General features: G+C 66.6%; 44 protein-coding genes and 2 riboswitches (1 of these 46 running past the window's edge). Of the genes, 18 read left to right on the top strand and 26 right to left on the bottom strand.

The window, feature by feature from the left end; genetic code table 11:
• Together WBB14_RS31650 and pgi are read left to right on the top strand one after the other, a co-directional pair.
• Window positions 1-1,207, top strand: partial view of a phosphomannomutase/phosphoglucomutase gene (locus tag WBB14_RS31650; protein WP_424243286.1) — the 3' portion only. Its footprint begins 185 nt before the window's first position; only the last 1,207 of its 1,392 coding nucleotides appear in the window; the start codon falls outside the window, past its left edge; its stop codon occupies window positions 1,205-1,207.
• Window positions 1,208-1,214: 7 nt separating this feature from the next.
• Window positions 1,215-2,768 (top strand): glucose-6-phosphate isomerase, encoded by a 1,554-nt coding sequence (pgi, locus tag WBB14_RS31645; protein ID WP_424243285.1) that lies wholly within the window; start codon window positions 1,215-1,217, stop codon window positions 2,766-2,768.
• A 39-nt stretch (window positions 2,769-2,807) separates the two neighbouring features.
• Here pgi and WBB14_RS31640 read toward each other — a convergent pair whose 3' ends face one another.
• From WBB14_RS31640 to coq7, 10 genes are all read right to left on the bottom strand, one after another.
• Window positions 2,808-3,941 (bottom strand): glycosyltransferase family 4 protein, encoded by a 1,134-nt coding sequence (locus tag WBB14_RS31640; protein WP_424243284.1) that lies wholly within the window; start codon window positions 3,939-3,941, stop codon window positions 2,808-2,810.
• Window positions 3,938-5,095 (bottom strand): glycosyltransferase family 4 protein, encoded by a 1,158-nt coding sequence (locus tag WBB14_RS31635; protein WP_424243283.1) that lies wholly within the window; start codon window positions 5,093-5,095, stop codon window positions 3,938-3,940. The genes WBB14_RS31640 and WBB14_RS31635 overlap by 4 nt, the downstream gene beginning before the upstream one ends.
• Complete coding sequence (locus WBB14_RS31630) at window positions 5,092-6,207, bottom strand: glycosyltransferase family 4 protein (protein ID WP_424243282.1); 1,116 nt, start codon at window positions 6,205-6,207, stop codon at window positions 5,092-5,094. Before WBB14_RS31630 ends, WBB14_RS31635 begins: the two co-directional genes overlap by 4 nt.
• Before the next feature lie 3 nt (window positions 6,208-6,210).
• Window positions 6,211-8,142 carry an asparagine synthase (glutamine-hydrolyzing) gene (gene asnB / locus WBB14_RS31625; protein ID WP_424243281.1) on the bottom strand — a complete coding sequence of 644 codons (1,932 nt, stop codon included), beginning with the start codon at window positions 8,140-8,142 and terminating at the stop codon, window positions 6,211-6,213.
• Window positions 8,143-8,187: 45 nt separating this feature from the next.
• Window positions 8,188-9,330 carry a glycosyltransferase family 4 protein gene (locus WBB14_RS31620; protein ID WP_424243280.1) on the bottom strand — a complete coding sequence of 381 codons (1,143 nt, stop codon included), beginning with the start codon at window positions 9,328-9,330 and terminating at the stop codon, window positions 8,188-8,190.
• The gene (gene murJ / locus WBB14_RS31615; protein WP_424243279.1) at window positions 9,331-10,680 is read right to left on the bottom strand and encodes a murein biosynthesis integral membrane protein MurJ; all 1,350 of its coding nucleotides are present in this window, start codon (window positions 10,678-10,680) and stop codon (window positions 9,331-9,333) included. It lies immediately after the preceding gene.
• Between the two features lies 1 nt (window position 10,681).
• Entirely contained in the window at window positions 10,682-11,707 is a 1,026-nt protein-coding gene (locus WBB14_RS31610; protein WP_424243278.1) for an SDR family oxidoreductase, read from the bottom strand.
• A gap of 9 nt (window positions 11,708-11,716) precedes the next feature.
• Window positions 11,717-12,994: a Vi polysaccharide biosynthesis UDP-N-acetylglucosamine C-6 dehydrogenase TviB gene (tviB, locus tag WBB14_RS31605; RefSeq protein ID WP_424243277.1), complete on the bottom strand. Its 1,278-nt coding sequence runs from the start codon at window positions 12,992-12,994 to the stop codon at window positions 11,717-11,719.
• A 101-nt stretch (window positions 12,995-13,095) separates the two neighbouring features.
• A complete protein-coding gene (locus WBB14_RS31600) occupies window positions 13,096-14,202 on the bottom strand; it encodes an MraY family glycosyltransferase (RefSeq protein WP_013396215.1) in 1,107 nt (368 codons plus the stop codon).
• A gap of 779 nt (window positions 14,203-14,981) precedes the next feature.
• Window positions 14,982-15,659 (bottom strand): 2-polyprenyl-3-methyl-6-methoxy-1,4-benzoquinone monooxygenase, encoded by a 678-nt coding sequence (coq7, locus tag WBB14_RS31595; protein ID WP_424243276.1) that lies wholly within the window; start codon window positions 15,657-15,659, stop codon window positions 14,982-14,984.
• Between the two features lie 123 nt (window positions 15,660-15,782).
• Between coq7 and WBB14_RS31590 the strand changes: the two genes are divergently transcribed.
• From WBB14_RS31590 to WBB14_RS31575, 4 genes are all read left to right on the top strand, one after another.
• Complete coding sequence (locus WBB14_RS31590; RefSeq protein ID WP_424243275.1) at window positions 15,783-16,223, top strand: OsmC family protein; 441 nt, start codon at window positions 15,783-15,785, stop codon at window positions 16,221-16,223.
• Between the two features lie 110 nt (window positions 16,224-16,333).
• The gene (locus WBB14_RS31585) at window positions 16,334-17,305 is read left to right on the top strand and encodes a thymidylate synthase (RefSeq protein WP_424243274.1); all 972 of its coding nucleotides are present in this window, start codon (window positions 16,334-16,336) and stop codon (window positions 17,303-17,305) included.
• 432 nt (window positions 17,306-17,737) lie between these two features.
• Window positions 17,738-19,801: a putative bifunctional diguanylate cyclase/phosphodiesterase gene (locus WBB14_RS31580; RefSeq protein WP_424243273.1), complete on the top strand. Its 2,064-nt coding sequence runs from the start codon at window positions 17,738-17,740 to the stop codon at window positions 19,799-19,801.
• An 85-nt stretch (window positions 19,802-19,886) separates the two neighbouring features.
• Complete coding sequence (locus WBB14_RS31575) at window positions 19,887-20,372, top strand: dihydrofolate reductase (RefSeq protein WP_424243272.1); 486 nt, start codon at window positions 19,887-19,889, stop codon at window positions 20,370-20,372.
• Window positions 20,373-20,398: 26 nt separating this feature from the next.
• Here WBB14_RS31575 and WBB14_RS31570 read toward each other — a convergent pair whose 3' ends face one another.
• Window positions 20,399-21,826: a PLP-dependent aminotransferase family protein gene (locus tag WBB14_RS31570; protein ID WP_424243271.1), complete on the bottom strand. Its 1,428-nt coding sequence runs from the start codon at window positions 21,824-21,826 to the stop codon at window positions 20,399-20,401.
• 161 nt (window positions 21,827-21,987) lie between these two features.
• Between WBB14_RS31570 and WBB14_RS31565 the strand changes: the two genes are divergently transcribed.
• The 10 genes from WBB14_RS31565 to WBB14_RS31520 all read left to right on the top strand — a co-directional run bounded on the left by WBB14_RS31565 (window position 21,988) and on the right by WBB14_RS31520 (window position 37,033).
• The gene (locus WBB14_RS31565) at window positions 21,988-23,313 is read left to right on the top strand and encodes an aspartate aminotransferase family protein (protein WP_424243270.1); all 1,326 of its coding nucleotides are present in this window, start codon (window positions 21,988-21,990) and stop codon (window positions 23,311-23,313) included.
• 94 nt (window positions 23,314-23,407) lie between these two features.
• A complete protein-coding gene (locus WBB14_RS31560; RefSeq protein ID WP_424243269.1) occupies window positions 23,408-24,901 on the top strand; it encodes a CoA-acylating methylmalonate-semialdehyde dehydrogenase in 1,494 nt (497 codons plus the stop codon).
• Window positions 24,902-25,148: 247 nt separating this feature from the next.
• Window positions 25,149-26,657 carry a M81 family metallopeptidase gene (locus WBB14_RS31555; RefSeq protein WP_424243268.1) on the top strand — a complete coding sequence of 503 codons (1,509 nt, stop codon included), beginning with the start codon at window positions 25,149-25,151 and terminating at the stop codon, window positions 26,655-26,657.
• An 82-nt stretch (window positions 26,658-26,739) separates the two neighbouring features.
• A complete protein-coding gene (locus WBB14_RS31550) occupies window positions 26,740-28,305 on the top strand; it encodes an ABC transporter substrate-binding protein (RefSeq protein ID WP_042795171.1) in 1,566 nt (521 codons plus the stop codon).
• Between the two features lie 26 nt (window positions 28,306-28,331).
• Window positions 28,332-29,273 carry an ABC transporter permease gene (locus WBB14_RS31545; protein ID WP_424243267.1) on the top strand — a complete coding sequence of 314 codons (942 nt, stop codon included), beginning with the start codon at window positions 28,332-28,334 and terminating at the stop codon, window positions 29,271-29,273.
• 2 nt (window positions 29,274-29,275) lie between these two features.
• Window positions 29,276-30,181 carry an ABC transporter permease gene (locus WBB14_RS31540; protein WP_013396227.1) on the top strand — a complete coding sequence of 302 codons (906 nt, stop codon included), beginning with the start codon at window positions 29,276-29,278 and terminating at the stop codon, window positions 30,179-30,181.
• A gap of 5 nt (window positions 30,182-30,186) precedes the next feature.
• Window positions 30,187-31,878: an ABC transporter ATP-binding protein gene (locus WBB14_RS31535; RefSeq protein ID WP_424243266.1), complete on the top strand. Its 1,692-nt coding sequence runs from the start codon at window positions 30,187-30,189 to the stop codon at window positions 31,876-31,878.
• 32 nt (window positions 31,879-31,910) lie between these two features.
• The gene (locus WBB14_RS31530) at window positions 31,911-33,320 is read left to right on the top strand and encodes an amidase (protein ID WP_424243265.1); all 1,410 of its coding nucleotides are present in this window, start codon (window positions 31,911-31,913) and stop codon (window positions 33,318-33,320) included.
• Window positions 33,321-33,353: 33 nt separating this feature from the next.
• Window positions 33,354-34,829: a M81 family metallopeptidase gene (locus WBB14_RS31525; protein ID WP_424243264.1), complete on the top strand. Its 1,476-nt coding sequence runs from the start codon at window positions 33,354-33,356 to the stop codon at window positions 34,827-34,829.
• A gap of 239 nt (window positions 34,830-35,068) precedes the next feature.
• Window positions 35,069-37,033 (top strand): DUF945 family protein, encoded by a 1,965-nt coding sequence (locus WBB14_RS31520; RefSeq protein WP_424243263.1) that lies wholly within the window; start codon window positions 35,069-35,071, stop codon window positions 37,031-37,033.
• A 119-nt stretch (window positions 37,034-37,152) separates the two neighbouring features.
• Here the strand turns inward: WBB14_RS31520 and WBB14_RS31515 are convergent, their stop codons facing one another.
• The 11 genes from WBB14_RS31515 to WBB14_RS31465 all read right to left on the bottom strand — a co-directional run bounded on the left by WBB14_RS31515 (window position 37,153) and on the right by WBB14_RS31465 (window position 49,292).
• Window positions 37,153-37,446, bottom strand: coding sequence for a contact-dependent growth inhibition system immunity protein (locus WBB14_RS31515; RefSeq protein ID WP_424243262.1), 294 nt, complete (start codon window positions 37,444-37,446; stop codon window positions 37,153-37,155).
• A complete protein-coding gene (locus tag WBB14_RS31510; RefSeq protein ID WP_424243261.1) occupies window positions 37,446-37,739 on the bottom strand; it encodes an RNase A-like domain-containing protein in 294 nt (97 codons plus the stop codon). The genes WBB14_RS31515 and WBB14_RS31510 overlap by 1 nt, the downstream gene beginning before the upstream one ends.
• Before the next feature lie 176 nt (window positions 37,740-37,915).
• Complete coding sequence (locus tag WBB14_RS31505) at window positions 37,916-38,272, bottom strand: hypothetical protein (protein ID WP_424243260.1); 357 nt, start codon at window positions 38,270-38,272, stop codon at window positions 37,916-37,918.
• A gap of 200 nt (window positions 38,273-38,472) precedes the next feature.
• Window positions 38,473-41,346: an aminomethyl-transferring glycine dehydrogenase gene (gene gcvP, locus WBB14_RS31500; RefSeq protein WP_424243259.1), complete on the bottom strand. Its 2,874-nt coding sequence runs from the start codon at window positions 41,344-41,346 to the stop codon at window positions 38,473-38,475.
• 103 nt (window positions 41,347-41,449) lie between these two features.
• Window positions 41,450-41,827: a glycine cleavage system protein GcvH gene (gcvH, locus tag WBB14_RS31495; protein WP_042795177.1), complete on the bottom strand. Its 378-nt coding sequence runs from the start codon at window positions 41,825-41,827 to the stop codon at window positions 41,450-41,452.
• A 99-nt stretch (window positions 41,828-41,926) separates the two neighbouring features.
• On the bottom strand, window positions 41,927-43,027 hold the full coding sequence (gcvT, locus tag WBB14_RS31490) for a glycine cleavage system aminomethyltransferase GcvT (RefSeq protein WP_424243258.1): 1,101 nt from the start codon (window positions 43,025-43,027) through the stop codon (window positions 41,927-41,929).
• Window positions 43,028-43,113: 86 nt separating this feature from the next.
• A riboswitch (glycine riboswitch) is annotated at window positions 43,114-43,236 on the bottom strand.
• Window positions 43,237-43,271: 35 nt separating this feature from the next.
• A riboswitch (glycine riboswitch) is annotated at window positions 43,272-43,367 on the bottom strand.
• Window positions 43,368-43,422: 55 nt separating this feature from the next.
• Window positions 43,423-44,316 carry a ZIP family metal transporter gene (locus tag WBB14_RS31485; protein WP_424243257.1) on the bottom strand — a complete coding sequence of 298 codons (894 nt, stop codon included), beginning with the start codon at window positions 44,314-44,316 and terminating at the stop codon, window positions 43,423-43,425.
• A 30-nt stretch (window positions 44,317-44,346) separates the two neighbouring features.
• Complete coding sequence (locus WBB14_RS31480; protein WP_424243256.1) at window positions 44,347-44,961, bottom strand: superoxide dismutase; 615 nt, start codon at window positions 44,959-44,961, stop codon at window positions 44,347-44,349.
• 149 nt (window positions 44,962-45,110) lie between these two features.
• Complete coding sequence (locus WBB14_RS31475; protein ID WP_424243255.1) at window positions 45,111-46,313, bottom strand: NAD(P)/FAD-dependent oxidoreductase; 1,203 nt, start codon at window positions 46,311-46,313, stop codon at window positions 45,111-45,113.
• The gene (locus WBB14_RS31470) at window positions 46,313-48,574 is read right to left on the bottom strand and encodes an arginine/lysine/ornithine decarboxylase (protein ID WP_332014417.1); all 2,262 of its coding nucleotides are present in this window, start codon (window positions 48,572-48,574) and stop codon (window positions 46,313-46,315) included. The genes WBB14_RS31475 and WBB14_RS31470 overlap by 1 nt, the downstream gene beginning before the upstream one ends.
• A 265-nt stretch (window positions 48,575-48,839) precedes the next feature.
• Complete coding sequence (locus WBB14_RS31465; protein ID WP_424243319.1) at window positions 48,840-49,292, bottom strand: hypothetical protein; 453 nt, start codon at window positions 49,290-49,292, stop codon at window positions 48,840-48,842.
• Window positions 49,293-49,405: 113 nt separating this feature from the next.
• On the opposite strand from WBB14_RS31465, the gene WBB14_RS31460 reads away from it, so the two are divergent.
• Window positions 49,406-49,924: an N-acetyltransferase family protein gene (locus tag WBB14_RS31460; RefSeq protein ID WP_424243254.1), complete on the top strand. Its 519-nt coding sequence runs from the start codon at window positions 49,406-49,408 to the stop codon at window positions 49,922-49,924.
• Window positions 49,925-49,949: 25 nt separating this feature from the next.
• Here WBB14_RS31460 and WBB14_RS31455 read toward each other — a convergent pair whose 3' ends face one another.
• Window positions 49,950-51,191 (bottom strand): diguanylate cyclase, encoded by a 1,242-nt coding sequence (locus tag WBB14_RS31455; RefSeq protein ID WP_424243253.1) that lies wholly within the window; start codon window positions 51,189-51,191, stop codon window positions 49,950-49,952.
• Window positions 51,192-51,357: 166 nt separating this feature from the next.
• Here WBB14_RS31455 and WBB14_RS31450 point away from each other — a divergent pair, with 166 nt between their 5' ends.
• A complete protein-coding gene (locus WBB14_RS31450) occupies window positions 51,358-52,209 on the top strand; it encodes a GNAT family N-acetyltransferase (protein WP_424243252.1) in 852 nt (283 codons plus the stop codon).
• Between the two features lie 4 nt (window positions 52,210-52,213).
• On the opposite strand, the gene dcd is transcribed toward WBB14_RS31450, so the two are convergent.
• The 3 genes from dcd to WBB14_RS31435 all read right to left on the bottom strand — a co-directional run.
• Window positions 52,214-52,777 (bottom strand): dCTP deaminase, encoded by a 564-nt coding sequence (gene dcd, locus WBB14_RS31445; RefSeq protein ID WP_041654363.1) that lies wholly within the window; start codon window positions 52,775-52,777, stop codon window positions 52,214-52,216.
• 102 nt (window positions 52,778-52,879) lie between these two features.
• Window positions 52,880-56,602 carry a translocation/assembly module TamB domain-containing protein gene (locus tag WBB14_RS31440; RefSeq protein WP_424243251.1) on the bottom strand — a complete coding sequence of 1,241 codons (3,723 nt, stop codon included), beginning with the start codon at window positions 56,600-56,602 and terminating at the stop codon, window positions 52,880-52,882.
• Window positions 56,599-57,671, bottom strand: a 1,073-nt coding sequence (locus tag WBB14_RS31435; protein ID WP_424243250.1) for an autotransporter assembly complex protein TamA, incomplete at its 5' end; no start/stop codon positions are given. The genes WBB14_RS31435 and WBB14_RS31440, both read right to left, overlap by 4 nt.

The raw sequence follows: 57,671 nt of genomic DNA, 5'->3' as shown, positions 1-57,671 counted from the left end.
GTCGGTGGCGCTGCAGGAAGGCATGCTGGAAGGCGGCGTGGACACCCTGGACATCGGCATGGTGCCCACCCCCCTGGTCTACTTCGCCGCCAACGTCATGCAGACGGGATCGGGCGTCGCCATTACGGGCAGCCACAATCCGCCCAAGTACAACGGCTTCAAGATGATGATGGGCGGCCGCGCGCTCTACGGCGAGGACGTGCAGGCCCTGGCCGCCAGCATGAACGGCGCCGCCGGCGCCCCTGCGGCCCGGCCAGGCGTGCGCCGCCAGCTGGATCTGGTGGCCGCCTACATCGCGCGCGTGGCTTCGGGCGTCACGCTGGCGCGTCCCATGAAGATCGCCATCGATTGCGGCAACGGCGTGGCCGGCGCAGTCGCCCCGGCGCTATTCCGCGCCCTGGGCTGCGAAGTCACCGAACTGTTCTGCGAAGTGGACGGCACCTTCCCCAACCACCACCCGGATCCCGCCGAACCCAAGAACCTGCAGGACCTGATCAAGTGCGTGGCCGAGACCGACTGCGAGTTGGGCCTGGCGTTCGACGGCGATGGCGACCGCCTGGGCGTGGTGACGAAATCCGGCCAGATCATCTGGCCGGACCGTCAGCTGGTGCTGTTCGCCCGCGACGTGCTGGACCGCAACCCCGGCGCCACCATCATCTATGACGTGAAGTGCAGCCGCCACGTCGGCCTGTCCGTCGAAGCGGCTGGCGGCGTGCCGCTGATGTGGAAGACGGGCCATTCGCTGGTGAAGGCCAAGCTGGCGGAAACCGGCGCCCCGCTGGCCGGCGAGATGAGCGGCCACATCTTCTTCAAGGAGCGCTGGTACGGCTTCGACGACGGCCTCTACACGGGCGCCCGCCTGCTGGAGATCGTGTCGCGCCACACCGACCCCTGCGCTGTGCTGGAAGCCCTGCCGCAAGACGTATCCACGCCCGAACTGAAACTGGAAATGGAGGAAGGCCAACCCTTCACCCTGGTCCAGGCCCTGCAAGACCAAGGCCAATTCCCCGGCGCGGACCGCGTGATCACAATCGACGGCGTGCGCGCGGAATATCCGGACGGCTTCGGCCTGGCGCGCCCCTCGAACACCACCCCGGTCGTCGTGCTGCGCTTCGAAGCCCAGACGCCCGCGGCGCTGGAACGCATACAAGCCGACTTCCGGCGTGAACTGAGCAAGCTCGCGCCGCAAGCAAACCTGCCTTTCTAGACCGCCTATGTCCTTATCGAACAGCCCAGCCTGGCAACAGTTCATCACGGCCACGCGCGCTGCGCCGCGGACCGGCGAGCAGTTGCGCCTCATCAATGCTCCCGGGCTGCGTCTGGACTTGAGCGCACAGGCGTATTCGCCGGACCTGAAAAAAGCCGAGGCCGCTCTGCTGGAGCAACAAGGCTTCGACGCTGCCCGGGCCTGCCTGTTCGACGGCGGCAACGCCAACTGGACCGAGCAACGCCCCGCCTGGCACACGGCCCTGCGCGCGCCCCAACCGCCCGCCAGGGTGGCCAAGGCCGTGCTCGCCGAACGCGAGCGCATGCGTGAATTCGTGCGCCAGGCCGACGCAACCGGGCGCTATGGCAGCGTGCTGCATCTGGGCATAGGCGGCAGCGACTGGGGCCCGCGGCTGGTCACGCGCGCCTTGCGCCACAGCGGCGCCCGGCGCGAAGTGCGCTTCGCGTCCAACGTCGATTCGCATTCGGTCGCGGACGCGATGAGCCGGCTGGATCCGCACGATACGCTGGTCATCGTCGCCTCCAAATCGTTCACCACGACCGAACCGCTGGCCAACGCCGAGGTCGCCATGAATTGGCTGCGCGATGCCGGCGTGGCGGACCCAATCAAGCAGGTCGTGGCGGTTACCGCCAACGTCGAGGCGGCCTTGAATCTGGGCATCCTGCCCGATCATATTTTCCAGATCTGGGACTGGGTGGGCGGACGCTATTCGCTCTGGTCCGCGATCAGCCTGCCGGTCGCGCTGGCGCTGGGCACCGACACCTTCGACCAGTTGCTGGCCGGCGCTGCCGCCATGGACGAGCACTTCCGCACCGCGCCGATCGAGCAAAACGCACCGGTCCAACTGGCGCTGGCCGGTATCGTGAACCGCAGCGCGCTGGGCTATGACTCCCTGGTGATCGCGCCGTACGATTCGCGGCTGTATCACATCGTGCCTTGGGCCCAGCAGCTGGAAATGGAATCGCTGGGCAAGGTCGCCACCGCCGATGGCAGCCCGGCAGGCGTGCCCACCGGCCCGGCGGTCTGGGGCATGTCCGGCACCGACTGCCAGCACACCTTCTTCCAATGGCTGCATCAGGATACCCGGGGCGCCCCAGTCGACTTCATCCTGTGCGAAAAGCCCGACCACGCCTACGCGCGGCACCATGAACTGCTGATCGCCAACTGCCTGGCGCAACGTTCCGCGCTGCTGCGCGGCAAGTCCTTCGAGGAAGCGCTGGCCGAAACGTCCGCCATCGAAAGCGATCCGGACCGCGCGCGGCTGCTGGCGCAGCACCGCGTCCACCCGGGCGGGCGGCCGTCCTCGCTCATCGTCCTGCCGCATCTGGAGGCCTACACGCTGGGCGCGCTGCTGGCGCTGTACGAGCACAAGGTGTTCACCCAGGGCGTGGTGTGGGGCATCAACCCCTTCGATCAATGGGGCGTGGAATTCGGCAAGGCGCTGGCCAAGGGCATCATGCACGAGCTGAACTCGCAGCAGGCCAGCCAGCAGGATCCCTCGACCCGCTACTGGATCGACGCGATCACGCGCCGTCCTTGAGGTCAGGCCAGCGCCTTCCCGGCGCCGGCGCCTTCCTCGTCAGGCGCTAAGCGCGTCGTAGATTTCCACCTGGATGCGCGCCACGCGCTCGATGTTGAACTCGCGCTCGGCCAGCGCCCTGCCCGCAGCGCCCATGGACTGCCGCAAGACCGGATCCTCGGCCAGACGGGCAATGGCGTCCGCCAGCGCCCGCGCATCGCGCACCGGCACCAGCAGCCCAGTCTCGCCGGGCTCGATCGCATCGCGGCAGCCGGGAACGTCCGTGGTCACGACCGCCCGTGCGCAAGCCGCAGCCTCGATCAGCGATTTGGGCAGGCCTTCGCGATAGGAGGGCAGCACGGCGATATGCGAGGCCGCGTACAGCGCGGCCACGTCGGAACGTTCGCCCAGCGCGCGCACGCAGCCTTCGCGCTGCCAGGCATCCACATCGTCCGGCGTTGCCGAGGCGGGATTGCCCGCATCCACGCCGCCAACCAGCTGCATCGTGACAGGCAGGTTGCGCTCGCGCAGCAGCCTCGCCGCCTGCACGAATTCCTGCACGCCCTTGTCGCGCAGCAGCCGCGCCACCATGGTGACCACGACCGGCGGCGCCGGCGGTTCGGGTTGGGCCCGATACTCGTCCAGGTCCACGCCCGCGCCTCGGATCATGACAACCTGCGCATCGCGCACCGCGCCCAGCGACTTGAGCAGATCGCGGTCGCTGGCGTTCTGGAAGATCACGCGGCTGTTGGGATGGCCCAGCGCCAACCGGTACAGCCGCGCCACCACGGCGCGCACCAGCTTCATCTTCAGCGAATTGGACAGGAACACGAAGCCCAGACCGGAGATCGCCGCGACCATGCCCGGCACGCGCGTCAAGCGCGCGGCGATGCCGCCGTAGAGCACAGGCTTGATCGTGACCAGATGCACGATCTGCGGCCGCAGCCGCCGGAACAGCCGTATCAAGGCCAGCAGCGTGCCCAGCTCCTGCAAGGGATGCTTGCCGCTGCGGGTCATCGGAATCGCGTGGTGCGTCATGCCCAGCGCCTCGATATCAGCCACCGCCGGGCCGTCCATCGTGGCGACGTGCACCTCGTAGCCCGCCTGTTGCGCGGCCAGCGCCACCGGCACGCGATGCGACATGAAGAAGGCCGGGTTGTTGACGACAAACAGCAGGCGGCGCGCGGCGCTCATGCTTGCACTCCCGAGATGCGGCGCCATACCGCGATGTAGCCTTGCACCATGCGCGCAAGGTCGAAATTCTCCAGCACGCGGGCGCGGCCCGCCTCGCCCGCGCGCACGCGGCCGCGCGATGCCACCTCGCACAGGGCCGTTTCGATGCCGCGGGCCAGCGCCTCGGACTGCTCCGGCGGCACCACCACGCCGGCATCGCCAACGATATAGGCCGCGTCACCCACGTCCGTCACGACGCAGTAGACACCGCAGGCCATGGCCTCGGCCACCACATTGGGAAAGCCTTCCGCGCAGCTGGACAGGACGTGCAGGTCCAGGCCATTCATCGCGCCGGGAACGTCGTCGCTAGGCCCCGCCAGCACCAGCCGGTCGCGCAGGCCCAGCCGCTCGATCAGGGCGGCCAGCTCGGCATTGTCCGTATCCATGCCGCGGCCGATCAGCACGCAACGCAGGCCGGCGTCGCGGCCGTCGCGCACCAGCGCCGCGACGGCGCGTAGCAAATTGGCATGGTCCTTGAGCGGATCCCAGCGGGCCACGCAGCCGATGGCCGGTACGTCCTCCGACAAGCCCCATTGCGCACGCACGCGCACCCGGGCCTCGCCATCGGGTGCATAGCGCGACAGATCATAGCCATTGGCGATCACCACCATGCGCTCACGCGCATAGCCCTTGTCGGCATGGCGTTCCGCCGACTTCCGGGCGGCGCACACAATAGCCTTCGGTATGCGGCCCGACAACAGCGCGCATGCCCGCAGCACCATGCGCGCCGAACGGCTGCTGCGCTCCAGGTGTTCGCCGGAATTGCGGATGCCCCAGGCGATGGCGCGCACGCCCGCCAGGCGCGCCGCCAGGCCGCCGATCAGGTCGGCGTGGTACATCCAGGTCTGTACCGCGTCGGGACGCGTTGCCGCGATGAGCGAGCGCAACGCCATGAAGCCGCCCAGGCTGACGCGCCCGCGCTTCATGCCCAGCGCATGCACGGCGATGCCTGCAGCGCGCAGGCGTTCGCCATAGATACCCTCGTCGGTCAGCGATACGACGACGTGCTCCACATCCGCCTCGGGATAGGTCGCCAGGCGGAACAGCACGGACTCCGCGCCCCCCTGGCCCAGGCCGGTGATGATATGCAGGACGCGCAGCCGACGAGCGTTCATCGCTCCTCCCGCACGGCATCGAACAATTCATCCCACTCCGCCAGCACGCTGGCCAACGCGTAGCGCTGCCGCACCGCGAATGCGCCACGCATGCCCAACTGCTGACGCAAGGAGAGGTCTCCCAACAGGCGACGCAAGGCCTCGCGCAGGGCATCGCGATTGCCGGCGGGCACCAACAAGGCGTCCTCGCCGTTGCGCGTCATCTCGCGCGGGCCGCTGGGGCAATCGAACGCCACGCAGGGCAGGCCCAGCGACATGGCTTCCAGCAGCACATTGGGGAAGCCCTCCACCAGGGAGCTCAGCACGAAGGCCTGGCCGCGCGCGAGTTCATCCCAGGGCGCTTCGGTGCGGCCGGGCAGGCTGATGCGTGACTGCAGGCCCAGGCGTGCGACCTGCTGCTCCAGCGCGCCGCGCTCGGGGCCTTCGCCCCAGATGCGCAGGTTCCAGTCCGGAAAGTCGGGCGCCAACTGCGCGAACACGTCGATCAGCAGGTCGAATTGCTTGTCGGTGACCAGGCGTCCCATCGCCAACAGTTCGCGAGGTGCGTCATCTTCACGCTGCAGCACCATCGGCGCATCCAGCAAGGGCGCCGGCAAGGGATTCGGAATGACGGCCAGGCGCTTGATGCCAGGCACCTGCCGGGCGAACGGACCGGCTGTGTCTTCCGCCTGCACGGTGACCATGTCGGCGCGGGGGTACAGAATGCGGCGCAGCTTGCGCCACACCGTTCCCGTCGTGGTTTCGGCCACCGGGTTGGTGCGCTCGCAGACGATAAGCGGCACGCCCAGTCCGCGGGTAGCGAGGATGGCGGCCACGTTGACGTTGGTCAGGAAGGACACCACCACGTCCGGCTTGGACTCGCGGATGTGCCGGCGCAGCGCCAGCAGACGCTTGAACGCGGCCATGGCGCCCGACACGCGCGTACCCGCCAGATCCGCCAGCCAGGCCAACTCGACCTTGTCCGACAGCGGATAAAAGCAGGTTCCCTTGGACGAGTAGGTGGGCGTCAGGATGACGGAATCCCCGCGTTCGGCCCATGCATTGACCAGCGTGGCAGCGACCCGTTCGGCGCCGCCCGCATGCATGGAACTGACCAGCATCAAGATTTTCATGCGTCAAAGACTCCCAACCGTTCCTCCCTGCTCCTTGGCGCCGCGATAGCGGTCGAGCCAGGCTTGCATCATCAGCACACCCCACAGGTGGCTGTCCCAGTTCCGATGGCCGGAGGTGTGCTCGCGCCACTTGCGCAGGATGGGCTCGGGTTCGAACCAGCCTTCCTGGCGCAGGCGCGCCGGGTCCAGCAAGGCATCGGCCCACTCGCGCAGCGGGCCGCGCAACCAGGCGGCCAGCGGCACGGCGAAACCGCGCTTGGGACGGTCCACCAGCGCCTGCGGCACATGGCGGTGCAGCACCTGGCGCAGCAGCCACTTGCCGGTATTGCCTCGCACCTTGTATTGATGCGGCAGGCTCCAGGCGAATTCGTACACGCGGTGGTCGATCAGCGGCACACGGGTTTCCAGGCTGACGGCCATGGCGGCGCGATCCACCTTGACCAGGATGTCGTCCGGCAGGTAGGTCACCGTGTCCAGCTTCATCATGGCTTCGAAGGTGGAACCTTGCATCGCCCGCGCGAACTCGGATACAGGCTCCACGCCGCCCTTCACCACGCTGGACGGATCGGCCCAGTACGACACGAAATGGCGGTAAAACTCGCCGCGCGTGTCGGCGCGCAGCAGCTCTCCCAGCTTGCCGACCTTGCCGCGCCAGGCGCCGCGCCCCGGCAGATGCGTGGATGCGCTGAGCAGCGCGCCGGCGGGCTTGCGCAGCAAGGCAGGAACGCGCTCGCATTGCTGCCACCAGTTGTTCACGCGGAAATAGCGCGAATAGCCGCCGAATATTTCGTCGCCGCCGTCGCCGGACAAGGCCACCGTGACGTGTTGGCGCGCCATGCGCGTCACCAGCGAAGTCGGGATCTGCGACGAATCCGCGAACGGCTCATCGTACATGTCAGCCAACGAGGGCACCACGGCCAGCGCATCGTCCGCCGTCACGTACAGCTCGGTATGGTCGGTGCCCAGGTGGGTGGCCACGGCCTTGGCGTGCTGCGCCTCGTCGTAGCCCTTCTCGTGAAAGCCGATCGCGAAGGTGCGCACGGGCTGCGAGCTCTGCGCCTGCATCAGCGCCACGATGGTCGAGGAGTCGATGCCGCCCGACAGGAAGGCGCCCAGGCTCACATCCGACAGCATCTGGCCGCCGACCGCCTTGGACAGCACGCCCTCCAGCGCGTCGGTAGCCTGCGCGTCGGATTCGAACGACAGCAGCGATTGCGCGGCGGTGTCGGCGGCCTCGCGGGCCGACCAGTACACGCGCGGCTCGGGCATGCGGCGGCTGCGGGTATCGTCGGCCGTGAACTCGACCCAGGCGCCCGGCGGCAGCTTGGCGATGCCCTGGTAAATGGATTGGGGCGCCGGAATGTAGTTGTGCCGCATGAACGACGCCAGGGCGTTGCGATTCAACTCGCGGCCAAAGCCCGGAATCGGCATCAGGCCCTTGAGCTCCGAGGCGAACACCAGTTCCGCGCCCGAGTAGCCGTAGTACAGCGGCTTTTCGCCCATGCGGTCGCGCGCCAGCATCAGCTTGCGCGAGGCGCGGTCCCACAGCGCGATGGCGAACATGCCCACCGCGGCCTGCAAAGTGGCTTCGATGCCCAGCGCGGTGAAGCCCGCCAGCAGCGTTTCCGTGTCGGAATGGCCGCGCCAGGACGGTGCCAGCGCCGATTGCTCGAGCTGCTTGCGGATGTCCAGGTGGTTGTAGATTTCACCGTTGAACACCATGACATAGCGGCCGCAGGCCGACGTCATGGGCTGGTGGCCCGCCTCGGTCAGGTCGAGAATGGCCAGGCGCACGTGCGCCAGCGCCAGTTCGGCCTCGGTATCTTCCCAGAAGCCGTTGCTGTCGGGCCCGCGGTGGCGGATGCGGCGGCAGCTTTCCGCCAACACCTGCGCCTTGTTCCCGACTGGACCCCAAATCCCGACTATTCCGCACATGATGAAGTTCTCGTTATCACTGTAGCAACGGCGCGCCGCGCAGCCTCAACGGCCTGTTGCGCGCACGCCGTCAAAAAGTTCTTGCCATTTCTGCAGCACGCGCGCGGCCGAAAAACGGTCGCGCACGTCGGTCGCCGCCTGCGCCATGCGCAGGCGGTCCGCGTCATCGCGCATGACGGCATCCAGCGCCTGGCACAGTGCGGGCACGTCGCCATTGGGGCGCACCAACACGCCGTCCACGCCTTCGCGCACGATCTCGCGCGGCCCCGTGTCGCAATCGAACGATACGGCGGCAAGGCCGCTCGCCATGGATTCGAGCAAGGTATTGGACAGTCCTTCGAAACGCGAAGTCAGCACGTACAGGTCGGCGCTTTCGTACCAATCGCCGACGTTGCCCGCGCGCCCCGGCATGAAGACACGCGACTCCAGGCCGGCCTCGCGCACCTGCGCCTCCAGGGCGCGGCGCTCGTCGCCCTCGCCCAGGATAACCAGATCCCAGCCGGGATGCGATGCCGCCAATTGCGCGTAGGCCTGGATCAGCAGGTCGAAACCCTTGTCGGCGTGCAGGCGGCCCACCGCCAGCAGCCGTTTGCGGCCGTCGCCCGACACGGGAGGCAGGACAGGCTCGGCGCGCGGCAGTGGGAAGTGTACGGGGTTGGGGATGACGGCCAGCTTGCTGCCCGGCACATGCTGCGCCAGCCAGTCGGCGGTGCCGCGGGTCAATGCGACCACGCTGGCCGCGCGTGGATACGTCAACCGGCGCAGGCGCTGCCAGAAGCCCGACAGGGTCTGCGAGGGCGGATGCGTATGCTCGGTCGCGATCACCCGGCAGGACAGGCCTGCGCAGGCCAGGACCGACAGCACCGATGCCGTCGTCATCATGCCCAGCACGATGTCCGGACGGAACGCCTTGACCACGCGGCGCAAGGCGCGCACCCGCTGCACATTGCTCCAGATGCCGCGCAGGCCGCCGCCCTCGCCCGCCGTATGCAACACCTCGCGGCGCACCTTGGGATGCAGGGTGTAGACGTCACCCTCGGCGCTTGCCTGCGTCACCACCATCACCTCACGGCCCATGCCCGCCCAATGCGCGCTCAGGTCGGCGGCCACGCGTTCCGCGCCGCCGCCATGCAGGGAATGGATGAACAGCAGGACGCGCGGCGCCGGGCCGGTATCGGTCTCGGGCATTCAATCGGCCTCTTTGGGTTCAGCCTTGCGCATCGCCACCACCAGATAGCACGCAAAGGACAACAGATACATGAGGCTGGTCGCCAGCATGATGCCGGCTGCGCCCATCTTGGGCGCCAGCACGGTATTCAACACCGCCTTCAAGGCGAAATTGGCGACGGCGATGGCAGCCATCATGCGGTAGCGGTTCTGGCTGGCCAGCAATTGCACCAGGATCAGCACGCCGAAGTAGAACGGCAGTTGCAACAGCCCCCAGCGAAACACATGGGCCACGGCCTGGGTATTCTCGGCGGTGAAGGCGCCGCGCTGGAACAGCACCGACACACCCCACGGCGCCAGCGCCCAGCCCACGGCGACAGCCACCGCGCCCGCGGCCACCATCAACACCGACCATTTCAGAGCCATGCCACGCGCGCGCGCGGTATCGCCGCGCGCTTGCACGTCGGCCAGCACGGGCAAGGCCGCGCGCCCCACCGACACGGCGCCGATCCCCAGCACCAGCGACAGCAGCCGGCTGGCATAGCCCAGCGTGGCGTTGGCGTTCGCACCCAGGTTGGCGGCAGCGTACTGGTCCAGCGGACCGACGAAGCTCATGGCAACCTGACCGATCAGCATCACACCCGCGGCGCTCAGCAGTTCGGGCCAGTGCGGCGATTGCAGCGAGAACCGGGGTGCGCCCCAGAAACCGCCATCGGCGCGCGCCGCCAGCCACGCCAGCCAGACGGTCTGGATGGCGTAACCCACCAGCGTGCCCCACAGCAGCGGTCCGACACCGTCGGCGCTGGCGGCCAGCATCACCCAGGCCAGCGTCGCCACGGCGGGCACGCTGTCCAGCAAGGTATTGACGTGCCTTTCCTGCGCCCGCAAGCGCGCGGCGCTGATGCCGGCGATGAGCAACAACGCCGACACCGGGGCGAAGGCGACAAGCAGTTGGCCAGTCATGTCGCCCACGCGGGCCGACAAGCCCTGCCCCAGCGCACCCAGCACTTGCGGCCAGGCGAACCAGGTCAACAGCGCCAGTGCAATGCCCGCGGCGGCGACCCAGCCCTGCAGTTCGCCGATGAACAGGTTTCTTTCGGCGGCATCGGTGCGGCGCAGCCGCACCAGCACCGGAATCAGAACCACCGACAACACGCCCACGATGGTGACCGGCAGCCAGGTGGCCATGGTCATCGTGAACTGATAGGCGTCCACGGCGTCGCTGACGCCGTAGCGGTACGCCACCGCCATCTCCTTGATGGCGCCGGCGGCCTTGCCCAGCAGCAGGAACACCGCCACCCGGAAGGCGCCCTTGAAAATGCGCTGGTGGTCCGGGTGGATGCTGCCGAGTTTTCTGACGAGTGCTTTCAAATCAACGCAGGAATTGCGTGTACCAGGGCATGGCCACTTCCAGGCCCTGCAGCACGGTGTGCGTCGGCTCGTAGCCCAGCAGCCGGCCCGCCTTGCTGACGTCCGCCTGCGAGTGGCGCACGTCGCCCGCACGGAAGTCGGCGTAGACCGGCTTCTTGGCATAGGCCACACCCTCAGTGCCGAGGGTCTTCACCAGAAAACCGAACAGCTGATTCAGGGTGCTGCGGCCGCTGACCGCAACGTTGTAGACCTGGTTGCGGCCTTCCGGCGCGGCCATGGCCGCAAGGATGTTGGCCTGCACCGCGTTCTCCACGAAGCAGAAGTCGCGGCTGGTCTCGCCGTCGCCGTTGATGGTGACGTCTTCGTTCTGGATCATCGCGGCCGTCCACTTGGGGATCACGGCTGCGTAGGCGCCATTGGGGTTCTGGCGCTTGCCGAACACGTTGAAGTAGCGCAGGCCCACCGTCTCGAAGCCGTAGGAACGCGCGAACACGTCCGCATACAGCTCGTTGACGTACTTGGTGACCGCGTACGGCGACAGAGGCTTGCCGATGTTTTCCTCGACCTTGGGCAGCGCCGGATGGTCGCCGTAGGTCGAGCTGGAAGCCGCGTAGACGAAGGATTTGACTTCCTCGTCGCGCGCCGCCACCAGCATGTTCAGGAAGCCGCCGATGTTCACCTCGTTGGTGGTGATCGGATCCTTCAGCGAGCGCGGCACGGAGCCTAGCGCGGCCTGGTGCAGCACGAAATCGACGCCCTGCACCGCACGACGGCAGGCTTCCAGGTCGCGAATATCGCCTTCGATGAAGGTGAAGCGCGCCCATTGCTCGGGCGAAACCGAGTTGCGCACTTCGTCCAGGTTGTGCTGAAAGCCCGTGGCGAAGTTGTCCAGGCCAGTCACGGTCTGGCCCAGCTTCAGCAGGGTTTCCAGCAAGTTCGAACCGATGAAGCCGGCGCAGCCGGTCACCAGCCACTTGCGCGGCGCGGCCGAGAGTTCCTTCTTGGTGGTCTCAAAGCGTGTGGTCATGAGCAGTCCTTACAGGCGCAGATCGGATTCGGAAGGCGAAAGCACATACTTCAGGTCGTACAGGATGTGCTGCGGCTTGCCGAGCTTGCGTATGCCTTCCGCGCCCATTGCCTTGAACTGGTTGTGCGCCACGCCCAGAATCACGGCGTCGTACTTGCCTTCGTCAGGCTTGGCCACCGGGGTCAGGCCGTACTCGTGCACAGCCTCTTCCGGATCGACCCACGGGTCATACACGTCGACGTCGACGTTGTAGTCGCCCAGTTCCTTCACAATGTCCACGATGCGCGTGTTGCGCAGGTCGGGGCAGTTTTCCTTGAACGCCAGGCCCATGACCAGCACGCGGGCGCCCTGCACGTGGATGCGGCGCTTGGTCATGGCCTTGACCAGCTGCGACACTACATAGCTGCCCATCGAGTCATTCAGGCGGCGGCCCGCCAGGATGATCTCGGGGTGGTAGCCGATGGATTGCGCCTTGTGGGTCAGGTAGTACGGGTCCACGCCAATGCAGTGGCCGCCCACCAGGCCCGGACGGAACGGCAGGAAGTTCCACTTGGTGCCAGCCGCCTCCAGCACGGCCTCGGTGTCGATACCCATCTTGTTGAAGATCAGGGCCAATTCGTTGATCAACGCAATGTTCACGTCGCGCTGCGTGTTCTCGATCACCTTGGCGGCCTCGGCCACGCGGATGCTGGACGCCTTGTGGGTGCCGGCGGTGATGATCTGCTGATACAGCTGGTCAACCAGTTCAGCCACCTCGGGCGTGGAGCCGGACGTGACCTTCTTGATCGTGCTGACGCGATGGGCCTTATCGCCCGGGTTGATGCGCTCGGGACTATAGCCGGCAAAGAAGTCCACGTTGAACTTCAAGCCCGACACGCGTTCCAGTACCGGCACGCAGTCTTCTTCCGTCGCGCCCGGATAGACGGTGGATTCGTAGATGACGATGTCGCCGCGCTTGAGCACGGCGCCGATGGTCTCGCTGGCCTTGACCAGCGGGGTCAGGTCCGGCTGTTTGTATTCGTCGATGGGAGTCGGCACGGTCACGATAAACACGTTGGCCTGGCCCAGCACCGCGCGGTCGGCCGTGTAGCTCAGCTGGGTTGCTTCCTTCAGCTCTTCGTCGCTGGCTTCCAGCGTGTGGTCGTGGCCCGCCTTGAGCGCATCGATGCGGCGCGTATTGATATCGAACCCGATGACCGAACGCTTCTTGCCGAACTCCACCGCCAGGGGCAGGCCGACATAGCCCAGGCCGACAACAGCGAGTTTCACATCCTGAATTCGCAACATAACTCTCCCTTCACCGTAGAACGACTACGGCATTTCAAATATGGTCGGGTAATTAAAAAAGATTACTGAGCCCCCGACGGCAATCGCCGGGGCGCCCAAAACTAATCGGAAGTCCGCAAAACGGAGGGCAGCAGCAGCCAGCCCGGGCGGCGCCAGGAAACCAGCCGCGAATACAGCCAGATATAGACGGCGGCGAACACCACCAGGCTGGCGCACAGCGCCCAGGCGTTGTCCCACCAGATGGTCGCGGGTACCAGGCCGATCAGCGCCAGCACCCACATGTAAGGCGAGGCCAGCGCGTTGCACAGCGCCGGCACCGCATGCCGCCGGCCACGGCTGAACGTGACCCGGACCAGGCGGCGAAACACCAGCTGATGCAAGTGCAGGGCATCCGGCTGGTCCACCGGCACGCCACGCTTGAAACGCCGGCGCCAGATCGAGAAGCCGGTTTCGAAGACGGGATAGAACAGTACCGCCAGGGCATAGAACGGCGACACCGAGGGATTGCGCACCACCAGCAACACCGCCAGCTCGGCCAGCATGAAACCCAGGAAGTACGCGCCGCCGTCACCCAGGAACACGCGCCCGAACGGAAAATTCCACACCAGGAAACCCAGCGTGGCCGAGGCCAGGGCCGCCGCCACCAGGAAAATCGGTACGTCGCCCACCTGCAGCGCCACCAGGCTGATCGATACGGCCATCAACGTGGCCACCATGCCGGCCAGGCCGTTCATGCCGTCAACGATATTCAGCGCATGCGTACAGCCGCCCACCGCGAACATGGTGAACAGCAAGGACACCGGCCAGAAGGACAGCACGTAATCCACCGGCGCCATGCCAACGCGGCTGACACCGCCCAGCAGCCACCAGGCGATCGCGGCCGACAGGAAGGCGGCCAGCAGGCGCTTGCTGGCGCCGATGTCCTTGGTGATGTCTTCGAGCAGGCCGGCCACGAACACGGGCAGCGCCGCGACGAACAACGCGGGCCACAGCCAGGTCAGTGTCATGTTGCTGGGTCCGAGGACCAGCAGGCCCGCCAGCGTGCCCGCGAGAACGGCCAGCCCGCCGACGCGAGGCGTGGCGCGGGAATGGTTGGCTTGGGGCTTGTTGAGATCGCTGTCGCCGGTGAAGGCGCCATGCCAGCGTTCCGACGCCACGATGAGTCCCCCCACCATGAATGCGACCACGCAAATGTACAGCCAGGTCACCGAGTCACCTCTGGTTGGTCTATCGAGACAGGCCCGCCATTATCGGAGGCAGGTGTAACGCCCATATATGGGAGGAATAAGGAAGTGCAAATCACCGGCACAGAACGTAACGCCGCGCGCCATGCCGCCATTCCAACGCCGGGACTGCCATCTGGCTGGATCGGCACGGCAAAACCGCGTGAACGCGGAAATAGGGGATTCATAAAATGATTGTAGAACTTTCCGCCCTGGCACACGCGAAATATCCAAGGGAAAACGCGAAGGCCGCCCTATGGCGGATGCACCGCGCAAGGTCATGGCCTATGGCCCTGTCCATTTAAATGGGGACGCACTAAAAATGCCGAAAAAAAAGCCCGAGATCGTAAGATCTCGGGCTAAATCCACCAAAGGAGGAGGGTGGAGGAGACAACCGTGGCATGTTGGGAGCTGGCCTTCCGCTCACTACGCTTTCGGGGTTTTGCACCGCGCCGACTGCGTTTCAACATCCGATGAGTGAATAGTACCGAGGTTTTTTGTGCGATGCAAGAATTTTTTTAGCCTGTCTCGAGAGAGATTTCTGGCGTTGCATTTTTGCCGCAAAACCTCGCCCACCTGCCTGGAAACCCGCGCCAATCAATGCCCGTTCCAAAAACAGGGTTTCTGCCGAATGGGTAAACCCGCCCGGGGCTTACCCTAGCCGGTACCGGGTTATCCCGCTCTGGATTTCGCACCGGAATGGTGCGCTTGGCACCAACTTGCATCCATTTTTGCGCATTGCAACATTTTGCCTGCCAGGCCTTTCAAACCCAGTAGGCCGTGGTCGTCATGACCTTGGACATCGCGCGCATTGCGGCTTTTACTGGCGTCGGCAGCGGCACGCCCCCCGCCGCCTCCGCGCTGGCACGGTGCTGCGCCTCGTCCTCTTTCATCTTCTGGACGATCTGGCGCGAGCGCTCGTCCTGCACCGGCAAGGTGCGCAGATGTTCTTCCAGATGCGCTTCGACCTGCTTTTCGGTTTCCGCCATGAAACCCAGGTTGCGCGGCACGCCGGCATAGCTAGCCAGCACGCCCAGCGCGAACGAGCCTGCGTACCAGACCGGATTCAGCAGGCTGGGACGGCTGCCCAGTTCGGTCAGCCGTTGATTGCACCACGCCAGGTGATCCACTTCCTCGGAGGCGGCGTTCAGCAGCAGCGCCCGGGGCGCCGGCTCGCGGCACACCGAGGCCTGCCCCCGGTACAGCGCCTGGGCGCAGACCTCGCCTACATGGTTCACGCGCATCAAGCCGGCAGCGTGGCGTTTTTCCTGCACGGACAGGGCTTGCGGCGCCTCGTCGGCGGTCGCCGGATAGGGACGGCCGGCCGTGGCGCTGCCGGACAGCACCCGCAACGCGCGGTCAGCCTCGGCCAGCAGGGCATCGATGGGGCTGATGCGGCGCAGGAAGGAAACGGGGCTGGGGCGGGACAGAGCGGTGGACATGGGCAACTCCTCGGCAAGGCTGGCGCGCACACCCCTGATGCGGGGCGGGGCTCTCATGCCCGGAATTGTACGCAACAGGTATCATCAGCCATTGACAGCGCTCAAGCTCAAGGACACCACAACATGGAATGCACGATCGACTGGGGCGGCCCGAACGGCATGCTCTTCACCGCCAGCACCGGCAGCGGCCACGTGGCCGTCATGGACGGCGCCGTGGATGGCGGCGGGCACAACCTCGCCCCCCGCCCCATGGAAATGCTGCTGGCCGGCACCGGCGGCTGCACCGCCTATGACGTGGTGCTGATCCTCAAGCGCGGGCGCCACGCCGTCAGCGGCTGCAGCGTCAAGCTCCAGGCCGACCGCGCCGATGCCGACCCCAAGGTTTTCACCCGCATCCATTTCGCCTTCACCGTCACCGGCCGCAACCTGCCGCGCGCCGCGGTCGAGCGCGCGGTGCAGCTGTCGCACGAGAAGTACTGCTCGGCCTCGGCCATGCTGGAAAAAACCGCGGCGCTGACCTTCTCGGTCGAAATCGTCGACACGCAGGAAGCGCCCGCCGCCTGAACCGCGCCCGCGTGGTGTAATTCGTCTATCCCTAACTTATAAGAGCCGACGCGATCCGTTCGCGGCGGCTGTCTGCGTCACCCGCCGGGCGAGCGTACGCAAGGACCGCCATGAAACAATACCTGGACCTCGTTCAATCCATCCTGGACACCGGCGCGTGGCAGGAAAACCGCACGGGCATACGCACGCTGAGCATGCCGGGCGCATCGCTGCGCTTCGACCTGCAAAAGGGCTTCCCTGCAGTGACCACCAAGAAGCTGGCGTTCAAGTCCGCCATCGGCGAAATGGTGGGTTTCCTGCGCGCCTCGCGCAACGCGGCGGAATTCCGCGAGCTCGGCTGCAAGGTGTGGGACCAGAACGCCAACGAAAACAGCCAGTGGCTGGCCAATCCGTACCGGGAAGGGCCCGATGACCTGGGCCCCGTGTATGGCGTGCAATGGCGCCAATGGCCGGCCTACAAGATGCTGGACGCCAGCCGTCCGGCGCAGATCGCCGACGCCCTGTCGCGCGGCTACGCCCAAGTGGCCGAGCTGGAGGAAGGCGGCGTGCCGAAGGTGCTGCTCTACAAGGCGGTGGACCAATTGCGGCAATGCCTGGACACCATCCATGAGCGCCCTGGCGACCGCCGCATCCTGTTCCATGGCTGGAACTGGGCGCAGATCGAGGAAATGGCCCTGCCCCCCTGCCATCTGCTCTATCAATTCCTGCCGAACGCGACGACCCGAGAAATATCGCTGTGCTTGTATATCCGCTCCAACGATGTCGGGCTAGGCACGCCATTCAATCTCACCGAAGGCGCGGCCCTGCTGCATCTGGTCGGCCGCCTGACAGGCTATGCGCCGCGCTGGTTCACCTATTTCATCGGCGATGCGCACATCTACGAAAATCACCTGCCGATGCTGCGCGAGCAGCTCACGCGCGAGCCTTACGAGGCGCCGAGGCTGGTCCTGTCGGACCGCATTCCGGATTTCGCGGTGACCGGGCGCTACGAGCCCGAATGGTTGGAAAAAGTGGAGCCGGGCGACTTCTCTCTGTCGGGCTACACGCACCACGCCCCGCTCACGGCCGCCATGGCCGTATAGGACTGCTCAGAACAGCCGTCCCGGCGTCAACCTCGGGGACGGCCATGGCGGCAGGCGCCTGGGGGATTCGCCCAAGGCGCCCCCCGCCCGCGCGCTCATGTGCGCAAGTGAAGATTGGTGAGCATCTGGAAGCGCGTTTTCGGTATAACCCATCCCTTAGCCATGGACGCGCGTCCAGAATGCGCTGCGCGCCAATGCTTCCGACCGGCACCTGCCGCGCCGTGCCTGTCGCTCGCCGAAACCGGGCAATCCGCCCGGCAGCGCCATCCGCCGGCGTTGCGCAGCCGCCCCCCATCCCAATAAGAGAGCATGTGCATCACCAGCGTCGACCGCGGAATTCTGTCTTGCGACCGACTTGCAACTATAGACTACCAATTGATTTGATATGAAGCCCGTGCGGCGGCAGTTTGCGCCAAGGACAGGACCCCACAAATGCTCGTCGGAACTTATAACCCTTCGCTCGTCCTCGTATCCCTAGGAGTCGCCATCCTGGCGTCGTACACGGCGTTGGGCATGGCCAACCGCGTCAGGGCCTCGAACGGGTTGCCCAGCGCGCGCTACTGGCTGGCGGGCGGCGCTTTCGCGATGGGCGTGGGCATCTGGTCGATGCATTTCGTCGGCATGCTGGCCTTCAGCCTGCCCATTCCCATGGGCTACGACCTGCCCCTCACCGTCCTGTCGCTGGTCATCGCCATCGGCTGCTCCGCCTTCGCCCTGTGGACCGTGAGCAAGGATGAGCTGCCGCGGCGGCGGCTCGTGATCGGCGCCCTGCTCATGGGAGCCGGCATCGCGGCCATGCACTACCTCGGCATGGCCGCCATGCTCATGGAGCCCGGCATCGTCTACGACGCCAAGTGGTTCGCGCTATCCATCGTGATTGCCGTGGCTGCCTCCGGCGCGGCGCTGTGGATCACCTACCGCCTGCGCCACGGCGGCCCCCGCGTGGCCTGGTCGCGGCCGCTGGCGGCAGTCATCATGGGCATCGCCATCGTCGGCATGCACTACACCGGCATGGCCGCTGCGGGATTCCCCGCCGGCAGCATCTGCATGGCGGCCAATAGCGGCATCTCGGCCGGCTGGCTGGCCATCGCCGTCACAGCGGTAACCCTGAGCGTGCTGGCCATCGCCCTGCTGGTCGCGGTGCTGGACAACCGGCTGGAAGCGCGCACCTCGGCCCTGGCGTCCTCGCTGGCCGAAGCCAATGAAGAATTGGTGCAACTGGCGCTGCATGACACGCTGACCAAGTTGCCCAACCGCATCCTGCTGGAAGACCGGCTGGAGCAAGCGATCGAAAGCGCCACCCGGCGCAAGGGTTACTTCGCGGTGCTGTTCTTCGACCTGGACGGCTTCAAGGCGGTCAACGACGCCTACGGGCACCACACCGGCGACGCACTGCTGATCGACCTGGCGCAGCGCATCCGCCTGACCCTGCGCACCCAGGACACGGTGGCGCGCCTGGGTGGCGACGAGTTCATCGTGCTGAGCGAAGTGGTCGAACCCACCGACGCAGCCAACGTGGCCGACCGCCTGATCGACGCCATCGCCCGCCCCGTTACGGTTTACGGGCATGAGGTGATGGTGACCTCCAGCGTGGGCATCGCCATCTATCCCAACGACGGCCAGGATACCCATGCCCTGCTGACCAACGCCGACGCGGCGATGTACCACGCCAAGCGTCTGGGCGGCACCGGCTACAGCTTCTTCGAGCCGTCCATGAATGCGGACGCGCACGAGCAGATCGAGCTGCTGCACGACCTGCGCCTGGCGCAGGAACGCAACCAGCTCATCCTGCATTACCAGCCCAAGTACGAAGCGCCCGCCGGCCCCATCATCGGCGCCGAGGCCCTGCTGCGCTGGAACCATCCGACGCGCGGCCTGGTAGGTCCCGACCAGTTCATCCCCACGGCGGAAAAGACCGGCCTGATCCTGCCCATCGGCGAATGGGTGATCAACGAGGCCTGCCGCCAGATGCGCGAATGGATCGACGCCGGCCAGGGCCATTGGACCATCGCCGTCAATATCTCGGCCCTGCAGTTCGCCCACGCCAGCCTGGTGGAAACGGTGCGCTCGGCCCTGGAACGCCACAGCGTTCCGCCGGCCTGCCTGACCCTCGAAGTGACGGAATCCACCGCCATGCGCGACGCCGAGGCCAGCCTGGCGGTGCTCAAGCGCCTGTCGAACCTGGGCGTGACGATTTCCATCGACGACTTCGGCACCGGCTATTCCAGCCTGCTCTATCTGAAGCGGCTGCCGGCCACCGAGCTGAAGATCGACCGCGGCTTCGTCAACCAGCTGGAAAACGACAACGAGGATGCCGCCATCGTGTCAGCCATCGTCGCGCTGGCGCAGCAGCTCAACCTGCGCATCGTGGCCGAGGGCGTGGAAACGCCGGCGCAACAGAAGTTCCTGACCGGCCTGGGTTGCGATTCACTGCAGGGCTTCCTGCTGGGCAAACCCATGCCCGCCACCGAATTCCTGGAACACGCGGCCGACTGAGGAGGCCGGCGCGGCGCAGGCCGCCGCGCAAATTTGCTACGCTTGCCGTAGCCGACCGGCCGAACCCCTACCGCCCCGATCCCGCATGCCCGCCAGCCTTACCCTTATCGTCGCCTATTCCACCAATCGCGTCATCGGACGCGACAACGCCCTGCCCTGGAGGCTACCGGGCGATCTGGCGCACTTCAAACGCAGCACCTTGGGCCACCCCATCATCATGGGCCGCAAGACCTGGGACTCGCTGGGCCGGCCGCTGCCTGGCCGCAGCAACGTCGTGATCAGCCGCAATACCGATTTCAGCGCCGCGGGCGCCATCGTGGTCCCCTCTCTGGAGGCCGCAATCCAGGCCTGCGGCGACATCGACGCGGCCTTTGTCATTGGCGGCGCGCAGATCTATGCGCAGGCCCTGCCCCTGGCCCAGCGCATCCTGGCCACCGAAGTCCGAGCCGAGGTCGACGGCGATGCCTTCTTCCCTTTGCTGCCCGCCTTCCAATGGAAGGAAACGGCGCGCGCAGCGCAGCCGGCTGAAAACGGCTACGAATACGATTTCGTGACGTACGAGCGCCAGTAGCTATTGGCTGATGGGTGCGAAACCCATCACACAGCCGCCCCGGCGTTGCGCATGAAGCGCCAGAGGGCGGGCGCCTCCGAATAAGCCACGTTGAAGCGCACCCAGGGGGTGTCGGCCTCGTCCGCCTCGAAATAAGAGCCGGGCGCCAGCCAGATGCCGTCTTTCAACGCCAGTTCCGCCAAGCCGTTGGCGCCGCGCTCGCGCCATTGTCCGGCTACCTTGGCCCACAGGAACAAGCCGCCCTGCGGCCTCCCATAGATCTCGAAACCATGCTGCGCCATCAGCTCGGCCACCCCGGCATGGGCCGCCGCCAGACGCTCGCGGGTACGGGCGATATGGGCGCGGTAGCGGCCTTCGCGGATGACCTGGTGCACGATACGCTCCATGATTTCCGGCGAGGTCAGGCCTACCGCCATCTTGGTGCGTGCGATGTCGCGCGCCAGATCGCGGTGCGCCACCACATAGCCCACCCGCACCGACGGACTGATCACCTTGGAGTAGCCGCCCAGGTAGACCACGCGCCGCGCCCCGTCCAGGGCGGCCAGCATGGGCGTCACGCCGGGCGCAAGTTCGCGCGAGATGTCGTCTTCCACCACCCACAAGCCATGCCGCTCGGCCGCCTGCAGGATGCGGAATGCATTGGCCATGCTGACGCTGGCGCCCGACGGGTTCTGCAAGGCGGTATTGACGACCAGGGCCCGCGGCCGGTGGCGCGCCACCACCGTTTCCAGCGCCTCGCAGTCCAGCCCGTCCAGCGTGCGCGGCACGGGCACCGCGCGCAAGCCGGCCAGGCGCAGCATCTGCAGCAGGTTGGCATAGGCGGGTTGCTCGACCACCACCGTGTCGCCCGGCCGCAGCAAGGTGCGTATCACCATGTCCAGGCCATGCGTCACGCCCTGGGTCAGCACGACCTGCGAGGCCTCGACCTCCATGCCCTGCGCGCTCAGACTGGCCGCGATGGTCTCGCGCAGCGGCGCATAGCCGTAGGGATGGCCGTAGTTCGCAATGCGCATGGCTGGCACCCGCCCCATATGGCGCAGCGCCATGTGCAGCCCTTCTTCGTTCAGCCATTCGCCTGGCAGCCAGCCGCAGCCCGACTTGATGGGGATGGAATGGTCCGCAAAGATGTCCGACAGCAGCCAGCCAGCGTTCAAGCGCGGCGGCTCCCACGATGGCGCTTGGCTCGGGCGCGCCGGCGCGTCCGGCGTCGCAACCCGATAGCCCGCACCCGGCCGCGCCGCCAACCAGCCCAGCGATACCAGGCGGCTGTAGGCGCTGGCCACCGTAAAGGTGCTGATGGCGTACTGGCGCGCGAACTCGCGCACCGAGGGTAGGGACATACCCGGACGCAAAGTCTGTTCTTCGATGGCGCGCAGGATGGCGGCGACCAGCTGCTCGACCAGGGTCGGCGCCAGTCCGCGGCCACGGGCGCGGTTCGGCTGGAAATCGATCACGGAGATAACTGTACAGTTGTGTCGCTCACAACTATACAGTTAGCCGCATTTGCGCGGATCGTATATTTTCATTCCCCGCCAGACGCACCAGAATCGTTTCAATCCCGCTGGCTGCACACCCGTCGCCCAAGTCCAGCGCTTGTCCGTCCCCTGGAGCCGCCATGAACGCCCCCGAAAAATTGCCCGACCTGTCCCATCTGTGGATGCCCTTCACCGCCAACAAGCAGTTCAAGGCGCACCCGCGCATGCTGGCGACCGCCAAGGGCATGTACTACACGTCGACCGACGGCCGCCAAATCCTGGACGGCACCGCCGGCCTGTGGTGCGTCAACGCCGGCCACGGCCGCGAGGAAATCGTTGCCGCGATCTCCCGCCAGGCGGGCGTCATGGACTACGCGCCGGGCTTCCAGCTGGGCCACCCGCTGGCCTTCGAAGCCGCCACCGCCGTCGCCGGCATGATGCCCCAGGGACTGGACCGGGTCTTCTTCACGAACTCGGGTTCCGAATCCGTCGACACCTGCCTGAAGATCGCCCTGGCCTATCACCGCGCCCGCGGCGAAGGCCAGCGCACCCGCCTCATCGGCCGCGAGCGCGGCTACCACGGCGTGGGCTTCGGCGGCATCTCGGTCGGCGGCATCTCCACCAACCGCAAGACCTTCTCCGGCGCGCTGCTGCCCGCCGTGGACCATCTGCCGCACACCCACAATATCGAGCAGAACGCCTACTCCAAGGGCCAGCCGGCATGGGGCGCGCACCTGGCCGATGAACTCGAGCGCATCGTCGCCCTGCACGATCCCTCCACCATCGCCGCGGTCATCGTCGAACCCATGGCGGGCTCGACGGGCGTGCTGATCCCGCCCAAGGGCTATCTGGAGAAGCTGCGCGAAATCACCTCCAAACACGGCATCCTGCTGATTTTCGACGAAGTCATCACCGCCTATGGCCGCCTGGGCGCCGCCACGGCATCCGAGTTCTTCGGGGTCACGCCGGACATCATCGCGATGGCCAAGGGCGTGAGCAACGCCGCGGTGCCGGCCGGCGCCGTCGCGGTCAAACGCGAGGTGCATGACGCCATCGTCAACGGCCCCGCCGGGGGCATCGAGTTCTTCCACGGCTACACCTATTCGGCCCACCCGCTCGCGGCCGCGGCCATCCTGGCCACGCTGGACATCTATCGCCGCGAAGACCTGTTCGGCCGCGCCCGCAAGCTGTCCGGCGCCTTCCAGGAAGCCGCCCACAGCCTGAAGGGCGCGCCGCACGTCATCGACGTGCGCAACCTGGGCCTGGTCTGCGGCATCGAGCTGGCGCCGCGCGCGGGCGCTCCCGGCGCGCGCGCCGCCGAAGTCTTCCAGAAGTGCTTCGACAACGGCCTGATGGTGCGCTACACGGGCGACATCATCGCGATCTCGCCCCCGCTGATCATCGAAGAAGCCCAGATCGGCCAGATCTTCGAACAGATCGGCAAGATACTGAAGGAACTCGCCTGATAATGCGCTGCCCCGCGAGGGGCGGCATTTCGCCAGGGCGGCCCCAGGCCGCCCTCCGGCATTTTTCAAAGCCCCGGATTCGAGCGTTCGACCCATGAAGAAGATCCCGCATTTCATCAACGGCCAGCACTACGACGGCCGCAGCAACCGCTACGCCGACGGCTTCAACCCCGCCACCGGCGAAGTCGTCTCCTCCATTCCCCTGGCGTCCAACGAAGAAGTGGCGTTGGCCGTGGCCGCCGCCAAGACCGCCTTTCCGGCCTGGTCCGAAACGCCCGCGCTCAAGCGCGCGCGCATCCTGTTCAACTTCAAGGCGTTGCTGGACAAGCATCAGGACGAACTGGCCGAGCTGATCACGCGCGAGCACGGCAAAGTGTTTTCCGACGCCAAGGGCGAGGTCACGCGAGGCATCGAAATCGTCGAGTTCGCCTGCGGCATTCCTCAGTTGATGAAGGGCCAGTACTCCGACCAGATCGGCGGCGGCATCGACAACTGGAGCATGCGCCAGGCGCTGGGCGTGGTGGCCGGCATCACGCCGTTCAATTTCCCCATGATGGTTCCGTGCTGGATGTTCCCGGTGGCCATTGCCTGCGGCAACACCTTCGTGCTCAAGCCTTCCGAGCGCGATCCCTCGGCCTCGCTGCGCCTGGCCGAACTGCTGGCCGAGGCCGGCCTGCCCGAGGGCGTGTTCAACGTCGTGCATGGCGACAAGCAGGCTGTGGACGCGCTGATCGCGCATCCGGACGTGGAAGCCCTGTCCTTCGTCGGCTCGACGCCCATCGCCGAATACATCTACGCCGAAGGCACGCGCCGCGGCAAGCGCGTGCAGGCGCTGGGCGGCGCCAAGAACCACATGGTGATCATGCCCGACGCCGACCTGGACCAGGTCACCGACGCCCTCATGGGCGCGGCCTACGGCTCGGCCGGCGAACGCTGCATGGCCATCTCGGTGGCCGTGGCGGTGGGCGACGTGGCCGACAAGGTGGTCGAACGCCTGACGCCGCGCGTCAAGGCGCTGGTGGTCAAGGACGGCATGCAATCGGACGCCGAAATGGGTCCGCTGGTGACCGCCCAGCACCGCAACAAGGTCCTGGGCTACATCGAGGACGGCATCGCTTCCGGCGCCGACCTGGTGGTCGACGGCCGCGGCCTGCAAGTGCCGGGCAACGAAAAGGGCTTCTTCCTCGGCGGCACGCTGTTCGACAACGTCAAGCCCGCCATGAACATCTACCGCGAGGAAATCTTCGGCCCGGTGCTGTGCGTGGTGCGCGTGCCGGACTTCGCCTCGGCGGTGGAACTGATCAACGCCCATGAGTTCGGCAATGGCGTGGCCTGCTTCACCTCCGACGGCGGCGTGGCGCGCGCCTTCGCCCGCCAGATCAAGGTCGGCATGGTCGGCATCAACGTGCCCATTCCCGTACCCATGGCCTGGCACTCCTTCGGCGGCTGGAAGCGTTCGCTGTTCGGCGACCACCACGCCTACGGCGAAGAAGGCATCCGCTTCTATTCGCGCTACAAGAGCGTGATGCAGCGCTGGCCTGACAGCATCGCCAAGGGCGCGGAATTCACGATGCCCGTCGCTAAGTGAGCCCACCCCCGAAGCGCTGCGCGCTTCCCCCTCAAGGGGGCGTCGCTGCGGACCGGCGGAGCCGGATCCGCGCGACCCCGCTTGGGGGAGGTCTTGCCTGATTGGGGCGTAGTGCCTGTTTTCGTAGTGCCTGTTTTCGTTGTGCCTGTTTTATGCGTGGCTGGTGGCGCGGTGGCGCCACTTTAGAACTGACTTGGGCGCGGCTTGGCCCGCGCCTTCCTGACACCAAAACAACAAGGGGATCCTGATGCGCATCGGGATAGGCGGCTTTCAGCATGAAACCAATACGTTCGCGCCTTCGCGCGCGGCGTGGGAAGACTTTGCCGAGAAGGGCGGCGGCTGGCCCAAGCTGGTCAGCGGGCCGGCGATGTTCCAGGCGGTGGCGGGCGCCAACATACCGGTGGCCGGCTTCATCGAAGCCATGGGGCGGCACACGCTGCTGCCGACTACCTGGGCGGCGGCCAGCCCCTCGGGGCCGGTCACCAAGGATGCTTTCGAACGCATCAGCGCGTTGATCCTACAAGGCCTGTCGCTGGCGCTGCCGCTGGACGGCGTCTATCTGGACCTGCACGGCGCCATGGTCACGGAACACCTGGACGATGGCGAAGGCGAATTGCTCAAGCGCGTGCGCGAACTGGTGGGGCCCGACGTGCCCGTCGTGGCCAGCCTGGACCTGCACGCCAACGTGACCCGCGCCATGGTGCGCCACGCGGACGCGCTGGTCTGCTATCGCACCTATCCGCATATCGACATGGCCGAAACCGGACAACGCGCCGCCGAACTGCTGGCCGCGCGGCTGGCCGGCGCGCCGCGGCCCTGCGTGGCCCTGCGCGCGCTGCCCTACCTGATTTCGCTGTGCTGGCAGTCCACCGATATCGAACCCTCGCGCAGCCTGTACCAGATGGTGGGCGAGCTCGAAACGCGCGGCGCTCTCAGCCTGTCGTTCGCCACGGGTTTTCCCGCGGCCGACTTCCCCGAATGCGCGCCCACGGTGTGGGCCTACGGCGCCACGCAGGCCGAAGCCGACGCCGCGGCCGACGAGATGACCCGCGCCGTGCTCAACGCGGAACGCGACTTCGGCGGCAAGCTCTACACGCCCGACGAAGCCGTACAGGAAGCCATGCGCCTGGCGCGCGACGCGCATAAACCCGTGGTCATCGCCGACGCGCAGGACAATCCGGGCGCGGGCGGCAGTTCCGACACCACCGGCGTATTGCGCGCCCTGATCAGGCACGATGCGCGCGATACCGCCATCGGCCTGATCGTCGACCCCGCGGCCGCGCTGGCGGCGCATCGCGCCGGCGCCGGAAACAAGGTACGGATTGCATTGGGTGGACACTCGGGTATTCCCGACGATGAACCGCTGGACAGCGAGTTCATCGTCGAGAAAACTTCGGATGGACGCTTCGATACGCACGGCGCCTTCTATCGTGGCTTCCATATGGACCTGGGTCCCAGCGCCTGCCTGCGCATCGGCGGCGTGCGCATCATCGTCGCATCCAACAAGGTGCAGATGGCCGACCAGGAGATGTTCCGCTTCGCCGGCGTAGAGCCGCAACGCGCCGCGATCCTGGTGGTCAAGAGTTCCGCGCACTTCCGCGCGGATTTCACCGACATCGCCCAGACGATCCTGGTGTGCGCAGCCCCCGGTTCCATGCTGATGGATGCGGCAAAACAACCATGGACACGGTTGCGTCCCGGCATCAGAATGGCGCCTTGCGGACCCGTCTTTTCGGGCAGGCCCGCTACCGCCTGAAGCTCGCACGCCGCCCCAGCGCGGCGGATCAACGACGCAGCGGCGCGATGGCGCCGCTCACTACGCATCAAGGGGAACATTCATGCTGAAGTACGTCCGAGCGGCCGCGCTGGCCGGCGCCACCCTGATGATGGCTCATGGCGCCTACGCCGAGACCGTCATCAAGTCGGTGATGCACTCGCCTCTGCGCCTGACCGACCCGCATGCCACCACCGCGTACATCACGACGTGGCACGGCTACATGATTTACGACACCTTGCTGGCCACTGACGCCGACAACAAGATCCAGCCGCAGATGCTGGAAAAGTGGGAAGTCTCGCCCGACGGCAAGACCTACACCATGACCTTGCGCGACGGCCAGAAGTGGCATGACGGCAAGCCGGTGACCTCCGAGGACTGCGTCGCGTCGATCAAGCGCTGGGCCGCCGGCGACGGCATGGGCCGCACGCTGCTGAAGTTCACCGACAAGATCGAAGTCATCGACGACAAGAACTTCCGCATCGTCATGAAGGAACCCACTGACCTGGCGCTGCGCGCCCTGTCCAAGCCCACCGGCACCGCGCCGTTCATGATGCCCAAGCGCATCGCCGAACAGGCCATCGGCCAGCCCATCACCGACATGACCGGCTCGGGTCCGTTCAAGGTCATCGAATTCAAGCCGGGCGTGAAGACGGTCTACGCCAAGAACGCCGACTACGTGCCGCGCAAGGAACCCGCCAGCGGCCTGGCCGGCGGCAAGGTCGTCAACGTCGACAAGGTCGAATGGGACGTCATGCCTGACGCGCTGACCACCGCCAACGCGCTGCTGGGCGGCGAAATCGACTTCGTCGAACAGTTCCCCTACGACCTGCTGCCGATGATCGAAGGCAACAAGGACCTGAAGGAAGAGTCGCTCAGCCCGGTCGGCTACTTCACGATGTACCGCTTCAACTTCAAGTACCCGCCCTTCAACAACAAGAAGGTGCGCCAGGCCGCGATGTACGCCATCGGCCAGGAAGACGTGATGAAGGCGCTGGTCGGCAATCCCAAGTACTGGAAGACCTGCGCCTCGCTGTGGGGCTGCGGCACGCCGCTGGAAAGCGACATCGGCAAGGACATGGTGGTGCCGTCCAACATCGAAAAGGCCAAGGCGCTGCTGAAGGAAGCCGGCTACGACAACACGCCCATCCTGGTCATGCACGCGACCGACGTCGGCACCCTGTCGGCCCAGCCGGTGGTGATGGCCCAGGCGCTGCGCAAGGCCGGCTTCAACGTCAACCTGGCCGCGATGGACTGGCAGAGCGTGGCCACGCGCCGCGCCTCGAAGGCCGCGCCGGCGGAAGGCGGCTGGAACATCCACAACACCAACTGGTATGCCACCGACGTGATGGACCCGGTCCGTTCCGCTCCGGCTGCCGCCAACGGCGACAACGCGTGGTTCGGCTGGCCCGACTTCCCGCAGATCGAGGAACTGCGCACCAAGATGGCGCTGACCTCCGACCCCGCGGAACAGAAGAAGATCGCCGAGGAAGTGCAGCGCATCGGCATCGACGAAGGCCTGTACGTGCCGCTGGGCCAGATGTCCGTGCCCACCGTCTACTCGACCAAACTGTCGGGCCTGGTCCATGCGCCGGTGTTCGCGTTCTGGAACGTCAAGAAAGCCCCTTGACGGGCAAGTAGTTCAGGGGGAAATACATGCTGGCATTTGTCTCACGCCGGCTCCTCGCGACCATCCCCGTTCTGGTGATGGTCGCGGTGGTGGTCTTCGCGATATTGCGTTTCAGCCCGGGAGATCCGGCCATCATCATGGCGGGCGACGGCGCCACGCCCGAGCGTATCGTGCAGATACGCCAGACGATGGGCCTGGACCAGCCGGTCATCAAGCAGTTCTTCATCTGGGGCGGCAAGCTCCTGCAAGGCGACCTGGGCACTTCGCTCATGTCGGGCGTGCCGGTCACCAAGCTGATCGGCCAACGCCTTGAACCCTCGCTCAGCCTGGCGGTCCTGACCCTGGTGTTCACGCTGATCGTCGCCATCCCGCTGGGCGTGCTGGCCGCATGGCGGCAAGGCAGGCTGCTGGACCGCGCCGTCATGGGCTTCTCGGTGCTGGGCTTCTCGGTGCCGGTATTCGTCACGGGCTACGTGCTGATCTGGCTCTTCGCCATCAAGCTGGGCTGGTTCAACGTGCAGGGCTACACGCCGCTGGAAAAAGGCTTCTGGCCCTATCTGCACCGCCTCATCCTGCCGTCGCTGGCACTGTCCACGGTCTACGTGGCGCTGATCGCGCGCATCACGCGCACCAGCGTCATCGAGGTCATGGGCGAGGACTTCATCCGCACGGCGCGCTCCAAGGGCCTGGGCGAAACCGGCGTGCTGCTGGGCCATGCCCTGCGCAACGCCGCCGTGCCCATCGCCACGGTGGTGGGTCTGGGCATCGCGCTGCTGATCAGCGGCGTGGTCGTGACCGAATCGGTGTTCAACATCCCCGGCCTGGGCCGGCTGGTGGTGGAAGCCGTGCTGGCGCGCGACTACCCCGTCATCCAGGGCCTGACGCTCTTCTTCGCGTTCGTCTACGTGTTCATCAATCTGGTTGTCGATTGCGCCTACACGGTGTTCGACCCGCGGATCAGGTACTAACGATGCAAACGCCAACCGATGCCGCCGCGCAAGCGGCCGCCGATCTCCCCGGAGGCGGCACGCCCCAGGCCACCGCCTGGCGCCAGATCCGGCAGGGACTCAAAAGCTGGCCCGTGATGCTGGCGCTGATCGTGCTGGTGGCCGTCGTCGCCATCGCGCTGTTCGCGCCGCTGCTGGGCACCGTCGACCCCACTTTCATCAACCCCGGCGCGCGCCTCAAGCCGCCCTTCTCCGATTACCTGCTGGGCACTGACGCCTTCGGCCGCGACGTCTGGTCGCGCGTGGCCTACGGCGCCCGCATCTCGCTGATCGCAGGCCTGGGCGCGGCGCTGGTCAGCGTCGCCCTCGGCCTGGTCATCGGCGTGATCGCCGGCTGGTTCCGTTCGCTGGACGGGCTGATCATGCGCACCATGGACGCCATCATGGCCATTCCCGGCATCCTGCTGGCGATCGCCCTGGTGTCGGTCACGGGCGCCAGCATCACCACGGTGCTGGTGGCCATCACCATCCCGGAAATCCCGCGGGTGGTGCGGCTGGTGCGCGGCCAGATCCTGACCGTGCGCGGCGAACCCTATGTCGAGGCGGCGCTGGCCCTGGGCACGCCGTTGCCGCTGCTGCTGTGGCGCCACATGGTGCCCAGCACGATCGCGCCGCTGACGGTGCAGGGCACGTATGTCTTCGCCTCCGCCATGCTCACCGAAGCCATCCTGAGCTTCCTGGGCGCGGGCATCCCGCCCGAGATCGCCTCCTGGGGCAACATCATGTCCGAAGGTCGCATGTACTTCCGCATGCTGCCCGGCCTGATCCTGTTCCCCGGCCTGTTCCTGTCGCTGACCGTGCTCAGCGTGAACATCCTGGGCGACGCCTTGCGCGACGCGCTGGACCCGAAAATGGTGCGCAGGATCTGATGCCGATGACCTATTCTCCCACTCCCCCGGCGGGCGATACCTCGACCGCCATCCTGGCCATCCGCAACCTCTCGGTGGAAGTCGCCGGCGCCGGCAACCGCGTCGTGCGCAACCTGAGCCTGGACGTGCACGCCGGCGAAACGGTGTGCGTGGTCGGCGAGTCCGGCTCGGGCAAGTCCGTCACCTCGCTGGCCGTCATGGGCCTGCTGCCTCCCGGCGTGCTGGGCGTCAGCGCCGGCTCGATCCGCGTCGAAGGCGAAGACGTGGTCAGCGCCACGCAGCGCCGCCTGCGCGAGATGCGCGCCACGCGCATGGCCATGGTGTTCCAGGAACCCATGACCGCGCTGAACCCCGTGCACACCGTGGGCAAGCAGGTCGACGAAGTGCTGCGCCTGCACCGCAAGCAGATGTCGGCCGCGGAACGCCGCGCCAAGGTGCTGGACATGTTCCGCTCCGTGCACCTGCCCGACGTCGAACGCATCTTCGAAGCCTATCCGCACCAACTGTCCGGCGGACAGCGCCAGCGCATCGTCATCGCCATGGCGCTGATCCTGGAGCCCAAGCTGCTGATCGCCGACGAACCGACCACGGCGCTGGACGTGACCACGCAGAAGCAGATCCTGGCGCTCATCAAGGAACTACAGGTCAAGCACCAGACCGCCGTGCTGTTCATCACGCACGACTTCGGCGTGGTGGCCGAGATCTCCGACCGCATCGTGGTGATGAACCGCGGCGACCTGATCGAAAGCGGCACCCGCAACGAGATCCTGGCCGAACCCAAGCAGTCCTATACCCGCCGCCTGGTGTCGTCCGTGCCCAGCCTGGTGCCCTCGCGCCGCGAGGCGCCGGCCGGCATGCCGGTGCTGCACGTCAAGGGGCTGGGCCGCACCTACGGCACCAAGAGTTCGCTCTTTTCGCGCCAGACCGCGCGCAGCGTGATCGCCGCCACCGACGTCAACCTGACGCTGCGCAAGGGCGAGATCCTGGGCATCGTGGGCGAATCCGGTTCCGGCAAGTCCACCGTGGCGCGCTGCATCGTGCGCCTGATCGAGCCCACCGCCGGCCACATGATGATGGGCGGCGAAGACCTCAGCACGCTGTCCGGCGCGGCGCTGCGCCCCGTGCGCCGCCGCATCCAGATCGTGTTCCAGGATCCGTACCGTTCGCTGAATCCGCGCCGCACGGTTGGTGAATCCATCATCGAGGGTCTGCTGAACTTCGGCGTGGCGCGCGAGCAGGCATTGAAGCGCGCCGGCGAAACGCTGAGCGTCGTGGGCCTGAGCCCGGACGCGATGAACCGCTACCCGCACCAGTTTTCCGGCGGCCAGCGCCAGCGCATCTGCATCGCGCGCGCCCTGGTCATGGATCCCGAGGTCCTGGTGGCCGACGAGGCCGTTTCCGCGCTGGACGTATCGGTGCAGGCGCAGGTGCTGGAGCTGCTGGAACAGGTGCGCCAGCGCACCGGCGTGGGCGTACTGTTCATCACCCATGACCTGCGCGTGGCCGCGCAGATCTGCGACACCATCATGGTGATGCAGCGGGGCAAGGTCGTCGAGACCGGCTCCGCTGAAACCGTGCTGACCGAACCGCGCCACGAATACACGCGGGCCCTGATCGACGCCGCGCCCGGACGCGACTGGGACTTCCGCAATTTCCGGCCGGTCGCGGCCGGCCTGGGCCACGCCGCCGCGCCCTGAGGCCCGCAGCCTGTACACACACTGGAACCGAAATGCCGCAACCGCATGAACTGTCCGCCGTGGAGATGCTCCAGGCCTACCGCAACAAGACGCTCTCACCCGTCGAGGTCACCCGCTCCGTGCTGGACCACATCGCGCGCTGGGAGCCGCGGCTCAAGGCCACCTACGCCCTGGACGCGGACGGTGCGATGGCCCAGGCCCGCGCCTCCGAAGCCCGCTGGATGAAGGGCGAACCGCTGGCTACCGGGGGCCACACGCTGGATGGCGTGCCGGCCACCATCAAGGAGAACATCGCCACGCGCGGCGTGCCGGTGCCGCTGGGCACGGCAGCCACGGAATTGAAGCCTGCCGCCGCCGATGCGCCGCCAGCCGCCCGCATGCGCGAGGCCGGCGCCGTGCTGCTGGGCAAGACCACCATGCCCGACTTCGGCATGCTGTCCTCAGGCCTGTCCAGCTTCCATGAACTGACTCGTAATCCCTGGGATCTGTCCAAGAACCCGGGCGGCTCCAGCGCCGGCGCGGGCGCCGCGGCGGCCGCGGGCTACGGCCCGCTGCACATTGGCACCGACATCGGCGGCTCCGTGCGGCTGCCAGCGGCCTGGTGCGGCATCGCCACCCTCAAGCCCAGCCTGGGTCGCATCCCCATCGATCCGCCCTTCATGGGCCGCTGCGCCGGCCCCATGACCCGCACCGTCACGGATGCTGCGCTCATGATGGGCGTGCTGTCGCAGCCCGATGCGCGCGACCACATGAGCCTGCCCTACCAGGACTTCGACTGGCTGGACCTGGAGCGCGACTTGCGCGGCCTGCGCATCGGCCTGCTGCTGGACGCGGGCTGCGGCCTGCCCCTGGACCCGGAAATCCGCGCCGCCGTCGAGGCCGCGGTCCGCGCTTTCGAGGCCGCCGGCGCCATCGTCACGCCGATGCAGCCCTGGATGACCCCCGCCATGCTGGAAGGCGTGGACCGCTTCTGGCGCACCCGCTCGGCCATAGACCTGGCGGCCCTGCCGCAGGAGCGCCGCGACAAGATCCTGCCCTTCATCCGCACCTGGGCGGAAAGCGGCGGCGGCCAGTCGGGCGAGGACGTATTCCGCAGCTACTACGAAACCATGAACGTGCGCGCCAGGACGGTAGCGGCCTGCGCGCCCTACGATTACGTGCTCTCGCCCGTGGCCCCGGTGGTCGCCTACAACGCCGAGTGGCCGTCGCCGACCAACGAAGTGGCGACCACCATGCACCACATCGGCTACACGCTCCCCTACAACATGAGCGAGCAGCCCGCGGCGTCCGTCAATTGCGGCTACACCAAGGCGGGCCTGCCCATCGGCCTGCAGATCGCCGGCGCGCGCTTTGACGACCTGGGCGTGCTGCGCATCGCGCGCGCCTGGGAAACCCTGCGGCCCGAGCAACATCCCTGGCCCCAGCCGCCCCAGGCGGCCTGACCTATCCTCAACGGCAAACCCACAGGAATTTCCATGCGTTGGCTTTTGGCAATGATCAAGCACGAGACGAATACGTTTTCGCCCGTGCCTACCCCGCTTGAACGCTTTTTCCGCGGCAATCCCGAAGTCCTGGCCGGCGAACGCGCCATCCAGGCCTACGAGAACACCGACAGCGGCCTGGGCGGCTACATCGAAGTGGCGCGCCGCGAAGGCGCCGAGATGGTCGTGCCCGTCGCGGCCGAGTCCTGGCCCAGCGGCCCCGCCAGCGCCGAAACCCACGAACGGCTGTGCAAGCTGGTCCTGGACGAGGTCCGGCGCGGCGGCTACGACGCCATCCTGCTGGACCTGCACGGCGCCATGGTCGCCGAGGGCGTGGAAGACGCCGAAGGCGACCTGCTGCGCCGCCTGCGCGAGATCGATCCGCACACGCCCGTGGCGGTAACGCTGGACATGCACGCCAACATCTACGACGACATCGTCAAGCACGCCACGGTCATCAGCGGTTTCCATACCTACCCGCACGTGGACATCCGCGCGGCGGGCCTGCGCGCCGCGAACGTGATCGCGCGCACCCTGAAGGGCGAAATCAAGCCCGTCATGTCCTGGGCCAACAAGCCCATGCTGCCTCACATCATGTGCCAGGGCACCCATGCCGCGCCCAACAAGCCGCTGCAGGAACGCTGCCAGGAACTGGAAGCCGGCAGCGTGCTGGCCGCCTCGGTCTTCGTGGGATTTCCGCATGCCGACATCCGCGAAGCCGGCCTGAGCGCCGTGGTCTGTACCGATGGCAACCTGGCCGACGCGCAGCGCTACCGCGACGAACTGCTGGACCGGGCCTGGAGCGGCCGCGCCGACTGGGTGTTCCACCCGGAGCCGCTGGAGCCCACCATCGCGCGCGCCAAAGCCATCGAACAAGGCCCGGTCGTGCTATTGGACCACTACGACAACACCGGCTCCGGCGGCACCATGGACACCACTGCCGTGCTCGCCGAAGTGCTGCGCCAGGGACTGGAGAACGTGGTCTTCTACGCCATCTGCGATCCGCAGGCGGCGCAGCAGGCGGCGGCCGCCGGCGTGGGCCAGACCATCACCATCCAGCTCGGCGGCAAGATGGCCATGCCCGCCATCAAGCAGCCCAGCGAGCCGCTGGAAATCACCGGCCGCGTCAAGCTGGTGTTCGACGGCGTCTACCTGAACCGCGGCCCCATGTACCGCGGCGTGCGCAACGACACCGGCCTGACCGTCGTGATCGATGCCGGCCGCGTGGAGATCGTCGTCGTGTCGCGCCACCAGGAGCCCTTCGACATCAATTGCCTGCTGTCGGCCGGCATCGATCCGCTGCAAAAGCGCTACGTCGTGCTCAAGAGCCGGGTGCACTGGCGCGCGGGCTTCTCCGATATGGCCACGCAAGTCATTGAATGCACCGGCGTGGGCGTTACCACCTCGGATTACGGCCAGCTCGATTTCCAGCACGTGCGCCGCCCGATCTATCCCCTGGATCCGATGTAATCCGCACTCCAGGCCTTTTGACCCGAAAAAGCCGGCGCAAACGCGCCGGCTTTCATTTTGAAATCTTCTGTAACTGCGCGCGTGGTCACATGACCACCGGCCTCGGTATACTCGCCGCGGGCCTTACAGGCCGATGAATGCGCGTATTCCGATGGCGGACGCCAGCAACAGGGTCCAGCGGCCAGAAGCAGCCGCCTGTCACCGGATATGACTCGACAATCAACGATACAAGCAGAACGATGAAAAAGAGCGTAGCGATCACCCTCGGCGTGGTCATAGTGGGAGCGGGAAGCTGGGTCGGGGCCACGTGGTACACCGGCAAGCGCATCGAGGAAAGCTCGCAGCGCCATCTGGCGGAAGCCAACGAGAAACTGGCCAAGATCACGCCTCTGTTCGGTCTGCGCATCGATCAGCTGAAGTACGAACGCGGCCTGTTCTCGACGCAGGCGCGCTATGGCGTGTCGCTGGTCAACGGCGACAAGATCGCCAAGGACATGCCCAAGGGCATGATCGAGTTCGACGCGTCCATCGAACACGGCCCCTTCCCCAAGAGCGCCCTGGCGCGCGGCGCCATCGCGCCGAAATTGGCCTTCACGCACGCCGAGCTCGCCAAGACCGACAACATCAAGGAACTGTTCGAGCTGACCAAGGGCGTCGCGCCCCTGAGCGCCGACGCAGTCATCAGTTTCGGCGGCTACGCCACCTCCACCGCCAACATCGCCCCCGTGCAGATCACGCACGAGGGCAACGCCGTCAACTTCAGCGGCATGGCGATCAACGGCACCTTCGACCGCGCGCTGCAGGCCGTCACGGCGCACGCCCTGGTCGAAACGCTGTCGGTGGACGGTGAAAAGTCGGATGACCCCATCAAGATGCTGCTGTCCGGCCTGACCATGGACGTCAACAGCCGCATGGGCAAGTTCGGCCTGTCCGTCGGCGATTCGAGCGTCAAGCTCAAGCGCATCGACGTGACCCGCCCCGGTGACGACGTCAAGGTCTCGGTGGACAATCTGGGCTATGGCGTCAAGCTGGCCGAAGACGACAAGAACGTCAATGTCGAAGCCACCTACCAGACCGGCACCATCACGCTGAACGACGTGGCGCTGGGCAACGGCCAGGCCGTGATCAAGCTCGCCAAGCTGGACGGCGCCGCCATCAAGCAGCTGTCGGACACCTACAACCAGATCGTGCGCCAGTACATGCTGGGCGCCAGCGACGAAGGCCTGAAGGACGAACAGTTCGACGCCGTGCTGGAAAACGCCGGCAAGCTGCTCAACGGCAACCCCTCGTTCAGCATCGACCCGATCAGCTGGAAGACCGACAAGGGCGAAAGCAAGCTGAACTTCACGCTGGACCTGACCAATCCGCCCAACGTCAAGGATCTGACGCCCCAGGAGATCATGGTCAAGGCCATCAAGCAGATTGATGCCACCCTGGTCATCTCCAAGCCCATGGTGCGCGACCTGATCGTGCAGTACGCCGTCAAGAAGCAAGGCTTGACCGCGGAAAAGGCCGCCGAGGAAGCCGACGACCAGATGCGCTCGATGTCCGGCATGGCTGAAATGCTCAACGTCGGCAAGAACGACGGCGACAACATCATCGGCAAGTTCCACTTCGCCGATGGCATGGGCGACCTGAACGGCCAGAAGATCCCCGCCGATGAATTGTTCGCAGGCCTGCTGGGCGCGACCGGCATGGACGACGACATGGATGGCATGGAAGAGGAAGGCGAACCGGCCGAAGGCACCGAGCTGGCCGCCCCCGTCGACACCGCCTCCGCCGCCGGCTACATGCAGGACTTCGACCTCGACACCGTGACCGCCATGCTCGATGACATGTCGTACGCCCCTCGCAAGCAGGATGGCGACGAAGGCCCCGTGCTGATGCTGGAACCGGGCAGCACCGGCGCCAGCGAACTGCGCGTCGACTTCCTCTGCAATGACTTCACCGAGAAGTGCCATGACCTCGTCGTGACCGCCACCTACAGCAGCAAGAAGCCGGTGTCGCTCAAGGCCATCAACGCCTGGAACCAGGAATACCGCTGGACGCGCGCCTACCTGGACGACAAGAACCGCGCCGTGCTGCAGATGGACATGAACTCGGAAGGCGGGATCGGCAAGGAAAACCTGCAGATCATGCTCAACACGTTCTTCAGCATCGCGGAAGACTTCTCCGTCACCAGCAAGGCCGCGCCGGCGAAGTAAGCTTCAGCCGACGTAGATAGAAAAATCCCCCATCTTTCGGATGGGGGATTTTTTTGGTTTCTCGCAACATGGCGATGAACAACTGAGCAATTCTTGTGCGCCAGCCCTCATGCCATGACCTAAGTACTCAGGATTCGCTTCAGTTCTTCAAAAAACTCAGGGATCGTGTAGCCCAAACCGGCAGGCCTCAACCACCCCCATCGTTGTTCAAAGGCGAATTCAACAGTGGGACCATTTTCCTGGATGAATTGGTCCATTTCGGCGCAAACCTGACTTACCCGTATTTGGCCAACCACCTTTTTATAATCCTGAACGACTTCCTCGACAGTCTCTCCGAAAGCGCCCCAGTCTTGATGGAACCACCCACCGACAAACACCTCGAGTTCAGGATATGCATCGCTTTGCGTAGGCATCAGACATCCAGATACGCTGTTAGTACAAAATAAGGCATTCCGTTATAGGTTTGCTTCTTAAGCGTCACGATAACCTTCGTGCCCGGCACCACCTCAGTCGTGCCGCGGACCAATACGACACCGAGGCGGTCCGTAACGACTCCCCTTAGTGGCAGCTTCTCGCCATTTGAAGCCAATTTAGCCCATTCCCTCACTCGTTGGGCATTGCTGCGCATTACCCCGTTCACGGCGGTTTCTGCCGCTCCAGTCGAGTAAAAAGTCGACACTCGTTGCAGCCGGGTTCTGTCCGCCACCTCGCCTCTAGATCTGCCTTCGTTTTCCCCACGTGCTTGGCGAGAGTATGTCCGCCAAGCCTTTCATACACGCTAGCCTCATGCCTGGACAGCGAAATACGGCTAGCGGCGACACTCGTTACGCGCGTGGCCCGTAGGGCGCCGGCAAACCGCGCCGGCACGGCGAGTTCAACCGCCTAGCCAAGCGCCTGGCCAGAGCCGGGCTTCGCACCCAGCCTATTGGCCAGCTCGGTAAGCCCTATCTCCGTCAGCGATTGGTCTTTTTGTCCCGTCCATATTTCACGCAGACCGGCCGCCGCTGTGTCTGAACCATGCGCGCCGAGCAGTACGCAGCCGGCCTTGGTGAGCCCGGTCGGCTCCGGAACGACGCACAGCGCAGCGCCACCCACCATTTCGGCAAGGCCAGCCGCGAGCGTAAGGCCGCCCCACATTCGGTTTGAAAGAGTCGCCTCATTGCTGATCGAATCGCCCTGCAAGATCGCCGCCAACTGTACTGGCGTGACAACGATGCTTATGCTTGAATCTTCGCTCATTCATTTGCCTCAACTGGTGATCGAGTAACGAATGTCACGAAAAATCGGCGGTTTATCGATCAGCCTCGTCCGAATCCTCCGAGGAAAACTTGTGCGAACGGCGTTGTGAGCGGCGATGGACGAAAAAACGCCCCACACGTGATGCACGGTGGGGCGTTTTCTGCCTAGGCTGGATTAGCGCCGGGCTTGGCAATCCGCGCTTACGCGTAGGCTTCGATCGGCAGGCAGGCGCACACCAGGTTGCGGTCGCCGTAGGCATTGTCCACGCGGGCAACCGGCGGCCAGTACTTGGCGTCGCGCAGCGAAGCCACCGGATAAGCGGCCTGCTGGCGCGGGTAGTCGTGCAGCCATTCTTCGGCCAGCAACATCTGCGCGGTGTGCGGCGCGTTCTTCAGGACGTTGTCCTCGGCGTCGCGCTCGCCGCGCTCGACCTGGGCGATTTCCTCGCGGATCGAAATCATCGCGTCGATGAAGCGGTCCAGTTCGGCCACGCCTTCCGATTCGGTCGGCTCGACCATCAGCGTACCCGCCACCGGGAAGCTCATGGTGGGTGCATGGAAGCCGTAGTCCATCAGGCGCTTGGCGATGTCTTCGGCGCTGATGCCGCTGGTTTCCTTGAGCGGACGCACGTCCAGGATGCACTCGTGCGCCACGCGGCCATTGCGGCCCGCGTACAGGACCGGATAGTGGTCGCGCAGGCGGGTGGCGATGTAGTTGGCGTTCAGGATGGCGACTTCGGTGGCGCGACGCAGGCCGTCGGCGCCCATCAGCGAGATGTACACGAACGGGATCGGCAGGATGCCGGCCGAACCGAACGGCGCGGCCGATACGGGGCCGACCTTGGCGTCGCCGGACAGCTTGCCCTGCTCGTTCACCACGCCCGGGAGGTACGGCGCCAAGTGTGCGCGCACCGCCACTGGACCAACGCCGGGGCCGCCGCCGCCGTGCGGGATGCAGAAGGTCTTGTGCAGGTTCAGGTGGGACACGTCCGAACCGAACTTGCCCGGCTGGGCCACGCCCACCATCGCGTTCATGTTGGCGCCGTCCAGGTAGACCTGGCCGCCGGCCTGGTGCACCAGATCGCAGATTTCGGTGACGGCTTCCTCGAACACGCCGTGGGTCGACGGGTACGTGATCATCAGGGCGGCCAGCTTGTCGCCGACCTGTTCGATCTTGGCGCGCAGGTCGGCCAGATCGACGTTGCCGTTGGAGTCAGAGGCCACCACCACCACGTCCATGCCGGCCAGTTGCGCCGAGGCCGGGTTGGTGCCGTGCGCCGACGACGGGATCAGGCAGATGTTGCGCTGATGCTGGCCGTTGGCCTGGTGGTAGCCGCGGATGGCCAGAAGGCCGGCGTACTCGCCCTGCGCGCCCGAGTTGGGCTGCAGGCTGATGTTGTCATAGCCGGTAATTTCGCACAGCGCGGCCGACAGGCGGTCGATAAGCTCGTTGTAGCCCTGGCTTTGCGAAGCCGGCGCAAACGGGTGGATCAGCGCGAATTCGGGCCAGGTGATGGGGATCATCTCGGCGGTGGCGTTGAGCTTCATGGTGCACGAGCCCAGCGGGATCATGGTGCGATCCAGCGCCAGGTCCTTGTCGGCCAGCTTGCGCAGGTAGCGCAGCATGTCGGTTTCGGACTGCACGCTGGAGAACACCGGATGCGTCAGGATGGCGCTTTCGCGCGCCACGCCGGCGGGAATGCCGCCCGCGGCGGCCGCGTCCAGCGCGTCTATGTCGAGTTCGACGTCGTCGCGCTCCAGGCCCGCGGCGAAGACGTTGACCAAGGCCTGCAGGTCAGCCGTGGTCACGGTCTCGTCCAGCGAGACGGCCAGGCGGGCGCCGTCGACGCGGCGCAGGTTGACGTGCTCGCAGTCGGCCGCGGTCAGGATGGCCGGGGTGGCTGCGCCGGTTTCCAGCAGCAGCGTGTCGAAGAAGGTGTCGTTGGCGACCTTCACGCCCAGCTTGATCAGTTCGGCGCGCAGGATGGCGGTGCTGCGCTGCACGCGCTCGGCAATGCGGCGGATGCCGGCCGGGCCGTGCCACACGGCATACATGCCGGCCATCACGGCCAGCAGCACTTGCGCGGTGCAGATGTTGGAGGTGGCTTTTTCGCGGCGGATGTGCTGTTCGCGCGTCTGCAGCGCCAGGCGCATCGCCGGGTTGCCCTGCGCGTCCTTGGACACGCCGACCAGACGACCGGCCATGTTGCGCTTGAAGGCGTCCTTGCAGGCCATGAAGCCGGCGTGCGGGCCGCCGAAACCGAACGGCACTCCGAAACGCTGGGCCGAGCCGACGGCGATGTCCGCGCCCCATTCGCCCGGCGCGGCCAGCAGGGCCAACGCCAGCAGGTCGGTCGCAACGGCCACGATGGCGCCTTGCGCGTGCGCGGCCTCGGCCAGCTTGCGGTAGTCAACCACCGAGCCGGTGCTGTGCGGATACTGCAGCAGCACGCCGAAGCACTCGGGCAGGCCTTCGGCTTCGTCGCCGATGGTGATTTCGATATCCAGGCCTTCGGCGCGCGTGCGCACGACTTCGATGGTCTGGGGATGCACGTGGCGCGAAATGAAGAACACCGGGCTCTTCGACTTGGCGCTGCGACGCGCCAGCGTCATCGCTTCAGCGGCGGCGGTGCTTTCGTCCAGCAGCGAGGCGTTGGAGATGTCCAGCCCGGTCAGGTCGGCGACCATGGTCTGGTAGTTCAGCAGGGCTTCGAGGCGGCCCTGGGAGATCTCGGGCTGGTAAGGCGTGTAGGCCGTGTACCAGGCGGGATTTTCAAGAATGTTGCGCAACACCACGTTGGGCGTCTGCGTGCCGTAGTACCCCTGGCCGATGTAGCTGCGGTAGACCTTGTTGCGGCCGGCGATCTGCTTCAGTTCGGCCAGCACGTCGGTTTCGCTGCGCGAAGGCGGCAGCGCCAGCGGGGCCTGGCTGCGGATCTTGGGCGGCACGACTTCTTCGAGCAGGGCGTCCAGGCTGGCGCTGCCGATGACGGCAAGCATGGCGGCCTGGTCGGCGTCGGAAGGGCCGATGTGGCGGGGAATGAAGTCGGTATGGGTGTCTAGGGCGCGCGACATGGAGAGATCTCGGGATAGCGGGTGTCGTCGAAGGACGGACGGTGTTGCAGCTTGCGGAACGGGCGCGCGACTTGTGCCTGCGCGCCCGATCCGGACTGGCGGCTTAGCCGTTGGCGACGGCTTCGTAGCCGGCGGCGTCGAGCAACTTGTCGGCGTCGGCGGCGTTGACCGGCTTGATCTTGAAGATCCAGGCGGTGAAGGCCGATTCGTTGATCAGGTTGGGGTTGTTTTCCAGTTCTTCGTTGAACGCGACGATCTCGCCGGCCACGGGCGCGTAGATGTCGGAAGCGGCCTTGACCGATTCGACCACGCCGGCGGTTTCACCGGCGTTCAGCTTGGCGCCGACCTTAACGTCGCCAACGAAGACCAGGTCGCCCAGTTGGTCCTGGGCGGTATCGGTGATGCCGACGACGAACACGTCGCCTTCGGCTTTGACCCATTCATGGGACTCGGTGTACTTGCGATCGGTGGGCAGACTCATGGGAACTCCTGAGGGAATGCGGGTAGATGAATGGTGTTGCGCGCCTCGCGCGGGCGGCCGTCGCTCCGAGGGACCGGCGGCTCGCGCGAAGCTTCGAGTTTACGAGTGTTCGACCGCTTTGCCGTTACGCACGAACGGCAATTTGCAGGCCAGGGCAGGCACCCATTTGCCGCGGATGTCGACCTCGACCGTGTCGCCCGGCTTCACGCCTTGCGGCAGGCGGGCAAAGCCGATCGACACGCCCAGGGTGGGCGACATGGTGCCGCTGGTGAGTTCGCCCGTGCCTTCCTTGGTGCGCACGGCCATGTGCGCGCGCATGACGCCGCGCTCTTGCAGCTTCAGGCCGATGAAGGTGGCGGGGGTAGCGAATTGTTCCAGCGCGTCGCGGCCGATGAAGCGGCGCTCGGCGTTCTTCAGGGACACGGTCCAGGTCAGGCCGGCCTGGTCGGGCTGGGTCAGCTCGTCCATGTCCTGGCCGTAGAGGTTCATGCCGGCTTCCAGGCGCAGCGTGTCGCGCGCGCCCAGGCCGCAGGGGCGCACGCCCTGGGCGACCAGGTCGCGCCACAACTGCACGATCTCGGCGGCGGGCAGCACGATTTCAAAACCGTCTTCGCCGGTGTAGCCGGTGCGTGCCACCAGGGTGTCGTCGCCCACGCGGGCGGCCACGAAGGGAGTCAGCGGCTCGCTGGCGGCCTGCCACGCCGGACGCGCGGCCCAGACCTTGGCGCGGGCGTTGGGGCCCTGCACGGCGACCATGGCCAGGTCGCGGCGCGGCGTGATGGCGACGTCGAACTTGCCGGCCTGCTTGACCCGCTGCATCCAGGCGATGTCTTTCTCGGCGGTGCCGGCGTTGACGACGACGCGCCATTCATCGGCGGCGAAGAAATAGATGATCAGGTCATCGATCACGCCGCCCTGGGGGTTCAGCATGCAGCTGTACAGGGCTTTGCCGGGCACGGTCAGCTTGGCGACGTCGTTGGCGACCAGGCGCTGCAGGAAGGAAAAAGCGTCGGGACCGATGACGTCGACGTTCAGCATGTGCGACACGTCGAACATGCCGGCGTCCTGGCGCACGGCATGGTGCTCTTCCAGCTGCGAACCGTAAGCCAGCGGCATGTCCCAGCCGCCGAAGTCGACCATGCGGGCGCCAGAGGCGATGTGTTCTTCGGCCAGCGGGGTGCGTTTGAGGGTTGCGGACATGCGCGGAGACTCCGGGACGGCAGTGTTGCCAGGGTTACGGAATGCCGGTGGTGCACGGCGGCCTGCGCCTGCACGACGGCTGAATCTTCCGCCCCTCTGTCCTTTTGCCTGAGAGTTGCCCCGCGTGGCGGGTTTGCACCTTCGGCGCCTGGGCTGCTCGCTATGTCCCTAGTTCAGGGGCGGCGCCAGGTCTCTCCAGAGTACTGTTTTGCCGGGTCCACACGGTGAGAAAACCGGGACGGGGCAAGCATGGGCGGTATGGGTTACCTGAGCGATTCCGGGCGAATTGCGCCTTCGGCGGCGGCCGGACCTACAGGCCGCTCTCTCCCGCAACATGCGTGACAGCGGCGCAAGCATACAACGAAAGCCGCGGCCAGGGAATGCCCGCGCCGGCCTCAACCCAGCGCCGTATCCAGCAGCATCATCAGCACGAAGCCCAGCATCAGCCCGCAGGTTGCGTAGACCTCATGCCCCTTGCGGTGCGATTCCGGGATGATCTCGTGGCTGATCACGAACAGCATGGCACCCGCGGCAAAGCCCAGCCCCCAGGGCAGCAGCGGCTCGGACCAGCCGACCACGGCGGCGCCCAGCACCGCCCCCAACGGCTCGACCAGGCCTGACAGCATGCCCAGCGCCACGGCGAACGCGCGCTGATACCCCGCAGCCAGCAGCGCCACGGCCACCACCAGCCCCTCGGGAATGTCCTGGATCGCGATGCCAGTGGCCAATGCCGTGCCGCGCATGGCGTCGTTGCCCGCATAACCCACGCCGATGGCCAGGCCCTCGGGCAGGTTGTGCAGGGTAATGGCGAAGACGAACAGCCAGGTGCGGCGCAGGCGGTGCGCCTCGATGCCTTCCCTGCCCTTGATGAAATGTTCGTGCGGCAGGAGACGGTCCATGAGCAGCAGCACCGCCGCCCCCAGCAGCAGGGCGGCGCCTACCGTCAACCCGGCGCCCCAGGGGCCGTAGCCCAGGTCGCGGCCCGCGGCGATGCCGGGCGCCACCAGCGAAAAGGCGCTGGCCGCCAGCATCACGCCGGCTCCGAAGCCGAACATGCTGTCCTGCATTTTTTGCGGAATGCTGCGGGCGAACAGGATGGGCACGGTGCCCAGCGCCGTCGCGGCGGCGGCCACCAACCCACCCAGCAGGGCATCGGCCACGTGCGGCGCGCGCACGTCCAGATAGGCCCACAGCTGGTGCAGACCCAGGCAGGCTACCAATACGGCCAGGGTCCACACGCTGATGCTGGTGGCCGCTGGCCGCACGCGATGACGGCTGAAAGTATTCATGTGCCGCTGCCCTCCTTGCCAGAGATGCGCTCAGCGCTGGGCCGCCGCGTAGCGGCGCGCCACTTCAGGCCAGTTCACGACATTGTAAAAGGCGCCGATGTACTCCGGCCTGCGGTTCTGGTACTTCAGGTAGTAGGCGTGCTCCCACACATCCAGCCCCAGGATGGGCGTGTTGCCCTGCATCAGGGGGCTGTCCTGGTTGGCGCTGCTTTCTACCGTGAGCTTGCCGGCCGGCGTGACCGAGAGCCAAGCCCAACCGCTGCCGAAGCGGGTCAGCGCGGCCTTGGTGAAAGCGTCGCGGAAAGCCGCCAGGCCACCCAGCTCGGATTCGATGGCCGCCGCCAGCGCGCCGTCCGGCTCGCCCCCGCCCTCGGGGGACATGACCGCCCAGAACAAGCTGTGGTTCGCATGGCCGCCGCCATGGTTGCGCACCGCGCCGCGGACGGCTTCAGGCAGTTGCTCCAGCCGCGCCACCAGGGACTCGACGGGCTCGTCAGTGGCGATCCCGGCGCCCTCCAGCGCGGCGTTCAGGCTGTTGACGTAGGTCTGATGGTGCTTGCTGTAGTGGATCTCCATCGTCATCGCGTCGATGTGAGGTTCCAGGGCGTCGTAGGCGTACGGCAGGGGCGGAAGGGTGTAGGCCATGCATGTCTCCGTGGGATCCGCCCCCCTGTTCAGGGTTTAGATCATTATCAGAAACATAAATGATAAGTATTTTTATTTAATATAACAACGGCAGCCTTCCAATTCCTGCCATAGCGCCCGCCTATCGGCGCCATGACCCGTCGAAAAAGCTAGAGCGCCTTGCCGCAGGCGACGCCGGAGGCCCAGGCCCACTGGAAGTTGTAGCCGCCCAGCCAGCCCGTGACGTCCACGGCCTCGCCGATGAAATAAAGCCCGGCGGTGGTCTTGGCCTGCATGGACTTCTGATCCAGGCCGCGCGTGTCCACGCCGCCGCGCATCACTTCGGCCTTTTTGTAGCCGGCCGTGCCGCTGGGCACCAGGGTCCATTGATGGATGTCCTGGGCCAAGGCGCGCAGGGTCTTGTCCGGTGCGTCCGCAAGGCGCAACGCCGCCAAGCCGGGCTTGCCGCCCTGCTCCGCCAGGTGCAGCCAACGGTCGGCCAGACGCTTGGGCCAGAGGCCCGCCAGCACCGTATGCAGCTGCTGCCGGTTGCCCGACTTCGACGCCAGCAGCTCCTCGGCCAGGTCGCGGCCGGGCGCCAGATCGATCACGATGGGCTCGCCGGGCTTCCAGTAGCTGGAGATCTGCAGGATGGCCGGGCCGGACAAGCCGCGGTGGGTGAACAGCAGATCCTCGAGGAATTCGCCGCTGGCCTTGCCCTGCCCCGTCCGCAGATTGACTTCCAGCGCCACACCGGACAATTCGGCCAAGGGCTGCCATTGTGCTGCGTCGAAGGTCAGCGGCACCAGGGCGGGCCGGGGCTCGACTACCTTCAGGCCGAACTGCCGCGCGATCTTCAGGCCGAAATCGGTGGCGCCCAGCTGGGGAATGGCCATGCCACCGGTGGCCACCACCAGTTTCGCGGCGCGGATCGGGCCCTGGCTGGTGCGCAGCTCGTAACCCTGCTCGCCATGGCCGATCTCGGCCACCGAGCATCCCATGCGCCACTGCACCCTGCCCGCATCGCACTCGGCGCGCAGCATCTCGATGACGGATTCGCTGGAGTCGTCGCAAAACAACTGGCCGCGATGCTTCTCGTGCCAGGCAATGTGGTGGCGCTTCATCAGCGCCAGGAAGTCCTGCGGCGTGTAGCCCGCCAACGCCGAGCGGCAGAAATGCGGGTTCTCAGACAGGAAGTTGGCGGGGCCGGCGCCGATATTGGTGAAGTTGCAGCGGCCACCGCCGGAAATGCGGATCTTCTCCGCCAGGCGTTCGGCGTGGTCGACCAGCACCACGCGCAAGCCGCGCTGGCCGGCGACCGCGGCACACATCATGCCCGCGGCGCCGGCGCCGAGTACTGCTACATCGAACATCAGTCTTCGATCAGGCAGTCGACGTAGTAACGCTTTTCGCCGTCCGGACCCACTTCGTCGGCCAGGCCGTGGATGTAGGTTTCGAAGCCGGGGAAGCGCTGGTTGAACTCGCGCGCGAACTGCAGGTACTGGACGATGGTGCGGTTGAAGCGTTCGCCCGGGATCAGCAGCGGGATGCCCGGAGGATACGGCGTCAGCAACACGCCGGTGACGCGGCCTTCCAGCTTGTCGATGTCGACGCGCTCGACCTCGCGGTGCGCCATGCGGGCAAACGCATCCGACGGCTTCAGGGCCGGCACCATGTCGCTCAGGTACATCTCGGTGGTCAGGCGGGCCACGTCGCGCTCGCGGTAGGCCTTGTGGATCTCCTGGCACAGATCGCGCAGGCCCATGCGCTCGTAGCGGCGATGGTCACGGCAGAATTCCGGCAGGATGCGCCACAGCGGCTGGTTGCGGTCGTAGTCGTCCTTGAACTGCTGCAAGGCGGTCAGCAGCGTGTTCCAGCGGCCCTTGGTGATGCCGATGGTGAACAGGATGAAGAACGAATACAGGCCGGTCTTCTCGACCACCACGCCGTGTTCCGTCAAGTACTTGGACACCAGAGCCGCCGGGATGCCGGTTTCGCCGAAGCTGCCCGACATATCCAGGCCCGGGGTGATGACCGTGGCCTTGATCGGGTCCAGCATGTTGAAGCCTTCGGCCATTTCGCCGAAGCCGTGCCAGTGGTCGTTGGATTCGAGAATCCATTCGTCGCGGTTGCCGATGCCTTCGGAAACCAGGCGGTTCGGGCCCCAGACCTTGAACCACCAGTCGTTCTTGCCGAACTCGGACTCCACCTTGCGCATGGCGCGGCGGAAGTCCAGGGCTTCGCGGATGCTTTCCTCGACCAGCGCGGTGCCTCCGGGCGGTTCCATCATGGCGGCGGCCACGTCGCAGGACGCGATGATCGCGTACTGGGGCGAGGTGGACGTGTGCATCAGGTAGGCTTCGTTGAAGACGTTGCGGTCCAGCTTGCGGGTCTCGGACTCCTGCACGATGATCTGCGAGGCCTGCGAAATGCCGGCCAGCAGCTTGTGCGTGGAGTGGGTGGCGAACACCATCGCATCCTGGCTGCGCGGACGGTCCACGCCGATGGCGTGCATGTCCTGGTAGTACTCGTGGAACGACGCGTGCGGCAGCCAGGCTTCGTCGAAGTGCAGCGTGTCGACATAGCTGCCGAGCTGCTGCTTGATCATTTCCACGTTGTAGATGACGCCGTCATACGTGCTTTGCGTCAGCGTCAGGATGCGCGGATTCTTGTTCACCGCTTCGCGCGCGAAGGGGTTGGCCTCGATCTTCTTGCGGATGTTGTCCGGGTGGAATTCTTCCAGCGGGATCGGACCGATGATGCCCAGGTGGTTGCGCGTGGGACGCAGGAACACCGGGATCGCGCCCGTCATCGTGATGGCGTGCAAGATCGACTTGTGACAGTTGCGGTCCACCACCACCACGTCGCCCGCCGCCACGTTGGCATGCCACACCACCTTGTTGGAGGTGGAGGTGCCGTTGGTCACGAAGAAACAGTGGTCGGCGTGGAAGATGCGCGCGGCATTCAGTTCCGACTCGGCCACGGGGCCGGTATGGTCCAGCAGCTGGCCCAGTTCGTCCACGGCGTTGCAGACGTCGGCGCGCAGCATGTTCTCGCCGAAGAACTGGTGGAACATCCGTCCCACTGGGCTCTTCAGGAACGCCACGCCGCCGGAGTGGCCGGGGCAGTGCCAGGAATACGAGCCGTCCTGCGCGTACTTGACCAGTTCTCGGAAGAACGGCGGCGGCAGGCTGTCGACGTAGCTGCGGGCTTCGCGGATGATGTGGCGCGCCACGAATTCGGGGGTGTCCTCGAACATGTGGATGAAGCCGTGCAGCTCACGCAGAATGTCGTTCGGGATGTGCTCGGAAGTGCGCGTCTCGCCGTACAGGTAGATGGGGATGTCGGCGTTGCGGAAGCGCAGCTCGCCGATGAAAGCGCGCAGGTTCTTGATAGCGCTTGCCACGTCCTCGGGCGAGTCCACGTCGAACTCTTCATCGTCGATCGACAGGATGAAGGCGCTGGCCCGGCTCTGCTGCTGGGCGAACGAACTCAGGTCGCCGTAACTGGTCACCCCGATCACCTCGACGCCCTCGGCCTCGATCGCCGCGGACAGGGCGCGGATACCCAGACCGGACGCGTTCTCGGAACGGTAGTCTTCGTCGATGATGAAAATGGGGAAGCGGAATTTCATGCAGGCGCTCCTGGGGGCAAGGCGGTTCGGACGCTTATCGCGGCGCGAGTGTACTTCTAGTAAAAATCCGCCTGATGACAGACGGCGCGAGCACCCGCCAGGGCGGCGGGAATGGCCGAATTGTAGGGCTGTTTTTCTTACAGTCCTAAGGGAAATCCCGGAATGGCCCGGACGGCCGTTGTCATCGCGCCAAAAGCGGACGCTTTCAGCACAGAAACCCGGGCCGCGCCGGGGAGCAAACTGGCGCCCGCAGGGCTGCGGGACGCTAACGGATGATGCTGGCCTCGCCCGCCTGCAAGGCCGTCAGGAACTGTTCGAAATAGGGCGGGATGGCCTCGGCGGACCCGTAACGGATGCGCCGTTCGACCTTGGCGATGGCGCCGAAGCAAACCTCGGTTCCGGGTTCGCCGCAGACCAGCACCACCGGATCCTCGTCGTCGCACACTTCGTACAGGCCGCCATGCGCGCGGCGTCCCACCTCGTAGAGGTAAGCGGCGGCGCCGACAGTCTGCATGGGGGTGAGAGGCAGGGTCCCTACGTGGGCAGCCTCCAGCGCTTCGTCCAGGGCATGGACGCTGGACGGTGTGTAATCCAGCACGGCGCCGGTAGAGCCGGCTGCCTGGACAAATTCCTGCGCGGCATCCGCCACACGCGCCACGAACTCTTCCTGGACTTCGTCGCGCTTGGCGTCCTGGTTTATCTTGAGGAAACCGAACATCATTGGCTCCTTTGTGAAAACCGCAAGCGGCGTTAGGACCATTATAGGCAGCGTGCCCCCCTATACTGCCCAAACCGCAGCCAAACGTTCCCTATTCCCAACACTTGCCGCCCATGTCCCCTGCCATCGTCCGACGCCTTGTTCCCGCCGATGCCGCGCCGTTGCGCCAATTACGCCTGGATGCCCTGGTGGAAACCCCCGAGTCATTCGGATCGAGTTACGAAGAGGAACACACGCTGACATTGGAGGATATCCGCGGCTGGATCCTGCCCTCGGACGACAGCGCGATGTTCGGCGCGTTTTGCGGCGAGGCCCTGACGGGCATCATCGGCGTGGGCCGGCAGCGCAAACTGAAGATGCGCCACAAGGCGCACATCTGGAGCATGTACGTGGCGCCGGCGCAGCGCGGCCAGGGCCTGGCCCGGCAGCTGATGCAAGCGGCGATCGCCCACGCCGCGGGCATGCGCGGCATCCGCCAGGTGCAGCTGAGCGTGACCGCCAACAATCTGGCGGCGACCGCCCTGTACCTCAGCCTGGGCTTCACTGAATACGGCCGCGAACACGAGGCGCTGTGCGTGAACGGTGAACTCTACGACGAAGCGCTGATGGCGCTGCCGCTGGCCGGCCGGTAATCGCGCCGCGTCAGGCCGGGCCGCGTCAGGCCGGGCCCATGCGCCGCCGCGTGCTGTAGGCCCGCACCTGGTTGCGGCCTTCGTCCTTGGCCTTGTAGAGCGCCTGATCGGCCGCCTTGATCACCGCCTCCGGCGCGCGCAGGGCGTCGCTGCGTTCGGCCACGCCTATGCTGACCGTCACCCGCAGCGGCCGCATATTGCGCGCATCGCGCCCGCTGCGGCGGCGCAGGCCGATCTGGTCGGCCTTGGGGCGCGCCGGCTTGTCGCGCAGCCGCATCTGGTAGGCCTCGATGGCGCGCCTGACGCTTTCCAGGTGCGGCATGCTTTCCGCCGCGGTCTTGCCGGGAAACACCAGCGTGAATTCCTCGCCGCCGTAGCGGTAGGCGTGGCCGCCGCCGGGCACGCGCCGCAACTGGGCCGCGACCATGCGCAGCACCTGGTCGCCCACATCGTGGCCGTGGGTGTCGTTGAACGCCTTGAAGTTGTCCACATCGGCCATCGCCAGCGTGTAGACGCGGCCCATGCGTTGCAGCCGCTCATTCAGCGCGCGCCGGCCCGGCAAGCCGGTCAGCTCGTCGCGGAACGCCATATGGAAGCCTTCGTGCGCCAAGGAAATACACAGCGCCGTCAGCGCCGCGGTGGACATCAGCGCCAGTTCGACGGGATGCTCCGCCCCGCGCGGCAAGGCCCAGGCCATGCACACGAAGCCCAGCCACTGCCCTGCCTGCTGCGGACGCCCATAGCGCAGCAGCAGCAGCGTCAGCGTCAGGCCGGTGGCCAGCAACGCGATCAGCCCTTCGATCGGCACGCTCAGGTGCGCCAGCCGCCCCTGCACCGACAACATGCCGAGCAGATCGCTCACGCCGTCCTTGCCGGTCAGTGCAATCGCCGCCGCGCCGGCGGCGATCAGGCCGATGCGGGCGGCCAGGTCCAGTAGCATGCTGGAACGTTCGGACCACAGGGCGTTGATGGTGTAGGCCAGCGACCACCATGCCAGCGCCGGCCCGACGGCCCACGGCGCTTCCGTGGCCAGCGCCGGCCAGCCCGCCGTCGCGGCCAGCACGCTGAGCATCAGAACCATGGTCTGCGCGCGCTGGTACATCAGGCACACGGCGACGCCGATCAGCGCCATGCCCCAGGGCACGAAGGGCACGATCTGCGCCAGCGCCGGCGGCCATTCCCGCCACAACAGCAGTCCCACCGCGGCGGCCACCGGCAGCGCAGGATAGAACAACAGAGGCAGCCAGGGGATATGGGGGTAACGCACGGATCGGGGCTTTTCTAACGCTTGCGGAAGTGACGTCGCCAAATCGGCAAACACATGTATTGTCTTTTACGGACGCGGCGGCGATGTTCTTTAGCGCATTGGCAAGTAACACCGGGCGCGGCGGCCATGATATGTTTTTCGCCCCTACCCAGCAGACGACATCCCCATGCGCATCCTGGTCAACATCGACGTGCCCGATCTCGAACACGCCATCGACTTCTATCACCGCGCTTTCGGCCTGACGCTGCGACGCCGGCTGGGACCGAAGGCGGCCGAGATGGCAGGGGCCGAGGCGCCCATCTATCTGCTGGAAAAGGCCGCTGGCACGCCCGCGGCCGGCGCCACGCGCCAGCCGCGCGACTATGCGCGGCACTGGACGCCAGTGCATCTGGACGTAGTGGTGGAGGACGCCGACCGCGCGGTCGAACAGGCGGTTGCCGCTGGCGCGCGCCTGGAAGATGCCGCTGTTTCGCATGCCTGGGGCCGCATCGCCCACCTGAGCGATCCCTACGGCCACGGCATCTGCATCCTGCAGTTCCTGGGCCGGGGCTACGATGAGGTCGCCACGCCGCAGCTACAGTACTCGCCGGTTTCGGAAGCCGATTTCGAAGACCTGCTGGCGCTGCGCATCGAAGCCATGCGCGAAAGCCTGGAGCGCCTGGGGCGCTTCGATCCCCAGCGCGCGCGTTCGCGCCTGCTCAGCACCTTCCGGCCGAAGGATACCTGGTCCATCGAGCAGGACGGCCAACGGATAGGGTTTTACGCGCTGCGCCCGGATGGCGACGGCCTGCGCCTGGATCACCTGTACATCCGGCCCGCCGTCCAGGGGTCAGGGTTGGGCAGCCAGGTCATGCGGAAGATCCTGCTGGAGGCCGACCGCCTCGGACTGCCGGTGCGCCTGGGTGCGCTACGGGATAGCGACTCGAACCGCTTCTACCGCCGGCACGGATTCGTCCAGACCGGCGAAAGCGAATGGGATATCGACTACCTGCGCGCGCCGCCCGGGCGCGCGGAGTGAGGCTTCAGGTGCGCGGCAGGGTCACGCCGCGCTGGCCCTGGTACTTGCCGCCGCGGTCGCGGTAGGAGGTCTCGCAGACTTCGTCGCTTTCCAGGAACAGCATTTGCGCGCAGCCTTCGCCGGCGTAGATCTTGGCCGGCAGCGGAGTGGTGTTCGAGAACTCCAGCGTGACGTGGCCTTCCCATTCGGGTTCCAGCGGCGTGACGTTGACGATGATGCCGCAGCGCGCGTAGGTGCTCTTACCCAGGCAGACCGTCAGGACGCTGCGCGGGATACGGAAATACTCCACCGTGCGGGCCAGCGCGAAGGAATTGGGCGGGATGATGCAGACGTCGCCCTTGAAATCCACGAACGAGCCTTCGTCGAAGTTCTTGGGATCGACGATGGTGGAATTGATGTTCGTGAAGATCTTGAATTCGTCCGCGCAGCGCACGTCATAGCCGTAGCTGCTGGTGCCGTAGCTGACGATGCGCCCGCCATTGGCCGTGCGGACCTGCCCTGCTTCGAAGGGTTCGATCATGCCGGCTTCGGCCTGGCGGCGGATCCAGCGGTCGCTTTTGATGCTCATGGTGGGAATGGTGCTAGGGAGAATGGAATGGACGCCATTTTATCCCGAGTGCGGATAGCCCCGCCGGCAGGGCCGGGCGGAACGATGCCGCCCGGCCCTGCCTCAGTTCCCCCAGAAGGTCCGGTAGACCAGCGCGATGCCGTTGACCGCTCCGCCCTTCAGGTCCACCGACAGGCCGCGCGCCAGCCGGTAGCTGGCCCGGCCGACGGTATCGCTGCCCGCGAGCGCCTGCTCCACGCTCAGGGTGATACCGTTGGCGAAGGTCTTGCTGGCCACCAGGAACTGCGTGGCCAGCTGGCTGTCGCTGTCCCGGTTGACGTCGCCAGCCACCGTGCGGTCCGGCAGGATGCTGCCCGAGCTACCGATGTTGCCGGTCTTGATGCTGACGTCGTCCAGGCCGAACTGCTTGTAGAACGGCTGCCCGCCGCCCAGCAGCGCCGTGCCCACCGACATCAGCAGCGCGGCATCGCCGCCGCTTTCGTCGGGGCCCCGGCCCAGCAGCAGCCAGGAGAGCTTTTCCACGTCGCTGACGTCCGGATAGGACACCAGGTCGATGCGCGGGCGCTGCGCGGTGCCGACCACCTTGACGCCCGCCTCCACCTGTTCGCCCGTGCGCAGCGCCTCGATATCCAGCAAGGGGTTGTCCAGGCGGCCCTGGAAGGTCAGCGTGCCGCGGCTCAGGCGCAGCTTCTGGCCGTAGGCCTCGATGCCGCCGCCACGGGTGCGCAGCGCGCCCACGCCGGTCAGGCGCCCGTCCTGCAGCAGGATCTGGATGGAGCCCAGCAGGCCGGCGTCCAGCCCCATGCCGGTGATGTAGAACCGCGGCCCCATGTCGAACTTGAGGTTCATGCTGGTTTGCAGCGGCGTGGAGACCGTTCCGGGGTCGTCGCCCGGCCGGCGCACCTTGACGTCGTCATCCAGCGAAGGCACGCCCTGCAGGATTTCCAGGCTGAACCAGCCCGCGTCCGCCTTCAGGTCGCCCACGATGTCGATGCGCGGCATGGCCGCCTTCAGGTCGATGACGCCGGACACCATGGCGTAGCGGTCCGAGCGCTGCAGCGCCGGGAACCGGTACAGGGTCAGCCGGATATCGCCGCCGCCGTCGATGAAATTCCATTGCCCCTTGGCCTCGGCGTAGCCGCCCTTGGCCTCGGGGTTGGTGGTGATCCACTCCTTGGTGCGCCATTCGGCCGGCATCACCCGCAGCGAGGCCGGGAACCGCAGGCTCTCCAGCACCACCCGGTCGCCGTCCAGGCGCGCGGACAAGGTGCCGTCGATCAATCGCACGCCGTCGTCGATGCGCACCACGCGCAGCTTGTCGCCGCGGATGTTGCCGGTGGCGGACCATTTGCCCGCCAGGGTGCCTTGGGCTTCCAGATTGGCCTTGACCGAGCCGCCGACTTCCATCGAGTCGCCCACGAACAGGCTGACCCAGGCCAGGTCGGCAATGTCGGCGTCCAGCTTGGCGCGCAGCGGCTGGCGCGGGTCCAGCGCCATGCCGCCCTTGGCGTCCACCACCAGCACGGCGGTGCCGGTGCCGTTGACCACGCCCATCTTGTCGGTCGCCAGATTGACCTTGGCGTCCAGGCGGCTGGCGTTGGCGGCGGTCGGCGTGGCCGTCAGGTCCAGCACCAGCGCCCGCAGGCCCAGCGGAATGGGAGGATCGCCGGGGATCAGCAGGTCGCCCTCGCGGCGCGCGATACGCGCCTTGCCGCCCAGCCGGCCGTCGAACTTCAGGTCCCACAGCACGTCCAGCGCGATGCGGCGTTGGCCTTCCGGCACCATCGCGTTCACCCGGCCGGGCCGCTTGCCCAGCTTGGCGGCGGCCTCGGGATCGACCGCACCGATCACCTGCCGCGCCATGGCGGCCGTGATCACCAGGTTGTCGGCCTGGCCGGCGGTTTCCCAGCGCTTGCCGCCGCCGCGCGAACCCTGGTGCGCCAGGACCACGCGCTCCTTGCCGGGCAGAGTCAGGCTCAGCGCCGTCTGCCCTACCTGCCATTGCCATTGCGGCTCCACGGCGGACGGCAGGAAGGCCAGCGTAACCGGCCGGTCCGCGGACACGGTGAAACCGGCGGTCTCGGCCGTCAGCCGCGAGAACGTGCCGCGCCAACCCGCCAGCGCCGCGTCTGGCGTGCCGGCCGGCCCCTTGCCCCAGGAACCGGCAAAAGCGATGTTGGCCTTGGCGGGAGCCTCGCCCAGAACCCCCGGGCGCGGCTTGGGCGGCGTGTAGCCGGCGGCAAGCTCGCCGCGGTGCGCGGCCAGCGTGCCCGCCAGCTTGCCTTTCAACTCCGCGCCGCCGGGGATGCCGGGCCAGAACGCGTCCAGCTGCGGCGCCTGGGCGTCCAGCGATAGCGCGCCGTCCCTGGCGTCCAGCTCGCCCTTGGCCTGGATCCGGTTGCGGCCCAGCTTCAGGTCCACCTCCAGGCCGTGGATGCGCAGCCCGGCGAGCGGATCGGCGTCGGGAGCGACAGGCGCTGCGCCGGCCGCGGCGGCATCGGTCGACGAGGCTGCTGCGGCGGTCTCGACCGCCGCAGCACCGGCCGCAGCGATATCCACCTGGGCCTTGAGCGCCCCGGTCAGGGGCTGCTTGTTCCAGCGCGTGCCCTCTTCGAAACGCAGGTCCACCGCGGCATGGCGCAGCTGACTCAGGTTCTCGATGTCGGCCTGCACGTCGCCGCGCACCGTCAGCAACGCGGGCGGAATGTCCTTGCCCAGCCAGGGCGACAGATCCAGGCGCTGGGCGCTTATCGTGCCTGCGATGCGCTCGCGGCCCGCGCCCTGCGCGGTATGGGATTGCAGGTCGAGCTGCGCGGCCAGGGTCGATTTGTCGGGTAGTTGCGCCTGCGCCCGGGCGCTGCGCAGCACCAGCGCCGTGCGCGGTGCCAGGTCGGCGGTCAGGGCCAGCAGCAGCCCGGAGCCCTCGCCGTCCAGCTTGGCCTGGATGCCGTCCAGCGAACCAGCGGCGTCGGCGCGTAGCGCCACCTGGCAGGCGGGCCGGGGCGGCTCGGACGGCATGACCTCGGCTTCGTGCTTGGGATCGGCCTTGGCCGCAGCTTTAGGGTCGGCCTTGGCGCCAGCCTTGGGATCAGGTTTTTTGGCGGCGCTCGTCTGGCGCTCGTACACGCCGCTCAGCTTATCGGCCTCGCACAGCGGCGAATCAGGGCCGGTTCCGCGCGCGGTCACGTCCAACCGTGCGGCGAACGGCCAGGGATCGGCCATGCCTTGCAGTTCGGCCTGGCCGGAGATGTCCGCCTGGGCGGCCTCGTGGCCCACGCGCAGGCTGGCGATGCGCAGCTGCGCGCCCTGCTTGCCTGCGGCGAAGGTAGCGTCCAGATTGCCCAGCGTCACGGGCAGCGGCTGGCCGCCCTGCTCCAGCTGGAAGTCGCCCAGCGCCACTCGGTCCACGGCAATGTCCACCGGCAGTTCCGGCAGCGCGAACGGCTCGCCGTCGTTCTCCGCAGGCGCCGTCTCGGGCGATGAGGCCAGGCCGATGTACACCGAACCCGCCGAAACCTCGCGCACATGCAGCAGGCGATCGCCCAGCGCGCGCCAGTTCACGTCCAGATGCAGGTCGGTGATGTCGACGCGGGTGCCGCCCGCGTCGAGGTCCAGCTTGCCCACGGACACGCCGCGCAGCAGTGAGCCGTTCACGTCCAGCGCCTGGCCGTTCAATTGCTGGGCGGCCGTGGTCAGGAGCAGCCGCGTGCCGTTCTGCGACCCGACCAGCCAGAACAGAAAGCCGCCCGCCAGCACCGCCAGCATGGCCAGGCCAGGCAACCACCACACCAGCACATGGCGCAGAAATTTGCGCAGCCCCTTCAAAACGCGATCCCCAAGGAAAAGTGCAAGCGCAGGTCGCGGTCGCGCTGGCCGTAGGCCAAGTCGAGGAATAGCGGACCGGCCGGCGTGCGCACCCGCGCGCCGACGCCGTAGCCCACCGCCATCGACATGTCGCCGAACGATTCCGCGGCATCTCCAGCGTCCACGAACACGCCCATGCCCCAGCGTTCGTTGAAATAGTGGTCGTACTCGATGCTGCCGACCAGCAGCGTGGGCGCGCCCACCACGGCATCGTCTTGCTTCACGCCGATGCTCTGATACTTGTAGCCGCGGATCGAACGCGCGCCGCCCGTGCGGAAACCGAAATCGTCCGGCACCCGCACCTTGCTGTTGGACCACACCCGGCCGACTTCGCCGCGCACGGTCAGCACGTCCAGCTTGCCGATGGGCCACCATTTCTGGGCGCGCAGCCGGGCGCGGGTATAGGGCTCGCCGGTATCCAGCGTCACGCCCACGCCGCCGCCCACCGCGATCAGGTTGCCTTCGCGCGGGTCGTACTTGTTGTCCACGTCGCGGCGCAGCCATTCGGCCGTCGCGGTCAAGGTCGGCAGCGTGTACTGGTCGCCGCCGTCGATCTTCACATGGTCCTGCGCCAGCAGCAGGCCCCAGCGGGTCTCGTATTCCACCCGGCTGTTGCCCGCGCCCTTACGCTCTTGCAGGCGCGTCGCGCCCAGGGCGTAACGGGTCACGTCCAGCCCCTGGATGTCCGAGTGGTCGTACAGCGCGCCGAAGGAATCCTTGTAGCCACGCTGGTTCGGCGGCAACAGGAAGTCGGCGTAGACGCGCTGCTGCAGCCGGTCCACGCTGAAGCCCGTCTCCATCGTGAGCGGCTGGCCGAACACCACGTTCTGGCGGTATAGCGACTCCACCCGCACGCCGGCCTCGTCGTCCACGCCGATCGATCCGGTGAATCGCTTGGGCGGCGCTTCCACCACCCGCACCTGCACCGGCAAGGTCACCTCGCCGTTCGAGTCATAGGCGGGCGGCGGCGGCGGCATGGCGCCGGACACGGCGGGGTCGCCCGCCGGCGTCGACGCGGCCAGGTCGGTCG

The organism is Achromobacter sp. (assembly GCF_049647645.1).
In the GTDB taxonomy this organism is placed as follows: Bacteria; Pseudomonadota; Gammaproteobacteria; order Burkholderiales; family Burkholderiaceae_B; genus Achromobacter.
This window is presented reverse-complemented; position numbering and strand designations above follow the sequence as displayed.

What these genes read in the sequence shown, in the direction of transcription:
- coq7 (WP_424243276.1), bottom strand. Translation starts at nt 15,659, where the DNA reads ATGTCCACCGCTCTGTCCCGCCCCAGCCCCGTTTCCTTCCTGCGCCGC.
- WBB14_RS31475 (WP_424243255.1), bottom strand. Translation starts at nt 46,313, where the DNA reads ATGTTCGATGTAGCAGTACTCGGCGCCGGCGCCGCGGGCATGATGTGT.
- WBB14_RS31550 (WP_042795171.1), top strand. Translation starts at nt 26,740, where the DNA reads ATGCTGAAGTACGTCCGAGCGGCCGCGCTGGCCGGCGCCACCCTGATG.
- WBB14_RS31515 (WP_424243262.1), bottom strand. Translation starts at nt 37,446, where the DNA reads ATGCCTACGCAAAGCGATGCATATCCTGAACTCGAGGTGTTTGTCGGT.
- WBB14_RS31520 (WP_424243263.1), top strand. Translation starts at nt 35,069, where the DNA reads ATGAAAAAGAGCGTAGCGATCACCCTCGGCGTGGTCATAGTGGGAGCG.
- WBB14_RS31465 (WP_424243319.1), bottom strand. Translation starts at nt 49,292, where the DNA reads ATGTTCGGTTTCCTCAAGATAAACCAGGACGCCAAGCGCGACGAAGTC.
- gcvH (WP_042795177.1), bottom strand. Translation starts at nt 41,827, where the DNA reads ATGAGTCTGCCCACCGATCGCAAGTACACCGAGTCCCATGAATGGGTC.
- WBB14_RS31610 (WP_424243278.1), bottom strand. Translation starts at nt 11,707, where the DNA reads ATGACCACACGCTTTGAGACCACCAAGAAGGAACTCTCGGCCGCGCCG.
- WBB14_RS31640 (WP_424243284.1), bottom strand. Translation starts at nt 3,941, where the DNA reads ATGAGCGCCGCGCGCCGCCTGCTGTTTGTCGTCAACAACCCGGCCTTC.
- asnB (WP_424243281.1), bottom strand. Translation starts at nt 8,142, where the DNA reads ATGTGCGGAATAGTCGGGATTTGGGGTCCAGTCGGGAACAAGGCGCAG.
- WBB14_RS31580 (WP_424243273.1), top strand. Translation starts at nt 17,738, where the DNA reads ATGCTCGTCGGAACTTATAACCCTTCGCTCGTCCTCGTATCCCTAGGA.
- tviB (WP_424243277.1), bottom strand. Translation starts at nt 12,994, where the DNA reads ATGTTGCGAATTCAGGATGTGAAACTCGCTGTTGTCGGCCTGGGCTAT.
- WBB14_RS31505 (WP_424243260.1), bottom strand. Translation starts at nt 38,272, where the DNA reads ATGAGCGAAGATTCAAGCATAAGCATCGTTGTCACGCCAGTACAGTTG.
- WBB14_RS31565 (WP_424243270.1), top strand. Translation starts at nt 21,988, where the DNA reads ATGAACGCCCCCGAAAAATTGCCCGACCTGTCCCATCTGTGGATGCCC.
- pgi (WP_424243285.1), top strand. Translation starts at nt 1,215, where the DNA reads ATGTCCTTATCGAACAGCCCAGCCTGGCAACAGTTCATCACGGCCACG.
- WBB14_RS31635 (WP_424243283.1), bottom strand. Translation starts at nt 5,095, where the DNA reads ATGAACGCTCGTCGGCTGCGCGTCCTGCATATCATCACCGGCCTGGGC.
- WBB14_RS31535 (WP_424243266.1), top strand. Translation starts at nt 30,187, where the DNA reads ATGACCTATTCTCCCACTCCCCCGGCGGGCGATACCTCGACCGCCATC.
- WBB14_RS31555 (WP_424243268.1), top strand. Translation starts at nt 25,149, where the DNA reads ATGCGCATCGGGATAGGCGGCTTTCAGCATGAAACCAATACGTTCGCG.
- WBB14_RS31585 (WP_424243274.1), top strand. Translation starts at nt 16,334, where the DNA reads ATGAAACAATACCTGGACCTCGTTCAATCCATCCTGGACACCGGCGCG.
- WBB14_RS31450 (WP_424243252.1), top strand. Translation starts at nt 51,358, where the DNA reads ATGCGCATCCTGGTCAACATCGACGTGCCCGATCTCGAACACGCCATC.
- WBB14_RS31480 (WP_424243256.1), bottom strand. Translation starts at nt 44,961, where the DNA reads ATGGCCTACACCCTTCCGCCCCTGCCGTACGCCTACGACGCCCTGGAA.
- gcvT (WP_424243258.1), bottom strand. Translation starts at nt 43,027, where the DNA reads ATGTCCGCAACCCTCAAACGCACCCCGCTGGCCGAAGAACACATCGCC.
- WBB14_RS31470 (WP_332014417.1), bottom strand. Translation starts at nt 48,574, where the DNA reads ATGAAATTCCGCTTCCCCATTTTCATCATCGACGAAGACTACCGTTCC.
- WBB14_RS31485 (WP_424243257.1), bottom strand. Translation starts at nt 44,316, where the DNA reads ATGAATACTTTCAGCCGTCATCGCGTGCGGCCAGCGGCCACCAGCATC.
- WBB14_RS31525 (WP_424243264.1), top strand. Translation starts at nt 33,354, where the DNA reads ATGCGTTGGCTTTTGGCAATGATCAAGCACGAGACGAATACGTTTTCG.
- WBB14_RS31560 (WP_424243269.1), top strand. Translation starts at nt 23,408, where the DNA reads ATGAAGAAGATCCCGCATTTCATCAACGGCCAGCACTACGACGGCCGC.
- WBB14_RS31545 (WP_424243267.1), top strand. Translation starts at nt 28,332, where the DNA reads ATGCTGGCATTTGTCTCACGCCGGCTCCTCGCGACCATCCCCGTTCTG.
- WBB14_RS31575 (WP_424243272.1), top strand. Translation starts at nt 19,887, where the DNA reads ATGCCCGCCAGCCTTACCCTTATCGTCGCCTATTCCACCAATCGCGTC.
- gcvP (WP_424243259.1), bottom strand. Translation starts at nt 41,346, where the DNA reads ATGTCGCGCGCCCTAGACACCCATACCGACTTCATTCCCCGCCACATC.
- dcd (WP_041654363.1), bottom strand. Translation starts at nt 52,777, where the DNA reads ATGAGCATCAAAAGCGACCGCTGGATCCGCCGCCAGGCCGAAGCCGGC.
- WBB14_RS31530 (WP_424243265.1), top strand. Translation starts at nt 31,911, where the DNA reads ATGCCGCAACCGCATGAACTGTCCGCCGTGGAGATGCTCCAGGCCTAC.
- WBB14_RS31590 (WP_424243275.1), top strand. Translation starts at nt 15,783, where the DNA reads ATGGAATGCACGATCGACTGGGGCGGCCCGAACGGCATGCTCTTCACC.
- WBB14_RS31540 (WP_013396227.1), top strand. Translation starts at nt 29,276, where the DNA reads ATGCAAACGCCAACCGATGCCGCCGCGCAAGCGGCCGCCGATCTCCCC.
- WBB14_RS31460 (WP_424243254.1), top strand. Translation starts at nt 49,406, where the DNA reads ATGTCCCCTGCCATCGTCCGACGCCTTGTTCCCGCCGATGCCGCGCCG.
- WBB14_RS31630 (WP_424243282.1), bottom strand. Translation starts at nt 6,207, where the DNA reads ATGAAAATCTTGATGCTGGTCAGTTCCATGCATGCGGGCGGCGCCGAA.
- WBB14_RS31620 (WP_424243280.1), bottom strand. Translation starts at nt 9,330, where the DNA reads ATGCCCGAGACCGATACCGGCCCGGCGCCGCGCGTCCTGCTGTTCATC.